Annotated in this window: 52 protein-coding genes and 1 tRNA gene (2 of these 53 only partly in view); 24 read left to right on the top strand and 29 right to left on the bottom strand. The window is 73.8% G+C overall.

Going from position 1 to position 56,055, the window contains the following annotated elements:
* The 3 genes from dxr to rsmI all read right to left on the bottom strand — a co-directional run.
* Positions 1–873, bottom strand: partial view of a 1-deoxy-D-xylulose-5-phosphate reductoisomerase gene (gene dxr, locus BLT44_RS08045; protein WP_010157645.1) — the 5' portion only. Its footprint begins 216 nt before the window's first position; 873 of the gene's 1,089 nt are visible here — the first part of the coding sequence; its start codon is at positions 871–873; its stop codon lies beyond the left edge, outside the window.
* Between the two features lie 9 nt (positions 874–882).
* The gene (locus tag BLT44_RS08040; protein WP_010157646.1) at positions 883–1,926 is read right to left on the bottom strand and encodes an FKBP-type peptidyl-prolyl cis-trans isomerase; all 1,044 of its coding nucleotides are present in this window, start codon (positions 1,924–1,926) and stop codon (positions 883–885) included.
* Between the two features lie 118 nt (positions 1,927–2,044).
* Positions 2,045–2,878: a 16S rRNA (cytidine(1402)-2'-O)-methyltransferase gene (gene rsmI, locus BLT44_RS08035; RefSeq protein ID WP_010157647.1), complete on the bottom strand. Its 834-nt coding sequence runs from the start codon at positions 2,876–2,878 to the stop codon at positions 2,045–2,047.
* 138 nt (positions 2,879–3,016) lie between these two features.
* Here rsmI and BLT44_RS08030 point away from each other — a divergent pair, with 138 nt between their 5' ends.
* The 4 genes from BLT44_RS08030 to sufU all read left to right on the top strand — a co-directional run bounded on the left by BLT44_RS08030 (position 3,017) and on the right by sufU (position 7,300).
* Entirely contained in the window at positions 3,017–4,141 is a 1,125-nt protein-coding gene (locus tag BLT44_RS08030) for a thioredoxin domain-containing protein (RefSeq protein ID WP_074690122.1), read from the top strand.
* Positions 4,142–4,164: 23 nt separating this feature from the next.
* A complete protein-coding gene (locus tag BLT44_RS08025) occupies positions 4,165–5,445 on the top strand; it encodes an MFS transporter (RefSeq protein ID WP_010157649.1) in 1,281 nt (426 codons plus the stop codon).
* Between the two features lie 68 nt (positions 5,446–5,513).
* On the top strand, positions 5,514–6,833 hold the full coding sequence (locus BLT44_RS08020; RefSeq protein WP_010157650.1) for an aminotransferase class V-fold PLP-dependent enzyme: 1,320 nt from the start codon (positions 5,514–5,516) through the stop codon (positions 6,831–6,833).
* Entirely contained in the window at positions 6,830–7,300 is a 471-nt protein-coding gene (gene sufU / locus BLT44_RS08015; RefSeq protein WP_010157651.1) for a Fe-S cluster assembly sulfur transfer protein SufU, read from the top strand. Before BLT44_RS08020 ends, sufU begins: the two co-directional genes overlap by 4 nt.
* On the opposite strand, the gene BLT44_RS08010 is transcribed toward sufU, so the two are convergent.
* Positions 7,272–8,279: a LysR family transcriptional regulator gene (locus BLT44_RS08010; RefSeq protein WP_010157652.1), complete on the bottom strand. Its 1,008-nt coding sequence runs from the start codon at positions 8,277–8,279 to the stop codon at positions 7,272–7,274. The genes sufU and BLT44_RS08010 overlap by 29 nt on opposite strands.
* A 77-nt stretch (positions 8,280–8,356) precedes the next feature.
* On the opposite strand from BLT44_RS08010, the gene BLT44_RS08005 reads away from it, so the two are divergent.
* A complete protein-coding gene (locus BLT44_RS08005) occupies positions 8,357–10,147 on the top strand; it encodes an FAD-binding protein (protein ID WP_010157653.1) in 1,791 nt (596 codons plus the stop codon).
* A 138-nt stretch (positions 10,148–10,285) separates the two neighbouring features.
* Complete coding sequence (locus BLT44_RS08000; protein ID WP_029608384.1) at positions 10,286–11,527, top strand: DUF4192 family protein; 1,242 nt, start codon at positions 10,286–10,288, stop codon at positions 11,525–11,527.
* Here BLT44_RS08000 and BLT44_RS07995 read toward each other — a convergent pair.
* The 6 genes from BLT44_RS07995 to BLT44_RS16060 all read right to left on the bottom strand — a co-directional run bounded on the left by BLT44_RS07995 (position 11,457) and on the right by BLT44_RS16060 (position 17,865).
* On the bottom strand, positions 11,457–12,728 hold the full coding sequence (locus tag BLT44_RS07995) for a cysteine desulfurase family protein (protein WP_143026029.1): 1,272 nt from the start codon (positions 12,726–12,728) through the stop codon (positions 11,457–11,459). The genes BLT44_RS08000 and BLT44_RS07995 overlap by 71 nt on opposite strands.
* 9 nt (positions 12,729–12,737) lie before the next feature.
* A complete protein-coding gene (nadC, locus tag BLT44_RS07990) occupies positions 12,738–13,586 on the bottom strand; it encodes a carboxylating nicotinate-nucleotide diphosphorylase (protein WP_010157656.1) in 849 nt (282 codons plus the stop codon).
* 2 nt (positions 13,587–13,588) lie between these two features.
* Positions 13,589–15,373, bottom strand: a complete 1,785-nt coding sequence (locus tag BLT44_RS07985) for an L-aspartate oxidase (RefSeq protein ID WP_010157657.1) — start codon at positions 15,371–15,373, stop codon at positions 13,589–13,591.
* On the bottom strand, positions 15,370–16,695 hold the full coding sequence (gene nadA, locus BLT44_RS07980; protein ID WP_010157658.1) for a quinolinate synthase NadA: 1,326 nt from the start codon (positions 16,693–16,695) through the stop codon (positions 15,370–15,372). The genes BLT44_RS07985 and nadA overlap by 4 nt, the downstream gene beginning before the upstream one ends.
* Positions 16,692–17,624 carry an NUDIX hydrolase gene (locus BLT44_RS07975; protein ID WP_074690120.1) on the bottom strand — a complete coding sequence of 311 codons (933 nt, stop codon included), beginning with the start codon at positions 17,622–17,624 and terminating at the stop codon, positions 16,692–16,694. Before BLT44_RS07975 ends, nadA begins: the two co-directional genes overlap by 4 nt.
* 109 nt (positions 17,625–17,733) lie before the next feature.
* Entirely contained in the window at positions 17,734–17,865 is a 132-nt protein-coding gene (locus BLT44_RS16060) for a hypothetical protein (protein WP_269208767.1), read from the bottom strand.
* An 80-nt stretch (positions 17,866–17,945) separates the two neighbouring features.
* Between BLT44_RS16060 and BLT44_RS07970 the strand changes: the two genes are divergently transcribed.
* From BLT44_RS07970 to BLT44_RS07950, 5 genes are all read left to right on the top strand, one after another.
* Positions 17,946–18,149, top strand: coding sequence for a cold-shock protein (locus BLT44_RS07970; RefSeq protein ID WP_010157661.1), 204 nt, complete (start codon positions 17,946–17,948; stop codon positions 18,147–18,149).
* A gap of 131 nt (positions 18,150–18,280) precedes the next feature.
* Positions 18,281–20,308, top strand: a complete 2,028-nt coding sequence (locus BLT44_RS07965; RefSeq protein WP_010157662.1) for an NADPH-dependent 2,4-dienoyl-CoA reductase — start codon at positions 18,281–18,283, stop codon at positions 20,306–20,308.
* 7 nt (positions 20,309–20,315) lie between these two features.
* The gene (locus BLT44_RS07960; protein ID WP_074690118.1) at positions 20,316–21,659 is read left to right on the top strand and encodes a M20/M25/M40 family metallo-hydrolase; all 1,344 of its coding nucleotides are present in this window, start codon (positions 20,316–20,318) and stop codon (positions 21,657–21,659) included.
* On the top strand, positions 21,656–23,116 hold the full coding sequence (locus tag BLT44_RS07955; protein ID WP_074690116.1) for an MFS transporter: 1,461 nt from the start codon (positions 21,656–21,658) through the stop codon (positions 23,114–23,116). The genes BLT44_RS07960 and BLT44_RS07955 overlap by 4 nt, the downstream gene beginning before the upstream one ends.
* A gap of 92 nt (positions 23,117–23,208) precedes the next feature.
* Complete coding sequence (locus BLT44_RS07950; protein ID WP_083351965.1) at positions 23,209–24,168, top strand: IS481 family transposase; 960 nt, start codon at positions 23,209–23,211, stop codon at positions 24,166–24,168.
* Positions 24,169–24,178: 10 nt separating this feature from the next.
* Here BLT44_RS07950 and BLT44_RS07945 read toward each other — a convergent pair whose 3' ends face one another.
* The 4 genes from BLT44_RS07945 to BLT44_RS07930 form a co-directional block, all read right to left on the bottom strand.
* A complete protein-coding gene (locus BLT44_RS07945; RefSeq protein ID WP_074690345.1) occupies positions 24,179–24,748 on the bottom strand; it encodes a TetR/AcrR family transcriptional regulator in 570 nt (189 codons plus the stop codon).
* A 90-nt stretch (positions 24,749–24,838) separates the two neighbouring features.
* Positions 24,839–25,720, bottom strand: a complete 882-nt coding sequence (locus BLT44_RS07940; protein ID WP_010157665.1) for an SDR family oxidoreductase — start codon at positions 25,718–25,720, stop codon at positions 24,839–24,841.
* 55 nt (positions 25,721–25,775) lie between these two features.
* Entirely contained in the window at positions 25,776–26,042 is a 267-nt protein-coding gene (locus tag BLT44_RS07935) for a Rho termination factor N-terminal domain-containing protein (protein WP_010157666.1), read from the bottom strand.
* Between the two features lie 88 nt (positions 26,043–26,130).
* Positions 26,131–27,675: an FAD-dependent oxidoreductase gene (locus BLT44_RS07930; RefSeq protein ID WP_010157667.1), complete on the bottom strand. Its 1,545-nt coding sequence runs from the start codon at positions 27,673–27,675 to the stop codon at positions 26,131–26,133.
* Positions 27,676–27,935: 260 nt separating this feature from the next.
* Between BLT44_RS07930 and BLT44_RS07925 the strand changes: the two genes are divergently transcribed.
* The gene (locus BLT44_RS07925; protein ID WP_010157668.1) at positions 27,936–28,778 is read left to right on the top strand and encodes a sigma-70 family RNA polymerase sigma factor; all 843 of its coding nucleotides are present in this window, start codon (positions 27,936–27,938) and stop codon (positions 28,776–28,778) included.
* Positions 28,779–28,823: 45 nt separating this feature from the next.
* Here BLT44_RS07925 and BLT44_RS07920 read toward each other — a convergent pair whose 3' ends face one another.
* Entirely contained in the window at positions 28,824–29,813 is a 990-nt protein-coding gene (locus BLT44_RS07920) for a glycosyltransferase family 9 protein (protein WP_010157669.1), read from the bottom strand.
* Between the two features lie 143 nt (positions 29,814–29,956).
* Between BLT44_RS07920 and BLT44_RS07915 the strand changes: the two genes are divergently transcribed.
* The 7 genes from BLT44_RS07915 (at position 29,957) to BLT44_RS07885 (ending at position 36,692) form a co-directional block, all read left to right on the top strand.
* A complete protein-coding gene (locus BLT44_RS07915) occupies positions 29,957–30,520 on the top strand; it encodes a D-glycero-alpha-D-manno-heptose-1,7-bisphosphate 7-phosphatase (RefSeq protein WP_040504997.1) in 564 nt (187 codons plus the stop codon).
* Positions 30,517–31,608, top strand: coding sequence for a glycosyltransferase family 9 protein (locus BLT44_RS07910; RefSeq protein WP_040504998.1), 1,092 nt, complete (start codon positions 30,517–30,519; stop codon positions 31,606–31,608). Before BLT44_RS07915 ends, BLT44_RS07910 begins: the two co-directional genes overlap by 4 nt.
* Complete coding sequence (locus BLT44_RS07905) at positions 31,605–32,612, top strand: glycosyltransferase (RefSeq protein ID WP_010157672.1); 1,008 nt, start codon at positions 31,605–31,607, stop codon at positions 32,610–32,612. Before BLT44_RS07910 ends, BLT44_RS07905 begins: the two co-directional genes overlap by 4 nt.
* A complete protein-coding gene (locus BLT44_RS07900) occupies positions 32,609–33,901 on the top strand; it encodes a glycosyltransferase (protein ID WP_010157674.1) in 1,293 nt (430 codons plus the stop codon). The genes BLT44_RS07905 and BLT44_RS07900 overlap by 4 nt, the downstream gene beginning before the upstream one ends.
* Positions 33,898–34,518 carry a D-sedoheptulose-7-phosphate isomerase gene (locus tag BLT44_RS07895; RefSeq protein WP_010157675.1) on the top strand — a complete coding sequence of 207 codons (621 nt, stop codon included), beginning with the start codon at positions 33,898–33,900 and terminating at the stop codon, positions 34,516–34,518. The genes BLT44_RS07900 and BLT44_RS07895 overlap by 4 nt, the downstream gene beginning before the upstream one ends.
* Positions 34,515–35,870, top strand: coding sequence for a D-glycero-beta-D-manno-heptose 1-phosphate adenylyltransferase (gene rfaE2, locus BLT44_RS07890; protein ID WP_074690114.1), 1,356 nt, complete (start codon positions 34,515–34,517; stop codon positions 35,868–35,870). The genes BLT44_RS07895 and rfaE2 (BLT44_RS07890) overlap by 4 nt, the downstream gene beginning before the upstream one ends.
* Before the next feature lie 111 nt (positions 35,871–35,981).
* Positions 35,982–36,692, top strand: coding sequence for an SDR family oxidoreductase (locus BLT44_RS07885; RefSeq protein WP_010157678.1), 711 nt, complete (start codon positions 35,982–35,984; stop codon positions 36,690–36,692).
* Between the two features lie 29 nt (positions 36,693–36,721).
* Here the strand turns inward: BLT44_RS07885 and BLT44_RS07880 are convergent, their stop codons facing one another.
* A complete protein-coding gene (locus BLT44_RS07880) occupies positions 36,722–37,897 on the bottom strand; it encodes a glycosyltransferase family 9 protein (RefSeq protein ID WP_010157679.1) in 1,176 nt (391 codons plus the stop codon).
* Positions 37,898–38,019: 122 nt separating this feature from the next.
* Here BLT44_RS07880 and rfaE2 (BLT44_RS07875) point away from each other — a divergent pair, with 122 nt between their 5' ends.
* Together rfaE2 (BLT44_RS07875) and BLT44_RS07870 are read left to right on the top strand one after the other, a co-directional pair.
* Complete coding sequence (gene rfaE2, locus BLT44_RS07875) at positions 38,020–39,480, top strand: D-glycero-beta-D-manno-heptose 1-phosphate adenylyltransferase (protein WP_074690112.1); 1,461 nt, start codon at positions 38,020–38,022, stop codon at positions 39,478–39,480.
* Between the two features lie 91 nt (positions 39,481–39,571).
* Complete coding sequence (locus BLT44_RS07870) at positions 39,572–39,763, top strand: DUF2795 domain-containing protein (protein WP_010157682.1); 192 nt, start codon at positions 39,572–39,574, stop codon at positions 39,761–39,763.
* Positions 39,764–39,786: 23 nt separating this feature from the next.
* Here the strand turns inward: BLT44_RS07870 and BLT44_RS07865 are convergent, their stop codons facing one another.
* The 5 genes from BLT44_RS07865 to BLT44_RS07845 all read right to left on the bottom strand — a co-directional run bounded on the left by BLT44_RS07865 (position 39,787) and on the right by BLT44_RS07845 (position 45,206).
* Positions 39,787–40,797, bottom strand: coding sequence for a DNA topoisomerase IB (locus tag BLT44_RS07865; protein WP_010157683.1), 1,011 nt, complete (start codon positions 40,795–40,797; stop codon positions 39,787–39,789).
* Positions 40,794–41,906 (bottom strand): carboxylate-amine ligase, encoded by a 1,113-nt coding sequence (locus BLT44_RS07860; RefSeq protein WP_010157684.1) that lies wholly within the window; start codon positions 41,904–41,906, stop codon positions 40,794–40,796. The genes BLT44_RS07865 and BLT44_RS07860 overlap by 4 nt, the downstream gene beginning before the upstream one ends.
* Positions 41,907–41,908: 2 nt before the next feature.
* Positions 41,909–42,172: a hypothetical protein gene (locus BLT44_RS07855; protein WP_010157685.1), complete on the bottom strand. Its 264-nt coding sequence runs from the start codon at positions 42,170–42,172 to the stop codon at positions 41,909–41,911.
* 43 nt (positions 42,173–42,215) lie between these two features.
* Positions 42,216–42,689, bottom strand: coding sequence for an SRPBCC family protein (locus tag BLT44_RS07850; protein WP_010157686.1), 474 nt, complete (start codon positions 42,687–42,689; stop codon positions 42,216–42,218).
* Positions 42,690–42,908: 219 nt separating this feature from the next.
* Positions 42,909–45,206: a bifunctional alpha,alpha-trehalose-phosphate synthase (UDP-forming)/trehalose-phosphatase gene (locus tag BLT44_RS07845; protein ID WP_010157687.1), complete on the bottom strand. Its 2,298-nt coding sequence runs from the start codon at positions 45,204–45,206 to the stop codon at positions 42,909–42,911.
* A gap of 142 nt (positions 45,207–45,348) precedes the next feature.
* On the opposite strand from BLT44_RS07845, the gene BLT44_RS07840 reads away from it, so the two are divergent.
* Genes BLT44_RS07840 through BLT44_RS07830 form a run of 3 tightly spaced genes read left to right on the top strand, consistent with a single transcriptional unit; the run spans position 45,349 to position 49,933 of the window.
* Positions 45,349–46,341 (top strand): AAA family ATPase, encoded by a 993-nt coding sequence (locus tag BLT44_RS07840; RefSeq protein WP_010157689.1) that lies wholly within the window; start codon positions 45,349–45,351, stop codon positions 46,339–46,341.
* The gene (locus BLT44_RS07835; protein ID WP_074690110.1) at positions 46,341–47,549 is read left to right on the top strand and encodes a DUF58 domain-containing protein; all 1,209 of its coding nucleotides are present in this window, start codon (positions 46,341–46,343) and stop codon (positions 47,547–47,549) included. Before BLT44_RS07840 ends, BLT44_RS07835 begins: the two co-directional genes overlap by 1 nt.
* Positions 47,546–49,933: a transglutaminase domain-containing protein gene (locus BLT44_RS07830; protein ID WP_074690108.1), complete on the top strand. Its 2,388-nt coding sequence runs from the start codon at positions 47,546–47,548 to the stop codon at positions 49,931–49,933. Before BLT44_RS07835 ends, BLT44_RS07830 begins: the two co-directional genes overlap by 4 nt.
* Before the next feature lie 30 nt (positions 49,934–49,963).
* On the opposite strand, the gene BLT44_RS07825 is transcribed toward BLT44_RS07830, so the two are convergent.
* The 8 genes from BLT44_RS07825 to typA all read right to left on the bottom strand — a co-directional run.
* On the bottom strand, positions 49,964–50,311 hold the full coding sequence (locus BLT44_RS07825; RefSeq protein WP_010157690.1) for a TraR/DksA family transcriptional regulator: 348 nt from the start codon (positions 50,309–50,311) through the stop codon (positions 49,964–49,966).
* A 28-nt stretch (positions 50,312–50,339) separates the two neighbouring features.
* Complete coding sequence (locus BLT44_RS07820) at positions 50,340–50,660, bottom strand: metal-sensitive transcriptional regulator (protein WP_029608385.1); 321 nt, start codon at positions 50,658–50,660, stop codon at positions 50,340–50,342.
* Positions 50,661–50,737: 77 nt separating this feature from the next.
* Positions 50,738–53,005: a heavy metal translocating P-type ATPase gene (locus BLT44_RS07815; RefSeq protein ID WP_010157692.1), complete on the bottom strand. Its 2,268-nt coding sequence runs from the start codon at positions 53,003–53,005 to the stop codon at positions 50,738–50,740.
* Between the two features lie 100 nt (positions 53,006–53,105).
* On the bottom strand, positions 53,106–53,753 hold the full coding sequence (locus BLT44_RS07810; protein ID WP_010157693.1) for a YdhK family protein: 648 nt from the start codon (positions 53,751–53,753) through the stop codon (positions 53,106–53,108).
* Positions 53,753–53,962 carry a heavy-metal-associated domain-containing protein gene (locus BLT44_RS07805; RefSeq protein WP_010157694.1) on the bottom strand — a complete coding sequence of 70 codons (210 nt, stop codon included), beginning with the start codon at positions 53,960–53,962 and terminating at the stop codon, positions 53,753–53,755. The genes BLT44_RS07810 and BLT44_RS07805 overlap by 1 nt, the downstream gene beginning before the upstream one ends.
* A gap of 411 nt (positions 53,963–54,373) precedes the next feature.
* A tRNA-Pro gene (locus BLT44_RS07800) sits at positions 54,374–54,450 on the bottom strand.
* A 399-nt stretch (positions 54,451–54,849) separates the two neighbouring features.
* On the bottom strand, positions 54,850–55,485 hold the full coding sequence (locus tag BLT44_RS07795) for a CG0192-related protein (protein WP_010157788.1): 636 nt from the start codon (positions 55,483–55,485) through the stop codon (positions 54,850–54,852).
* 142 nt (positions 55,486–55,627) lie between these two features.
* Positions 55,628–56,055, bottom strand: the end of a protein-coding gene (gene typA / locus BLT44_RS07790) for a translational GTPase TypA (protein ID WP_010157787.1). It continues 1,477 nt past the right edge of the window; the window shows 428 of its 1,905 coding nt (coding positions 1,478–1,905); the start codon falls outside the window, past its right edge; the stop codon is at positions 55,628–55,630.

The following is a 56,055-nucleotide window of genomic DNA, read 5'->3' as shown; positions in this document are numbered from 1 at the left end:
CGCCCGCCCCACCTCCTTCGCGAGGTCGACGGCCGGGAAGGCGGCGGCGTCGAGGGGCTCGAACTCCCACGATGTCGCCGAGCGCCAGTCGAGGGGAACCCCGACGTTCGCCATGCGATCCGGCCAGGAGAGCCCCAGCGCGATCGGCAGCCGCATGTCGGGCGGCGACGCCTGGGCGATGGTCGAGCCGTCGATGAACTCGACCATCGAGTGCACCACCGACTGCGGGTGCACGACGACCTCGATGTCGCCGTAGGAGACGCCGAAGAGCAGATGCGCCTCGATCACCTCGAGCCCCTTGTTCACCATCGTCGCCGAGTTGATCGTGACGACGCGCCCCATGCTCCACGTGGGATGGGCCATCGCCGCCTCCGGCGTCGCGTCGCGCATCTCGTCGCGGGTGCGCCCCCGGAACGGGCCGCCCGACGCGGTCAGCACGAGCCGCCGCACCTCGTCCCGGCTGCCCGACCGCAGCGCCTGCGCGATGGCGGAGTGCTCGGAGTCGACTGGAACGATCTGGCCGGGGGCCGCGCGACCGGTCACCAGGTCGCCGCCGACGATGAGCGACTCCTTGTTCGCCAGAGCGAGCGTGCGGCCGGCGTCGAGCGCCGCGATCGTCGGGCCGAGGCCGACGGAGCCGGTGATCCCGTTCAGCACGACGTCGGCCTCGACGTCGCGGATCATCTGCACCGCCGCATCGGCACCGAGCCCGGTGTGCTCGACGTTGAACTCATCGGCCTGCTCGCGCACGCGATCGGCCCGACTGCCCGCGATGAGGCCCGACACCTGGTACCCGGCCGGGTGCTTGCGGATCACGTCGAGCGCCTGCTCGCCGATCGAGCCGGTGGATCCGAGGACGATGACGCGCTTCATCGCTCTAGGCTACTCGGCGGGCGCGTCGGCGTGCACGGTCCCGAGGATGTCGAGCACGAAGACCATCACGTCGTCGCCCTGATGCCCCTGCTGCTCGAGCGTCGCCGCGCCGTACCCGCCGTCCTCCGCGGGCACCACGGAGATGACCTGGGAGCCGACCTTCTGGCCCTCGAGCGCCTGCTGGAAGCCGCCGATCACCTGGGTCGTGAGGAAGTTCGCGGGCTCGCCCCGGCTCCAGCTGGAGTCGAACTCCTCGCCCGTGCGCCAGATCACGCCGCGGTAGTTGACGTACACGCGGTCGCCCGGCTGCACCTCCTCGCCGTCGCCCTCGATGAGCGTGGCGATCTCGAGCTTCTCGGGCGCCTCGAGCCCCTTCGGCACCGTGATGGTGGGCTCGCCGTCATCGGCGAGCTCGACCGTGGGGAAGCCCTCCGGGGCCGCGACCGCCTTGCCCTCGGCCTTCTGCAGCAGCTCGTCGCTCTCGAGCGTGCCGGGCTCGCCCGATGCCGCGGCCGCGTCGGAGGCGTCGCTGATCTCGCCGAACTCCATCACGATGACGAGCGAATCGTCGGCGCTGATGTTCTCCAGGCCGGTCTGCTCGGGGGGCGTCTCGCCGAAGACCTCGGCGTACGGCGCGGCGAGCGCGATCTGCTCGCCAGCGGTCGCGCAGCGGAGCCCGTCGTAGGCCCACTCGGCGAGCCCCGACTTCTCCACCGGGATCGCGCTGGCGGGCAGCTGCTGGAGCGCCGTGCCGTCGGCGCCGTTGAAGAGCGTCATCGAGGTGAGCACCGACTGCCCCTCCTCCACGACGTCGCCCTCGCCCTCCTGCAGCACGGAGCGCTGCATCTCATCGGCCTGCACCGGGGTGTCGGAGGTGAGCTCGAGATCCTCGCCCACGGAGCCCGACACCTCGATGCCGGAGCTCGCGGAGCCGGAGGCGAGGCACTCCTCACCGGAGGCGTCGGCCTGCGCGGATCCGCCGCCGCTCGAGCAGCCGACCATGAGCAGGGCGCCCACCAGGGCAGCGGGAGCGATGGCGCGCGTCAGTTTCACAGTGATTGGGGCCCTTCGAGTCGCGAGGAGCCGCGCTCGCTCGAACGTGCGATGGGGTGCGACGTCGAACGGTGGTGCGCGGCGGTGAGTGCCGTTCGAGTATGTCGCATCGCTCTGCTCAGCGGCTGGGAGGACGCTCCCGATCGGCCAGCGCCGCCGCATACAGCTCTCGCGACGAGAGACCGGTGGCCTCGGCGACCGATCGCGCGGCGTCTTTCAAGCGCTCCCCCGCGCGCACGCGATCCTGTACCTCCGCGAGCGCCGACTCGGGCGACGCCGCCGTCGGCACGGCGCCGCCGACCACCAGCACGATCTCGCCGCGCACCCCGCCGGCTGCCCACTCCGCGAGGTCTCCCAGCCCGCCTCGCCGCACCTCCTCGTGCAGCTTCGTGAGCTCGCGGCACACCGCCGCCGGCCGATCGGCGCCGAATGCCTCGGCGAGCTCGCCGAGCGTGGCCGCGAGCCGCGTCGGCGCCTCGAAGAACACGAGGGTGCGCTGCTCGCGTGCGAGTGCGCGCAACGCCCGGATGCGCTCGCCCGCCTTGCGGGGCGGGAACCCCTCGAACGCGAAGCGGTCGGTCGGGAGGCCCGAGACCGCGAGCGCGGTGATGACGGCGCTCGGGCCCGGGATCGCGCTGACGGCGACCCCGCGCTCGGCGGCCAGCTGCACGACGCGGAAGCCGGGGTCGGAGACGGTCGGCATGCCGGCATCGCTCACGAGCACGACGTCCTCCGTCTGCGCCCGGTCCACGAGCCCGGCCGCGCGGTCGTGCTCGTTGTGATCGTGCAGCGCGACGAGCTCGGGCCGGTTCTCGATGCCGAGGAGCCGGAGCAGCTGCGCGGTGTGCCGCGTGTCCTCCGCGGCGATCACCGTCGCCTCCTCGAAGGTGCTGCGCAGTCGAGCGGAGGCGTCGCCGAGATTTCCGATCGGCGTCGCGGCGAGAAGGATCATGGGTCAATCGTATGCGGCCGCGGCCCCCGTGCCGCACCCGGGCGGGGCGGGCGCCGCGCGGGAGGGACCGTCGCAGGGCGGGCTGAGCGGGCGCCGCGCGGGAGGGGCCGTCGCAGGGCGGGCTGCCAGAATGGGGGGATGACCGATCCGCAGCAGCCCGCCGTTCCGCCGCCCCACCCCTTCGCCGAGCGGACGACCCAGGGCCCGCAGGGTCGAGGCGGGCCCGGCGGTCGCGGCGGCGCCGTGTCGACGGCCGCGATGGCTCTCGGCCTGGCGGGGCTCGTGACGGTGATCGTCTCCGCGCTCTACCTCCCGCTCGGCGCGGTGCTCGGAGCCGTGCTCGGCGTGGCCGGAGCGGTGCTCGGCGTCGTCGGCCTCGTCTCGCGGCGCCGCCGGGGCGCCGCGGTCACGGGCCTCGCCTCGGGCGGTCTCGCCGTGCTCGCCGCACTGGTGCTCGGTGTGATCTCGACCACGATGCTCGTGGGGTCGCTGGCCGACCCGGTGCGGTCGGGCGGGGCGCCCGGCTCGGGGGCGAGCTCCGGAGGCGACGAGCAGACCGCCGAGGAGGTGCCCTGGCCCGAGAACATGGCCACGGGTGGGATCGTGTTCGACCGCGACGGCGTCGTGCGCTCCGACGCGCCCGAATCGGGCGCTCCCGAGCCCGCCGAGTCGCCCGCGGCCGGTTCCGAGACCGACGCCGAGACGCACGCGGTGCGCGTCTACGTCGACTACCGGTGCCCCTACTGCTCGGAGTTCGAGACGGCGAACGGCGACGCCCTCCAGCAGCTCGCCGAGAGCGGCCGGGCGACCGTTGAGATCATCCCGCTGGCGTTCCTCGACCGCGTCTCGCCCGACGCCTACTCGTCGCGCGCCTCGGGCGCCGTCGCGTGCGTGGTCGACGCCCAGCCAGAGGCCGCCTGGCAGGTGCACCGCCACCTCTTCGACCCCGCCGTGCAGCCCTCCGAGACGACGAACGGGCTCGACGACGACGCCCTGATCGCCGCGGTCGACGAGGCGGCCGGCGGCGCGAACGAGCGGGTGCGATCCTGCATCTCCTCCCAGCGCTTCGTGCCGTTCGCCCAGGCGCTCGACGACTGGGTCTTCGATCACCCGGTTCCCGGGGCGCAGGATCCGCAGCTGCGGGTCACCAGCACGCCGTTCGCGCTCGTCGACGGCGTCCCCTACACGGGAGCCGCCGACGACGCGGAGGCGTTCTCCGCCTTCCTCGCCGAGCAGGGCATCGCGGCGGGCGGCGCCTCCTGACCTCCTGCTAGACTCGGTCGGCTATGCATCAGACGAGCGACCACACCGATTCCCCCGCGTCGCCGAGCGAGCCGACGCTGATCGGGCGCACCGGCACCCTCTACTTCCCCCTCGCGCTCGTCTCGCGACTGCCGTTCGCGATGATGGTGATCGGCGTGCTCACGCTCGTCGTATCGGCGCGCGGCTCGGTCGAGCTCGGCGGCCTCAACTCCGCCATGGTTGGCCTGGGCGTCGCCTGCTTCGGCCCGCTCATCGGCGCGGCGGCGGATCGGTTCGGCCAGCGCCCCACGCTCCTCGTGGCGGCCATCGCGAACAGCGCGCTGCTCGGCGCCCTCGCCTGGATCGCGTTCAGCTCGCTGCCGATCTGGGTGCTGTTCGTCGGCTCCTTCCTCGCGGGCGCCACCGTTCCGCAGACCTCGCCCATGTCGCGCTCGCGGCTCGTGACGATCGTCGCGCACGACCTCCCGGTGCAGCGCCGGCCGCGAATGCTGTCGAACGTGCTCGCGTACGAGTCGGCCGCCGACGAGGTCATCTTCGTGTTCGGCCCGGTGATCGTCGGCGCGCTCGCCACCACGCTGGGCGCGTGGGCGCCGATCGTCGGCGCCGCCGTGCTCACGCTCGTCTTCGTCTCGGCGTTCGCCCTGCACCGCACGAGCGCTCCCGCCCAGTCGGCCGGGCAGCGGGCGGTCGCGGCCGCCCCGGCGTCGGAGCTCGCCCGACCGGCGCTGCTCGTGACCGTCTTCGGCATCGTCACCGTGGGGCTGATCTTCGGTTCGATGCTCACCTCGCTGACGTCGTTCATGCAGGATCGGGGCGACGCCGAGAGCGCGGGCCTGCTCTACGGCGCCATGGGCATCGGCTCGGCGATCTTCGCGATCGGAGTCGCGGCGCTGCCGCCGAGCTTCTCGCTGCGCGCGCGCTGGCCGGTCTTCGCCGCGTGCATCGTCGCGGGCGCCGTACTGCTGCAGTGGGCGCACGATGTTCCCTTCATGCTGCTGAGCCTCGCGCTGATGGGCATCGGCGTCGGCCCCCTCCTCGTGACGCTCTACGGGTTCGGCGCCGCGCGCAGCCCCATCGGCCGCTCGGCGACCGTGATGACGATGCTCGGATCGGGCCTCATGGTCGGGCAGTCCGCCGCCGCCGCCGTGACCGGCATCGTCGCCACCGATCTCGGAACGCGCGCCGCGCTCGCGCTGCCGCTCGCTGCGGCCGTGCTCGCACTCGTCGCGGGCGCGATCAACTGGGGGCTGAGCGCCCCGTCGACCCGGCCGCGCACGGCCGAGACCGCCGTCGTCGCGGAATAGCGGGCCCGGCGCGCGCGTTGCAGGGAAGGGCGGAGAAGGCCGGTCAACGCCACCCGAGAGGTGGGAGAATGGAGAACATGCCAGACCTCGCGATGCACACCGCACTCACCGCAGCGGACGTCGCGCTGCTGCGCGCCGAGTTCCCGTACTTCGCGGCGCACGACGCGCTCGAGCACGCTCCGGCGTACCTCGACGCCGCAGCGACCTCGCAGCGGCCGCTCCGGGTGCTCGACGCCGAGCGCGCCTTCCTCGAGTCGTCGTACGCCGCGGTGCACCGCGGCACCAGCGTCGCCGTCGGCTCCGCCACGGAGGCGTTCGAGGGCGCCCGCAGCGCGGTCGCACGCTTCGTCGGAGCGGCCTCCCCCGAGCAGATCGTCTGGGCCGAGAACGCGACCGACGCCCTGAACCTCGTCGCGCTCGGCATGGGCGAGGCGAACGCCGGCCTCGGCGTGCCGGGCAGTGAGCGCTTCCGCCTCGAGACGGGCGATGAGATCCTCATCACCGAAGCCGAGCACCACGCCAACCTGATTCCGTGGCAGCGCCTCGCGCAGCGCACCGGGGCGACGCTGCGCCACATCCCGGTGCGCCCCGACGGCACGTGGACCGTCGACGACGCGCGCGAGGCCCTGACCGAGCGCACCCGCGTCTTCGCCTTCGCGCACGTCTCGAACGTGACCGGGCTCCTCGCACCCGTTGCGGAGCTCGCCGAGCTCGCCCGCGCGGTCGGCGCGGTGACCGTGCTCGACGCCTGCCAGTCGGTGCCGCACCTCCCCGTCGATCTCGGCGCTCTCGGAGTCGACTTCGCCGCGTTCTCGGGCCACAAGATGCTCGGCCCGAACGGCATCGGCGTGCTCTACGGGCGGCCCGAGATGCTCGCCGCCCTCCCGCCTGCGCGGACGGGCGGCTCGGCCATCACGAAGGTGACGATGGAGTCGGCGCAGTTCATGCCCGCGCCGCACCGCTTCGAGCCGGGCACGCAGCCCGTGTCGCAGGCCGTCGGCCTCGCCGCCGCGGTCTCGTTCTTGGAGGAGATCGGCATGGATCGGGTCGTCGCCCGCGAGCACGAGCTCGTGGAGCGACTCGTCGCGGGCATTCTCGATGCACCGGGTCTGCAGCTGCTGGGCCCCGCCGACACCTCGCGCCGCGTCGCCCTGGCGGCGGTCTCCGTCGAAGGCGTCCACGCGCACGACGTGGGCCAGTACCTCGACGAGCAGGGCGTGCTGGTGCGCGTCGGCCACCACTGCGCGCAGCCGCTGCATCGCGCGCTCGGCATCACGTCGAGCACGCGAGCGAGCGTGCACGTGACCACGACAGAGGACGAGGTCGATCGCTTCGTCGACGCGCTCCGCGGCGCTCAGCGGTATTTCGGAGCGGAGGTCTCGGCGTGAGCGCACTCGACGGGCTGTATCAGGAAGTCATCCTCGACCATTCGAAGCGGCCGATCGGCAAGGGCGAGCTGGAGCCGACGGAGTCGGCGCTCACCGCCTCGCACCACGAGTTCAACCCGAGCTGCGGCGACGAGATCGATCTGTCGATCGCCGTCGATCCCGAGACGGGCCGCATCAGCCAGCTGGCGTGGGAGGGCCAGGGGTGCTCCATCTCGATGGCGTCCGCGTCGATCCTCTCCCAGCTGGTGCGCGACGACGAGCTGACGGTCGCCGACGCGCGCGAGCGGATCGCGGCGTTCCGCGAGATGATCCAGGCGCGCGGCGAGGCGGAGCCCGATGAGGAGGTGCTCGGCGACGCGGTCGCGCTGCAGGGCGTCTCGAAGTTCGTCATGCGCGTGAAGTGCGCGATGCTCGGCTGGGTGGCGCTCGAGGCGGATCTCACGCAGGTGGAGGCGCAGCGCTCCTGAGCGGGGCCGGTTCGCCGACGCGCGTCACCAGGCTCGAGAGCTCGGCGCCGGGCGCGGTGACGCGATCGGCGATCTCGCGGATCACCGCCTGCAGCGCCGCACCCGCGCGCGTCGGCGCCATGTCGGCGCGCCGCGCGACGCTCACCGTTCGGGCGAGCGCGTCGTCGGCGAGCGGTGCGGTGCGCAGCGCCGGCCGATCCGCTGCGACCATCGCCGGCACGACCGCGACGCCGATGCCTCGCCTGGCGAAGCTCAGCGCCGCGTCCATCTCGGCGCCCGCGACCGCGACGAGCGGCGTCAGACCGCGGGCGCGGAACGCGGCGTCGACCGTCGCTCTGAGATCGTAGTTCTCGGGGAAGAGCACCTGGGGGACGCGTGCGAGCTCCTCGAGGTCGACGGGGCGCCCCGGATCGCGAGCCTCCGCTCCCTCCGGGGCGAACGGATCGGGCCGGTTCGGATCGGAGACGACCACGAGCCGCTCGCTCAGGATCTGCTCGCGCTCCAGCACGGCCCGCGCCGCCCCCGACGAGACGCTCGTCACGATGAGGGCCAGATCGAGCGCGCCCTCCATGAGCGCCGAGATCAGGCTGCGCGACCCGCGTTCGAGGATCTCGATCTCGATGCCGGGGTATCGGGCGCGGAACTCGGCGAGCACGTCGGCCACGAGGCTCGTGCACAGGGTCGGGGTGGCGCCGAGGCGGATGCGTCCGCCGCGCAGCTCGGCGAGATCCGACATCTCGTGGCGAGCGGTTTCGGCGTCGGCGAGCATGCGGCGGGCGATGGGGAGGAGGCGCTCCCCCGCCGGAGTCGCCGCCACGTGACCGCGCACGCGATGCAGCAGCTCGACGCCGAGGTCGGTCTCGAGCGCGGCGATCTGGCGACTCAGCGACGGCTGCGCGAGGTGCAGCCGCTCCGCAGCCCGGGTGAAGTTCCCGAGCTGCGCGATCTCGACGAATCCGCGCAGCTGTTCGAGGTTCATATCGATAGCCTACGGGCATCTTGACGATCAGCTCTATTCATTGGAGTAATCGTCGACGCGCTCGTACCGTGGTGTGCATGAACCGCTTCTCAGCCGCCACCGGCACCCCGAGCGCCTCCCGCACCGAACGACTCCTCGCCACCTCCGTGCTCGTCATCGGCACGGGCGGCGCCGGCCTCCGCGCCTCCATCGAACTCGCCGAGCGCGGCGTGCAGGTGCTCGCGGTCGGCAAGCGCCGCGCCCACGACGCCCACACCACCCTCGCGGCCGGCGGCATCAACGCCGCGCTCGCGACGATGGATCCCGAGGACACCTGGGAGCAGCACGCCGCCGACACGCTGCGCGAATCGTACTTCCTCGCGGATCCCGCCATCGTCGAGACGGTCACCCGCAATGCGGCGCGCGGCATCGAGGATCTCGAGCGCTGGGGCATGCCGTTCGCGCGCGAGGCCGACGGGCGGATCAGCCAGCGCTTCTTCGGCGCGCACAAGTACCGCCGCACCGCCTACGCCGGCGACTACACCGGCCTCGAGATTCAGCGCACCCTCATGCGCCGCGCCGCCGAACTGCAGGTGTCCATCGTCGACACCGTCTACATCACCCGCCTGCTCGTCTCGGAAGGGCGCATCTTCGGCGCCTACGGCTTCGACATCGTCGACGGCTCCCCCGTGGTCATCCACGCCGACGCCGTGATCCTCGCGGCCGGCGGCCACACCCGCATCTGGCGCAACACCTCGTCGCGCCGCGATGAGAACACCGGCGACTCCTTCCGCCTCGCAGCCCTCGCGGGGGGCAGGATCCGGGATGCCGAGCTCGTGCAGTTCCACCCGTCGGGCATCCTCGAGCCCGCGGACGCCGCCGGCACGCTCGTCTCCGAGGCCGCCCGTGGAGAGGGCGGGATCCTGCGCAACGCGCTCGGCGAGCGCTTCATGGAGCGCTACGACCCCGAGCGCATGGAGCTCTCCACGCGCGACCGCGTCGCACTCGCGAGCTACACCGAGATCTCGGAGGGCCGGGGCACGACGAACGGCGGCGTCTTCCTCGACGTGTCGCACCTGCCCCGCGAGCAGATCCTCTCCAAGCTGCCCCGCGTGTACCGCACGCTCATCGACCTGCAGATGCTCGACATCACCGAGGAGCCGATCGAGATCGCGCCGACCGCGCACTACTCCATGGGCGGCGTCTGGGTCACGCCCGACACCCACAGCACCGGCGTCGACGGCCTGTACGCGATCGGCGAGGCCTCGAGCGGCCTGCACGGAGCGAACCGGCTCGGCGGCAACTCGCTCATCGAGCTGCTCGTCTACGGACGCATCACGGGGGCCGACGCGGCCGAGTACGTGTCGGGCCTCACCGAGGTGCGGCGCGATCCCGCCGCCGTCGCCGAGGCGCGCGCTGAGATGCAGGGGCTGCTGGAGGGCGAGGGCGCCTCCGGCAGGAGCACGGAGAGCCCGCGGCGCCTGCAGCGCGCGCTGCGCGACATCATGACCGAGCACGTCGGCGTCGTGCGCAGCGAGGCCGGGCTCGCGACGGCGCTCGACAAGCTCGACGCGCTGCAGGAGCGCGTCGCGCGGGTGACCGCGCACCCCGACATCGCCGGCTTCGACGATCTGGCGCACGCCTTCGACCTCTACGGCTCGATGCTGGCGGCGCGCGCGACCATCGACTGCGCGCGCGAGCGCCGTGAGACGCGGGGCTGCCACAACCGCTCCGACTTCCCCGAGCAGGACGCGTCGCTGCGGGGCAACTTCGTCTGGACGGCCGAGACGGGGCCCGTGTTCGAACCGCTGCCCGAGGCCCCGGCCGCGTTCCGCGACCTGGCGAACGCCGCGGCCGATGACTCGGTCGCCGGCAAACTGGTGGAGTAGGCGCCGGGCGGTGCGGCGCGGTGCGGCGCGGTGCCCGATCTCCGCTCACAGGGTGGACGCTGCCCGGGCACCGCCCGCGCCCGGCCGACTTCTGTGGACAACCGGCCCGAGCTGCCCGGAACCGCGCAGGATCGATGCATGACCCTCTCGACTCCATCGAACGACTCGCGAACCATCATCCGCTGCGGCGGCTCGGCCGACTTCCTCGCCGCCCTCCCCCACGTCACGGGGTTCACCGCGACCGACAGCGTGTTCCTCGTCGGCTTCGCAGGGTCGCGCTCCGACACGGTGGTGCGCGCGGATCTGCCTCCGCACGAGGAGCCCCGCGAAACACTCGCACTCCTCGACTTCGCGAGCGAGCTCGCCCGCGACCTCGCCGCGTCGCACGGCGCGCCGGCGACGCTGGCGATCGTCATCACGAGCAGTGCCGTATTCGCCGCCGACGGCAGTCCCCCGTGGCAGCGCCTCGCCCGTCGGCTGGAGCGGCGGCTGCGGCGCGACGGAGCCGAGATTCGGGATCTGTGCGTCGTCGCTGCGGACGGGTGGGCGAGCCTCCTCGATCCGCGCGCGTCATCCGCACCGCGCCCGCTGAGCGAGATCGCCGAGAGCTCCGTCGCACGCGGCCCGCTGCGGGGTGCCGACCCGCCCGTCCCGCTCGCCGAGCTGGGACGCATCCCCGACGCGCTCCCCGAGCGGATCGCCGCGGTGACGGCCGAGCTCGAACGGCACCGCCCCCTCGACCTCCCGGGCTCGGAGGGCGTCCCCCCGCACCGCTCCGAGCCCGGGAGCACTGCGCTCGCCCACTTCCGGTGGATCTCCGAGACCGCGCAGGTCGCACACGAGCTGCGGGAGGAATCACCGCTGAGCGTCGGCGCGACCGCGCGCCTCATCCGGTGCTGTCAGCACTCCGATCGCTGGCTCGTGCTCGCACTCGGCCTCCTCACGCGCCCGGAGTTCCCGCTCGAGCTCGCCCGCGAGTTCCCGACGGGCAGGTTCGCCGGAGTGCCCGTCGAGACGCCATCCGACGACGCGCCGGGATGGTCGATCCTTCGCATCCTCACCGGCATCTGCCCCGAGTTCATGGAGCACGCGCGACTGGCGGCCGTGGGCGAACGGGTGCTCGACGCCGTCGCCGAGGCGCCCGAGCCGCAGCGCCCCGGTCTCCTCGCGATGAGCGCCTGGTTGTGGTGGCTGCGCGGCAGTCAGACGGTCGCGCAGCGCCACCTCGCGGCGGCCCTGACGATCGACCCGTCGCACGAGCTCTCCCGCATGGTACGGCGACTCGCGTCGACGCCGATCGCCCGTCCGTTTAGCGCCGCCGGGTTCGCGCGCCGCGGCGACGCGACGCATGCTCCGTCTCGGCCCGCAGCACCCCGATGATGCGGTCGATCGCCGCGCCGCTCACGGGGCGGGGCAGGGTGAACCGGAGGCCCGTCTGCGCAAGATCGGCTGAGAGCCCGAGGGCGAGCAGCACGGGAGACGGCTCGTTCGCACCGGCCGAGCACGCTGAGCCCGAAGACACCGCGAACCCGGCGGCATCGAGTGCTACGAGGAGCGACTCCCCGCTCACGCCCTCGACGACGAACGAGGCATGGCCCGGGAGTCGCTCCGTGCGATGCCCCGTCAGACTCGCGCCCGGCACCTCGCGCAGCATCCGCTCGATGAGCAGATCCCGCGACGCCATGAGGGCGACCCCCTGCGAGCCGAGCTGCAGGCGCGACGCCCGCACCGCCGCGGCGAACCCCGCGATGCCCGCCACATTCTCGGTACCGGCGCGACGGCTGTGCTCCTGCCCGCCGCCGTGGAGCACGGGCTCCACGGCGATGCCCGAGCGCAGCAGCAGCGCCCCCGTGCCCTGCGGCCCGCCGAACTTGTGGCCGGCGAGCGTCATCGCGTCGATCCCCGGCCCCGGCCAGCCGCCGTCTGCGCCCGCCTCGAACCGCACCGGGAGCGCTGCAGCGGCCTGCACCGCGTCCGTGTGCATGAGCGCCCCGCTCGCGCGCACGATGCCGGTGTACTCCGCGAGATGCTGCACCGTGCCGACCTCGGCGTTGGCGAGGCCCACGGAGACCAGCGTCGTATCGGGCCGCACCAGCGCCGCGATGGAGGCGGGGCGCACCCGCCCCGAGGCGTCGACCTCCGCCAGGTCGACCGCGAAGCCGAAGACGCGCTCGAGAAAGCGGCAGCTCTCGAGCACGGAGGCGTGCTCGAGCGGCGTGGTCACCAGATGCCGCCCGCGCGGGTTCGCGAGCGCGAGCCCGACGATCGCGAGCGTGTTCGCCTCGGTGCCGCCCGACGTGAACGTCACCTCGGCGGGTCGCGCCCCGAACGCGGCGGCGATCTCCGCGCGAGCGCTCTCGACCCGGGCGCGCGCGTGATGACCGGCCTGGTGCACGCTCGACGCATTGGCCGCACCGTCGTCGAGCGCCGCGATCATCGCCGCCCGCGCCTCCGGGCGCAGCGGCGCCGTCGCAGCGGCGTCGAGGTAGCCGTCGTCCCGGGTGCGCGGGAGCGCCGCCGCGGCCTCGTCGACCCGCTCGGCCGATCGGGTCGACGCCCCGCGCTCGACTGCATCGTGCATGCGCATGCCTCAGTCGGCGTCGAGGCCGAGGTCGAGGGCGCGCGCACCGTGAGTCAGACGGCCCACCGAGATCACGTCGACGCCCGTCTCGGCGATCCCCGCGACGGTGTCGAGCGTCACGCCGCCGCTCGCCTCCGCGACGACCCGGCCCGCGATGCGCCGCACGGCCGTCGCGAGGTCGGCGAGCGCGAAGTTGTCGAGCAGCACCCCGGTGACGTCGGCCGCGAGCACCGCATCGAGCTGATCGAGCCGGTCGATCTCGACGATGATCGACGTCGTGTGCCCGGCACGCTCGCGCAGCCGCCGCAGCGCCGCCGTCGTGGACGCCGCATCGATCGCACCGAGCGCGGCGAGGTGATTGTCCTTGACCATGATCGCGTCGGACAGGCCGAAGCGGTGGTTCGCACCGCCCCCGTCGCGCACCGCCGCCTTCTCGAGCGCCCGCAGCCCGGGCGTCGTCTTCCGCGTATCCGCGATGCGCGCGGGCGTATGCGCGACGGCGGCGACGAACCTCGACGTCAGCGTCGCCACACCGCTGAGCCGCTGGGCGAAGTTCAACGCCACCCGTTCACCCGTCAGCACGCCGCGGGCCGGTCCCGCAACGCGTGCCAGCACATCGCCGGCGGCGAAGCTCGCGCCATCGGCCGCGAGATCGCCGACGACGACTCGCTCGTCGACCTGCCGGAACGTCTCGCTCACGAGCGCCCCGCCCGAGAACACGCCTGCCTCGCGGGCGACGATGCGCGTCGACGTATGCAGCTCCGGCGGAATCGCGAGTTCCACGGTGAGGTCGCCCCACGGGGCGTCCTCGGTCAGCGCGGTGCGCACCGCGCGTTCGATGATCGGTCGGGTCAGCATGCTCAGGCACTCCTCTGCTCGGCGGCACGATGGGGGGTCGCGGATGCGGGCGCGCGCAGCGAGACGGCCCCGCCCGCGCAGCGCTCGCGGCCCGAGGCCGACGACGGCGCGGCTTCGATCACCCGCACCCCTCGACGCCGCGCCTGGGCCGGGTCGCTCCCCGGGAAGTCGGCGCGCAGGTGAGCGCCGCGAGACTCGGTGCGCAGCGCCGCCGCCGCGCCGACGACCGACGCGAGCCGAGCCGCATCGCCCGCACCGCGCCGGAACACCCGATCGGCCCGGGCGAGACCGGCCCCGCTCCGCTCGATCCCGAGCGCCGATCCCACCGCCCGGCCGATCTCGGCTTCGCTCGCCGTGGCGCCCCGCTCGGGATCCGCCGCGAGCGCGCAGCGCTCGGCAGCGCGGATCAGACCCGCGAGCGCGCCGTCGTCGGCGATCCACGCGCCGCCGCCAGGCCGATACGCGGCCGCCGCCACTCCCGCACGCGCACCGAACACCAGGCCTTCGAGCAACGAATTCGAGGCGAGCCGATTCGCGCCGTGCACGCCCGTGGCCGCGACCTCGCCGGCCGCGAACAATCCGGGCACGCTGGAGCGCCCCCACGCGTCGCTCGCAATCCCGCCCATCGTGTAATGCGCGGCCGGCGCGACCGGAACGGGGTCGCGCGCCCAGTCGATCCCCCGCGCCGCGAGGGCGCGCGAGATCCCCGGAAACCGGCGCCCGAGCGCACCCCGCCCACCCGAGCGCTCCACCGGCGTCGCGTCCAGCCACACCTCCCGGGCGTCGTCGCGCTCCAGCGCGCGGTGCACCTCGAGCGAGACCACGTCGCGCGGAGCGAGCTCGGCGCGAGGATGGCGCCCGAGCATGAACCGTGCGCCCCGAGCATCGCGGAGCACCGCACCGGCACCCCGCACCGCCTCCGAGATCAGCAGACTCCGCAGGTCGGCGCGCGCGTCGGTGCGCACATCGGCGCGAACATCGGCGCGCGCTCCGGTGCGCACATCGGCGGGCGCGCCCGAGGCCTCGACGAGCACCGTCGGGTGGAACTGCACGAACTCCAGGTCCGCGAGCACCGCCCCCGCACGAGCCCCGAGCATCACGCCGGCCCCGCGGGCGGAGGGATGATTCGAACTCATCGGGTACAGCGAGGCGTACCCGCCGGTCGCGAGCACCACGGCATCGGCGCGCACCGTCGACACCCGCCCGCGCGCATCCCGCACCGTCGCGCCGACCACCGCCCCGAACCCCACCGTCAACGCCTCGACCGTCGCGCCCTCGCGCACCTCCAGCGTCCCGCCGGAAGCCCCCGCTCGACGCGCCCGCTCCGGCATCAGCCCGCCGACGCGGCTCGCCAGGTGCGCGTGGAGCACCGCGCCCGTGCGGTCGCCGCCCGCGTGCACGATGCGCTCCCGCCCGTGCGCCGCCTCCAGGCCCAGCGCGACGCCGCCGGCCGCATCCCGATCGGCCGCGAATCCCGCATCGAGCAGCTCCCGCATGCGCCGCGCTCCCTCCACGACGAGCACCTCCGCCGCGTCGAGCTGCGTGAGGCCCGCGCCCGCCGCCACCGTGTCTCGCAAGTGATCGGCGACCCGATCCGCGGCCCCGATGGCCGCGGCGATGCCGCCCTGGGCGAGCGGGGTGTTGCCGAGCAGTCGCGGGCCGGAGCCGTCGGCACTCCCCTGCCCGCCCAGCGCGCCCGCCGTCACGAGCAGTACATCGCCGCCCTCCCGCACCGCGGCGAGCGCCGCCGAGAGCCCCGCGACCCCCGAACCGACGACGAGGATCACGGCTTCGCGGCGAGCATGCGCTCGAGAGCGACCCGCGAGGCGTCGGCCACACCCGCGGGCACGGTGATGCGGTTCGGCGTCGCGCCGTCGAGCAGCGACTCGAGCGCCCACGCGAGGTACGCCGGGTGGATGCGGTACATCGTCGAGCACGGGCACACGACGGGATCGAGGCAGAAGACCGTCACGTCGGGGCGCTGCTGCTGCAGCCGGTTCACGAGGTTGATCTCCGTGCCGACCGCGATCACGCTCCCGGGCGCCGCCCGCTCGACCTCGCGGCGGATGTACTCCGTCGAGCCCGCCCCGTCGGCGGCCTCGACCACCGCGGCGGGGCACTCGGGATGCACGACGACCCGCACGCCGGGATGCTCGGCGCGGGCCTGCTCGATCTGCGCCACGGTGAAGCGCTTGTGCACGGAGCAGAACCCGTTCCACAGGATCACCCGCGCGTCGCGCAACTGCTGCTCCGTGTTGCCGCCGAGCGGAAGGTGCGGTCGCCACAGCGGCATCTGCGCCTCGTCGACGCCCATCGTCTTCGCGGTGTTGCGCCCGAGATGCTGATCCGGGAAGAACACGACGCGCTGCCCCCGCTCGAACGCCCACTCCAGCACGGTGCGCGCGTTCGACGAGGTGCAGACGATGCCGCCGTTGCGCCCGCAGAACGCCTTGATCGCGGCGGAGGAGTTCATGTAGGTGACGGGGATCACCGACTGGCGCCCGTCGGCCTCGCTCTCGCCGAGCGCCGCCATGAGGTCGCGCCAGCACGCCTCCACCTGGTCGATCGTCGCCATGTCGGCCATCGAGCAGCCGGCGGCGAGGTTCGGGAGGATGACCGCCTGATCGGCGCCGGAGAGGATGTCGGCGGTCTCGGCCATGAAGTGCACGCCGCAGAACACGAACGCCTCCGCCTCGGGGCTCGCCTTCGCGGCCTGCGCGAGCATGAACGAGTCGCCGACGAAATCGGCGTACTGCACGATCTCGTCGCGCTGGTAGAAGTGGCCGAGGATCCGCACGCGCGACCCGAGCTCCTCGCGAGCCGCGGAGATCCAGGAGGCGAGCTGCGCGTCGGTGGCCGAGGTGTACCGCTCGGGCAGCGGGCCCTGACGCGGGGCATCGGCGGGGGCGCGATCGACGGTCGAAGCGCCCGGGCCGTACCCGGGCTCCCGATCGATCGCCCACGGGTCCTCCGGGAGCGACGAGTCGCACGTCGAGCGCCCCGTCGCCCGCAGCGCGATCGGACGGACCGCGATGCGGCGACGATCGGGCGCCGCGGCCTCGCGCTCGCGCGCGGCCGCGGCGGTGATGAGTTCGGTGACGCTGGTCATGCGGACCTCCGTGAGTGCGGGCGCGCGTCGGGGGGTTCCGGCGCTGCATCGTTCGAGAATCGGTAGAGCCGTGCGGGGCGGTGCGCCGCGCCGGTCTCGCGCTCGCCGGTGTCGACGAGCGCGCCCCGTGCGAGCATCTGCCGCCTGAAGTTGGCCGGATCGACCGCTGCGCCGAGCACCGCCTCGTGCACGGCTCGGAGCCGGCCGATCGTGAAGATCGGCCCGAGGAAGCGGTGCGCGACGGCCGCGTACTCGGTCTTGCTGCGCAACCGGGCGAGCGCGTACGCGATGATGTCGGCGTGGTCGAACGCGAGCTCGGGCAGGCGGTCTGCCGAGCACCAGGCCACGTTGCCCTCGGCGTCCGTGCCCCCGTCATCGAGGTGGTGGAGCGGGGGCGGATCGCCGGGATCGTCCCAGCGGCGGCCGGTTCCCGGGGCGGTCGCCGCGGGGCTCGCCGAGCCGCCCGCCGCGCGGCTCGCCGGGCCGTCCGCGCCGGCCTCCCCGTCCGCCGCGTCCTCCGCTGCCGCCGCGTCGAGGTCGCCCTCGCCGAGCATCGCCCAGTACGCGATCGTCACCAGCCGCGCGGCGTCGGCGGAGCGCTCGACGCCGCCGAACGCGTAGAGCTGCTCGAGGTAGCCCGGCGTGCAGCCGGCGGCGGCTCGGATCGATCGCAGCGCGGTGTCGGTGAGCGTCTCGTTCCATCGGGTCGGCCCGCCGGGAAGCGCCCAGCGCCCGCGGAACGGCTCGCGCGTGCGCCGCACCAGGGGGATCCAAAGCGTGGCGGGGGCAGCTCCGTCATCGCCGGAGCGCGCTGCTTCATCCAGCGTCGACGCGCCCGGGGGCGGGCGGAGCGCGAACGCCACCGTGGAGACGGCGACGGCGGGGGGCAGGTACGGCCGCTCGCTCGCGCTGGCATCGGCGAACCCCATATCGACCTCCCTCTCGGTCCCGCTCTCGCCCGAACGGGGGTTCGAGTCACTCTGACCATAAGCAGCATACGCGGGGCGAGGGCGGAGTCAAAGCGCGGCCGGCGCATGGTCACGGAAGGTAACGATTGCGCAGATGGGTCTCGCGCCGCCCGGAACCGTGGGATAAGCTCAACGGGTAAGACCAGTAATGCCGAACGTAGGGATTCTCCAGCACGTTTTTCTTGCCGCTGAAATGCAGCACGCTACCAGTCTCCACGTCGGCGCCGTCGCCGTGGCACCCCGGCCGCACTCGCGGCCAGCAACACACGAAGGAAACACAGTATGGCCACCGGCACCGTGAAATGGTTCAACTCTGAAAAGGGCTTCGGCTTCATCACCCCCGACGACGGAGCATCCGACGTCTTCGCGCACTTCAGCGCGATCTCGGGCAGCGGCCGTCGCGACCTGTTCGAAGAGCAGCGCGTCGAGTTCGACGTCGAGCAGGGCCCCAAGGGCCTGCAGGCGAGCAACATCCGCGCTCTCTGATCAGCGCACGATGACGAGGTGCAGGGCATTCGCCCTGCACCTCGTTTTTGTATATTCCGCACATCGCGCTCGACGGGCCCGCCCGCACGTCGCTACGGTCGGAGCACCCTGACCCCTGACACGGGAGCCGCATGTCGACGCTGACGTACCCGCACCTCTTCACCCCGCTCGCTCTGGGCGCCATCACCCTGCCGAACCGCATCATCATGGGGTCGATGCACATCGGCCTCGAGGAGACGCCCGGCGGCTTCGAACGGCTCGCGGCGTTCTACCGCGAACGGGTGGCGGGGGGCGCTGCCCTCATCGTCACCGGCGGAGTATCGCCGAACCGCGAGGGGCGGCTCACGGAGGGGGCGGCGATGCTCGCCACGGACGCGGACGTCGCCGAGCACCGCATCGTCACCGACGCCGTGCACGAGGCGGGCGGGCGCATCGTGCTGCAGATCCTGCACGCGGGGAGGTACGGCGCGCACGGCGACATCGTGGCCCCGAGCGCCCTGCGCGCGCCCATCTCGCCGATCACGCCGCGGGCGCTCGACGCCGACGACATCGAACGCACCATCGACGACTTCGCCCGCACCGCGTCGCTCGCCGCGGCTGCGGGGTACGACGGCGTCGAGATCATGGGCTCCGAGGGCTACCTCATCAACGAGTTCACGGCTCCGCACACGAACCACCGCTCCGACGGCTGGGGCGGCGATGCCGAGCGGCGCACGCGGCTCCCCGTCGAGATCGTGCGCCGCGTCCGGGCGGCGCTCGGCGAATCCGGCATCCTCATCTACCGACTCTCCATGCTCGACCTCGTGCCCGACGGATCGACCCTCGACGAGGTCGTCGACCTCGCACTGCGCGTCGAGGCCGCCGGGGCGTCGCTCATCAACACCGGCATCGGCTGGCACGAGGCGCGCATCCCCACCATCGCGAGCTCGGTGCCGCGGGGCGCCTTCACCTGGGTCACGCGCCGTCTCATGGGCGCCGTCGCGATCCCGCTGATCGCCACGAACCGGATCAACACGCCCGAGACCGCGGAGGCGGTGCTCGCCTCGGGCAGCGCAGACCTGGTGTCGCTCGCACGGCCGTTCCTCGCCGATCCCGCCTTCGCGGCGAAGGCCGCCGCGGGGACACCCGAGCGCATCAACACCTGCATCGGATGCAACCAGGCCTGCCTCGACCACACGTTCGCCGGGAAGATCGCGTCGTGCCTGGTGAACCCGCGCGCGGGGCACGAGACCGATCTCGTGATCGCGCCGACGACCGCGCCGCGCCGGATCGCCGTCGTCGGCTCGGGCCCCGCCGGGCTCTCGTGCGCCACGACCGCCGCCTCCCGCGGGCACGACGTGACCCTCTTCGAAGCCGACACGCGGATCGGCGGCCAGCTCAACGTCGCGCTGCAGGTGCCCGGCAAGAGCGAGTTCCGCGAGACGCTGCGCTACTTCGGGGTGCGCATCGCGGAGACCGGCGTCGCGCTGCGGCTCGGCGAACGGGCCGACGCGGCGACGCTCGACGCCGAGGGCTTCGACGAGATCGTGCTGGCGACGGGGGTGCTCCCCCGCCGGCCCGAGATCGACGGTCTCGATCACCCGAGCGTCGTCGGCTACCTCGACGTGCTGCGCGATCGCGCTCCGGTGGGGCGGCGCGTGGCGATCCTCGGGGCCGGCGGCATCGGGTTCGACGTCGCCGAGTTCCTCACGTCCGATTCCGACGAGGATCCCGCCGACGTGCCCGGCTTCCTCGCCCACTGGGGCGTCGACGCCGAATACCGTCGCGGAGGCGGGCTCACCGCCGCCGTCGAGGAGCCCCCGCAGCGCTCCGTCGTGATGCTGCAGCGCAGCGCCGGCAAGCTCGGGAGCCGGCTGGGGAAGACGACCGGCTGGATCCACCGCACGGAGCTCGCCCGACGCGGCGTGCGCATGGTGCCCGGCGCCGAGTACCGGCGCGTCGACGACCGCGGTCTCCACGTGACGCTCGACGGCGAGCCGACGACGCTCGCGGTCGACACCGTGGTGCTGTGCACGGGTCAGGATCCCGCGCGCGAGCTGCACGGCGAGCTCGCCGCGCTCGGCATCGGCGCGCATCTGATCGGCGGGGCCGACCTCGCAGCGGAGCTCGACGCGAAGCGGGCGATCGACCAGGGCACGCGCCTCGCGGCGAGATTGTGAGACGACCATGACGACCCGCTCGGACGCCGCGGAGCGCCTCGCGCGCATGATCCGCATTCCCACCGTCTCCGCCGAGCTCGACGAGCGGGGGCGCGCGCCGTTCGACGACTTCGCCGCCCTGCTCGCAGAGCTGTACCCGAACGTGCATCGCGCGCTCGACCGGGAGCGCATCACCGAATTCGGTCTGCTCTTCCGCTGGCCCGGCGCCGACGCCGAGCTCGACCCGGTCGTGCTGATGGCGCACTACGACGTGGTGCCCGTCGACGAGCGCGACGCCTGGACCCACCCGCCGTTCGCGGGGCGCATCGCCGACGGCTACGTGCACGGCCGGGGCGCCCTCGACGACAAGGGCCCGCTGCTCGTCATCCTCGAAGCCGTCGAGTCGCTGCTGGCGGAGCGGTTCGTGCCGGCGCGCGACGTCTACCTCTCGTTCGGCGGCAACGAGGAGACCTTCGGATCGGCGGCGCGCGCCATCGCCGACGCGTTCGCCGCGCGGGGCATCACCCCCTGGCTCGTGCTCGACGAGGGCGGCGCCGTCGTGGACGCGCCGCTGCCGCTCGTGCGCGGGCAGGCCGCGATGGTGGGCGTCGGCGAGAAGGGCCCGCTGACGCTGCGCCTGAGCGCGCACGGCGACGGCGGGCACGCGTCCGCTCCCCCGGCACTCACCGCCGCCGCGCGCGTCGCGCGGGCCGTGACCCGACTGGGTGCTGGCACGTTCCCGGCGCGCACCCCGGTCGGCGTGAGTCGCATGCTCGCGGGCCTCGTCCCCAGCACCTCGGGGCCGGCCCGCCGGCTCTACCGCCTCCTGGCGGCGCACCCCCGGCTCACCGCCCGCGTCTTCGCACGGCTCGGCGGGGAGCCCGCGGCCATGGTGCGCACCACGGTCGCGACGACCATGCTCGCCGGGGGCACCGCGTCGAATGTGCTGCCCTCCCGCGCGAGCGCGACGGTGAACCTGCGCATCGCGCTCGGGGAGACGGTCGCCTCGACCGTGCGGCGGGTACGCCGCCGCATCGGCGATCGGCGCGTGCAGATCGAGGTCGTCGACGGCGAGGAGCCGTCGCCGGAGTCGTCGACCGACAACGCGCAGTTCGCGCTCATCGCCGCGGCCGTGGGCGCATCGCACCCCGAGGCGCGCACCGTGCCGTACATCATGATGGCGGCCACCGACTCGCGGCACTTCCACCGGTTCGCCCCCGCCGTCTACCGGTTCGCACCGCTCGCCATGTCGGCAGAGCTGCGGGCCACGATCCACGGCGTCGACGAGCGGGTGTCGATCGCGGAGCTCGAGCGCGGCACCCGGTTCCACCGTGCGCTGCTCGAGCAGCTCCCCTCCCGGTCGGGCGCATGACCCGGGTGCGGCTCGGCGCGCTCGCGGGGGTCGTCGGATTCCTCGCATTCGTCGAGTTCACGAGCGGGTTCCTCCAGGGCTACTACACCCCGATGCTCTCCGACATCGCGCGGCACCTCGAGGTGCCCGACGCCGACGTGAACTGGCTCGAGGGCTCCCAGCTCATGCTGTCGGCGCTCGTCGTGCCGGTGCTCGCGAAACTCGGCGACATGGTCGGGCACCGGCGGATCCTGCTCTGGTCGACCGCGGTGACGGCCGTGACGACGCTCGCCCTGCCCTTCGCCACCACCTTCCCGCTCTTCCTCGCCGCCTGGACGCTGCAGGGCGTGTACGTCGTCTGGCTGCCGCTCGAGATCGCGCTCATCTGGTCGCGCACGCGCGACCGCGAGGGACGCTCGCTGCTCACGGCGCGCGCTGCGGGCATGCTCGTCGCGGCCCTCGAGGCGGGGGCCATCTCGGGCGCGCTAATCGGCGGAGCGCTGATCGATGCGCTGCCCGTCGTCGTCGTGCTCCTCATTCCCGGCCTGCTGGTGATGCTGTGCTTCGCCGTGATCGCGCTCGGCGTGGCCGAGTCGCCCGTGCAGCTCGGCGGCCGGATCGACGCCGTCGGGCTCGCACTCGTCACGGTCGCTCTGCTCGCGTTCACCGCCGGGCTCGGCCTGCTGCGGGTGCAGGGAGCGGCCAGCCCGGCGGCGTGGGCCGTCGTCGTGCTCGGCCTGCTGCTCTTCGTGCCGTTCGCCAGGTGGGAGCTGCGCCACCCCGACCCGCTGATCGACGTGCGGCTCTTCCGATCGCCCGCGCTCGCACCCGTCTTCGCGACCGCCGCTCTCTTCGGCATGAGCGTGCTCGGCGCCCAGGCGCCGCTGTCGACCTTCATCCGCACCGACCCGTCGACTGCGGGGTACGGGCTGGGCATCGGCGGGTTCCTCACTTCCCTGGTGATCGGCGCCTATCTGATCGCGATGGTGGCGGGTGCGCTCGCGTACCCGTTCGCGGCGCGCGTCTCCACCCCGCGGAACGCGCTCGCCATCGCCGCGCTGCTCGTCGCGCTCGGGTACCTGCTCTTCCTGCCGTTCCACACGAGCTACGCGCACATGGTGACCAACATGATGATCGCAGGGCTCGGCTCCGGGGCCCTGGTGGCCGCACTTCCGGCGGCCGCCGCCTCCGGCGCCCCGCCGCACCTCACGGGCGTCGCCACCGGGCTCACGAACTCCACGAAGACCGTGGGCGGTGCCGTCGCGTCGGCGATCTTCGGCATCGCGCTCATGCACGGCGTGGCTGATGCGGCCGGGGCCGGCGGCGCTGCCGGTGACGTCGCCGGCGGCGCCGGCTCGTTCGCCGGGTACGTCGTCGTGTGGTGCGTGTGCGGCGGGTCGGCGCTCATCGCCGCCATCGCGCTCCGCTTCGCGGTGCCTGCGGACGCGTTCCGAGATCGCACGAGCGTCGAGCGCTAGCTGTACTTGGTCATGAGGTTGGTATCACGAGGGGAAGGGAGAAGGCCCCCATCATTGGTGGTGTCTAAGTCATCGCCGAGGGAGGCCTTCTCTTGTCCCACCGTAATGCTGTTCTGACTATTCGTGGCCGCCAGATCCTGTGCGAACGGATCGCTGCGGGTCGTCCGGTGTCCCATGTGGCCAAGGAGATGGGGATCTCCCGCACGTGTGCTCACCGCTGGTGGGGTCGCTATCGCCGCCAAGGACCGGCTGGCCTGGAAGACCGTTCCTCCAGGCCCAAATCGATGCCGACGGCCACACCGGTGGAGATCGCGACGGCGGTCGTAGCGGCCAGGATCGCTGACCGGGACAACGCGTTCGAGTTGGCAGCCCGCTTCGGTGTCTCGCCCTCGACAGCCGGGCGGATCATCCGCCGGGCCGGCCTTCCACGTCTGGCTGATATCGATCGCGTGACCGGAGAAGTGATCCGTGCCTCACGGGCCACCGATCACCGTTACGAACGCGAGCGTGCCGGTGATCTGGTCCATGTCGACGTCAAGAAGCTGGGCCGCATCCCCGACGGTGGGGGCTGGCGCGCCCACGGCCGCTCCGAGCAGGTTCGTAAACGCGGCATCGGCTTCGACTACGTCCACGTCGCCGTGGACGACCACACCCGGTTGGCATTCGCGCAGGTCCTGCCCGATGAGCAGGCGACCACCTGCGCGACGTTCATGGCCGACGCCGCCGCGTTCTTCGCGAGCCACGGGGTCCGCATCCGTCAGGTCATGACGGACAACGCTTTGGCCTACCGACGTTCCCGCGCGTTCCGCAACGCTCTGGCCGCGCTGACGGCCACTCACGTCCTGATTCGTCCACGCTCACCGTGGCAGAACGGCAAGGCCGAACGGTTCAACCGCACCCTGGCCGACGGGTGGGCATATCGACGCCCCTACGCATCGAACGACGATCGCACCGCCGCGCTCGATGCGTGGTTGGAGCACTACAACTACGCTCGACCTCACACCGCCGCACACGGCCGTCCCCCGATCAGCCGACTGGCACCAACCTCATGACCAAGTACAGCTAGCGCGGCGGAGCGAGCAGCGCGTCCGCAGCGCCGAGCGCGCTCTCCAGCAGCTCGTCCAGCCGATGCCGGCCCGCGCCGAGCACCGCCCACCGCCACACCGTTCCGACGAGCGCGGCGGCGTACCCGGCGGCGATGACCTCGGCCTGGAGCGCATCCCGCCCCTCCCGCTGCAGGCGGCGCTCGATCGCGGCCGCGATGCGCAGCTGACGCGAGGCCCGCCCCGCCGCGAGTTCGTCCTCGACGCCCATGGTGCGCGCCTCCGCGATCGCCAGGGCCAGCGTCTCCGGCGCCTCACCGGCGGCGAACACGCGCAGCGCGCTCGACGCATCCTCGGCCGATGCTCGCAGCGCCGCCTCCAGGGCCGCGATCCGCGCGTCGAAGACGTACCAGAGCATCTCCGATTTCGACGCGAAGTAGTTGAAGAAGCTGGAGCGGCTGACGCCCGCGCGCCGCGTGATCTCCGACACCGACGTCGCTTCGTAACCGCGCTCGAGGAACAGCTCGCACGCGGCGTCCGCAAGCATCTCCCGGGAGGATGCGTGCGGACGCCCGCGGCTCGGAGACATGCTCACCACTGTAGCGAACGCGTATGAGCGGTGAGCGGGGCGCGCGTCGGGCGGGGAGCGCCCGTCGGGCGGCGCTCGCCGGCCCTCGACTCAGAGGTGCTTGCCCCCGGTCACCGGGAGCACGGCACCCGACACGTACGACGCCTCCTCCGACGCGAGATAGACGTACGCCCCGGCGAGCTCGGCGGGCTGCCCCGGCCGCCCGAGCGGCGTGTCCTCGCCGAAGTGCACCTGCTTCTCGTCCCACCCGGTGGCCGGGATGAGGGGCGTCCAGATCGGGCCCGGGGCGACCGCGTTGACGCGGACGCCGCGCTCCCCCTGCTGCTCGGCGAGCGCCTGCGTGAAGGCGACGAGCCCCGCCTTCGTCATGGCGTAGTCGAGGAGGTCGGGAGAGGGGTTGTACGCCTGCACCGACGCCGAGACGATGACGCTCGATCCGGGCTGGAGGTGCGGCGCCGCTTCGCGGAAGAGCAGGATCGGCGCGACCAGGTTGGTGGAGAACACGTTCTCCACGGCATCGCGCGTGATCTCGGCGTTCGGCTCGCGCTCGCGCTGCGTCGCGGCGTTCAGCACGAGGATGTCGAGGCCGCCGAGCTCGTCCACGGTGCGGCGCACCGTCTCGACGCAATCGGACTCCTGGCGCAGATCTCCGGGCAGCAGCACGCCCTTGCGGTTGGCCTGCTCGATCTGCTCGAGCGTCGCCTGGGCGTCCTCGTGCTCCTCGGGCAGATACGCGATGGCGACGTCGGCGCCCTCTCGCGCGAACGCGATGGCGACCGCCCGCCCGATGCCCGAGTCGCCGCCGGTGATGAGCGCGCGCATTCCGGCGAGCCGGCCGTTGCCGGTGTACGTGTCCTCGCCGTGATCCGGCGCGGGCTGCATCGGCTCCGTGAGGCCGGGCTGCGACGGCTGCTCCTGCTGCGGCAGCGGGGCCTTCGGGTACTTCGTGCGCGGGTCCATGTTGGGGGTCATGCGTCCTCCTCGGTCTGCGGTCGTGGGTGGTGGTGCGTGGCGATCGGCGCGCCGGTCAGTGCGAGCGCAGGAGGTCGATGAGCTCCTGCTTGCGCATGCGCGAGTACCCCGAGAGCCCGAGCTCCTTGGCTCGGCTCTTGAGCTCGTCGACCGTGCGCTCCTCGTAGTCCTCGGCGTGGCCGCCGCGCTCGCCCACGCGCGAGCGGCCGTCGCGCGCGGCGGCGTTCGAGATGCGAGCGGCCTTCTCGGCCGACGCGCCGTCGTCGCGGAGCTTCTCGTACAGTTCGGGATCCTTCAGCTGCGGGGTCTTCGATTTCGGCATCGAGCATCCTCTCCCTTCACGTCGTGCCCTCGACGCTACGGCGCGGCCCCGCCCTGCGGCAGGGCCTCGACAGCTCCGGGCGCGGTCGCTAGCCTTCGGAGCCCGCAGCCCCATCGGCGTCGTCGGCGGTCGCGCCGCCCACCTCCGAGAGGCGCCGCACGGCCGGCCCCTCGAACACCTCGCCCGTCGCCGAGAAGCGAGACGCGTGCAGCGGGCAGTCCCAGCTGCGCTCGGCGGGGTTCCAGTTCACGATGCCGCCGAGGTGGGTGCAGATCGCGGAGACGCGGCACAGCTCGCCGTCCACCCGCGACACGGCGACGGGGCGGGCGCCTTCGCGCACCACCCGGCCCTCCCCCTCGGCGAGGTCGGCGGCGCCCGAGCCGCTCAGCACGGCGCGCGTCCAATCGCCCGCCACATGGGCGGCGACCTCGGCGTTCACCCGCACCGCGTCGGCGACGCCCGCGACTCCCGGGCCCGCCGTGCGCATGGTCTCCGCCCAGTCGAGCCTGCCGCCGAGCATCTGCGACACGATCGCGAGACCCGCGGCGACCGCATTCGTCATGCCCCACTTGTCGTACCCCGTCGCGGTGAAGATGCGCCCGTGCCCGCCGGCGAGCGGGCCGGCGTACGGGGGCCCTGCGTGCCGCTGGTAGTCCTGCGCCGCCCACCAGCTCACCCGGGAGCCGGCGCCGAGGTGCTGCTGCGCCCACGCATCGAGCTCGGCGAGCGTGCGCACGGTGTCGCCGCCGCGCCCGGTCGTGTGGCCGCCCCCGCCGACGAGCACCAGGGTCTCGCCGTTCGCGCCCCTCGCGGTGCGCAGCGATCGATCGGGAGCGTCGATCGACACGTGCATGCCGCGCGGAATTCGCTCCTCCGGCACGTCGTACGCGGCGACGAACGACCGGAACGGCTCGAGACGCGCGAAGAAGAGCCCCCGGTCGAGGATCGGCACGCCGGTCGCCAGCACGCACCGGTCGGCGGCGACCACCCCCGCAGCCGTCTGCACGGCGAGGTCATCCCCCTCCTCCTCCACCCCGTGCACGCGGGTGCGCTCGTGGATCTCCCCGCCGCGTTCGAGCACCTCGGCGGCGAGCGCGGCCAGCACATCCATGGGCTGCAGCTGCACCTGGTGCTCGAGCGCGATCGCTCCGGCGGTCGCGAAGGGCAGGCCCGTGTCGTCGGTCCACTCGGCGTCGACTCCCGCCGCACGGCAGGCCTCGAGCTCGCGCTCCAGATCTTCGACCCCCGAGTCGCCATTCGCATACGTGACGGCGGTGCGCCGGTCGACCGGCAGGCCTAGGCGCTCGAGTTCGCGGATCATCCACGCCTGTCCCTCGCGGTTCGCCTCGGCGTAAGCCTGCACCGCGTCGTCGCCGGCGTGCCCGCGGATGCGCGAGTACACGCCCCCCTGCAGCAGGCTGAGCTTGCCGGTCGTATGCCCGGTGGTCACCGCTCCCACGGTGCGCGCCTCGAGCACCGCGACGCGCTGCCCCGAGCGCGAGAGCAGCACTGCGGTCACCAGACCCGTCAGCCCGGCGCCGACCACGACCGTGTCGAAGCGGCGCCCGATCGGCGTCGAATGGGCGGGAGAGACGGGAACGGACGAGCCGGTGCGGTGCCACAGTGCAGTCATGCGCTCACGCTACGAATCCGCTGCGGCGCGGGGCAGCCCCTTGACAGCGGGCGGCGGTGCGAGCGCGGCGCTGCCGGCGGCGGGTGATCGGCGGCGGCGCCGCCCGGGCCCGGAATGGTAGGGGAAGTGCTCCGCGGATGCAAGGCGCTGCCCGGGCCGGGCGGCCGCCGAGATGCTGGTGCCGTACCCGCTCGGGCGCCCGCACGTGCGCCCGAGGTGCCGCGTCGGCCCCGGCCGCTGTCTCTCATTGGAGGAGGCTCATGCTCGCCCCGAATCCCGCATTCGCCGCAACCCCCGCTCCCGCTGTTCCGGGCGATCGCAACGACCGGGCAGCCGCCGACGAGGCCCGCAACGCGCACGCGATCGCCCTGCTGTCGGCCGCCCGTCGGGCGGACCCGGCTGGGCGGCGGCGCCTGCACCAGCGCGTCGTCGTCGAGTACCTCGACCTCGCACGATCGATCGCCCGCCGGTACCGGGTGCGGCAGCAGGATGCGGCCGACGTGCTGCAGGTCGCGTGCATCGGGCTCGCGAAAGCCGTCGAGCGCTTCGACCCCGACCTGGGCGACGACCTCGTATCGTTCGCGGTGCCCACGATCTCGGGCGAGATCAAGCAGTATCTGCGGGATACGTCGTGGTTCGTGCGACCGCCGCGTCGGCTCCAGGAACTCGCGATCGAGGTGCCGGCGGTGCGCGAGATGCTCGAGCAGGAGCTCGGCCGTGCACCGCGCATCGCCGAGCTCGCCGCGGTGCTCCGCCGCCCGCTCGCGCTGGTGGCGGAGGCCGTGCAGTGCCACTCGGCGCGCAACGCGATCTCGCTCCACACGCCCATCCCGGGGGCGTCGGAGGAGCTCACGCTCGGGGATTCCCTCCCCTACCGGGAGGCGGAGTTCACTCGGACCGAGCTGGCGCTCACGCTCGAACGGGCGACGCGCACCCTCAGCGAGGAGGAGCGGCGCATCGTGCGCCTGCGCTTCGAGGAGCAGTTGACGCAGACGGAGATCGCGCGCGAGTGCGGCGTCAGCCAGATGCAGGTGTCTCGCCTGCTCGCGAGCATTCTGCAGCGGCTGCGGGCCGCCCTGAGCGCCGAGCCGGCTCGCGCGTAGCCGCCCCCGCCCCGCGCGTTCACCCGAGATCTGCGACGGCCCGCTTCACCGCGGTCGCGCGACCTCGGCGGGCGCCCGCATCACTGCACGAGCCGCCGCGAGCACCTCCTCCGCCGTGACCGCGAGCAGCGCCGGGTCGGGGTCGGCGGCGAACGCCTCGCCGCGCCGCACCGAGGCATCCGTGAGCACCGCGTGCGGGCCGGGCGGCGGCCCCCACTCCTCGGGCGGCGCCGGACCGAAGATGACGACCGACGGCACACCGTACGCCGAGGCGAGGTGGCCGGCCCCGGTGTCGGCGGTGACGACGAGCTGCGCCCGGGCGATCACCGCGGCGAACTCGGCGAGGCCGATCCTCCCCGCGAGCACGTCCTCCTCGGGCAGGCCCGCAGCCGACGCGACCGCGGCAGCCCGCGGCTCGTCGCGCTCGTCGCCGGTCACCACCACCCGGCGCCCCTCGTCCCGCAGCGCGCGCGCCACCTCGGCGAACCGCTCGACGGGCCACTGGCGCGACCCGTAGAACGCCCCCACGTGCACGACCACCGCGCCCGTCACGGGCGGCACGGCCTCGGGCACCGCGATCCGCACCTCGTCAGGGTCGCCCTCGGCGCCGAAGGCCGACACCAGCCGCACCCACCGCTCGCGCTCGAGCATGCCGTCGATCCACTCGGGGCCCGGCTCGACGACAGCGCCCGGCGCGGGCTCGGGGTCGTCGGGGAGCCGGTGCGCGAACCGGCGGCGCGGTTCGAGCGCTGCGATGACGTCGCGGCTCTCGGGGCCGTTGCCGTGCAGGTTCACGGCGATGTCGACGCTGCCCGGTTCGAGCGGCAGCGGGTCGTCGAGCCCCGGAGTGGGCAGGAGCTCGTCGACGGCGTCGACGAGCCGCACGATCGGGGAGAGCCACCCCGGCGCGGCGAGCACGATGCGGTGGTCGGGGTAGGCGCGGCGCAGCGCGCGCAGCGCCGGCACCGCGACCAGCAGATCCCCCAGCTTCAGCGTGCGCAGCGCGAGCAGCACGGGACGGTGCCGTCGGGTCATAGGTCGGTTCCCCTCTCATGCGCCCCGCCGCGAGCACTCGTCGTCCGAGCGGAGCATCACCCTCTGGACTACCGCAGGAGCGAGAGGGGCGCAAGGGGTCGGGCAGTCCGTTTACTTCTCCTGCTTCGGGGCACGGGAGAGGTATGACTGAACCCTCCCCGCCCGTGCACGCCGTGCTGTTCGATCGCGATGACACCCTCATCGTCGACGTGCCGTACAACGGCGACCCCGATGCGGTCGAGCCGATGCCCGGCGCACGCGCGGCCGTCGATCGCGTGCGGGCGGCGGGCATCCCCGTCGGGGTGATCAGCAACCAGTCGGGCATCGCCCGCGGGCTGCTCACGCACGAGCAGGTGCGCCGCGTGAACGAGCGCGTCGAGCAGCTGCTCGGCCCGTTCGACGTGTGGCGGTTCTGCCCGCACGCGCCGCGCGACGGCTGCGAATGCCGCAAGCCCCGACCGGGCATGATCCTCTCGGCGGCCGGCGAACTCGCGGTGGCACCGGCGAACGTGGTGATGATCGGCGACATCGGCGCCGACGTCGATGCCGCCGAGGCCGCGGGCGCGCGGGGGATCCTCGTGCCGACGCGGCTCACGCTGGCCCAGGAGCGCGCCGACGCGACCACGGTGGCGGCCACGATCGCCGAGGCGGTCGCGATCGCGCTCGGCGACGACGTGCTCGGCGACGACACGGACGGCGACCGATGAGCGGCCCCGTGCTCGTGGCGCGGCTCGACAGCATGGGCGACGTGCTCGTCTCCGGGCCCGCCGTCCGCGCCGTCGCGCGGCAGGCGGAGGTCGTCATGCTCTGCGGCCCGCTCGGGGTGGGCGGGGCGGCGCTGCTGCCCGGCATCAGCGACACCATCGTGTGGGAGGCGCCGTGGATCTCGGAGCCGTGGCGCGAGGTCACCCGCGAGCACACCGAGCAGCTCATCGACCGGGTGCGCGAGTCGGGCGCGCGGGAGGCCGTGATCCTCACCTCCTTCCACCAGTCGCCCCTCCCCCTCGCGCTGCTGCTGCGACTGGCCGGGGTCGAGCGCATCACCGGCGCGTCGGTCGACCATCCCGGATCGCTCCTCGACGTTCGGCTGCGGCCCGGCGAGGATCTGAGCGAGGATCTCCCCGAGCCCGAGCGCGCGCTGGCGATCGCCGAGGCGGCCGGCTTCCCCGGAGGCGACGACGGGCGCCTCGCCGTCGTGCCGACGCCCGATACGAGCCGCCTCACCGGGAACGGCCCCTACGTGGCGCTGCACGCGGGGGCCGCCGTGCCCGCGCGGCGCTGGCCGGTGCAGCACTTCGCGCGCCTGGCGCGGCTGCTGACCGACGCCGGGCGCACGGTGGTGCTCACGGGGAGCCGCGGCGAGGCGGAGCTGACCGCGCGCATCCGCGACGAGGCTCCGGAGGCCGTCGACCTCGCCGGGCGGTGCTCGACGCTCGAACTCGCCGGGGTGCTCGCGGGCGCCGACGTGCTCGTCTCGGGCAACAGCGGGCCCGCGCATCTCGCCGCGGCGGTCGGCACACCTGTCGTGAGCCTGTTCTCGCCCGTGGTGCCCGCCGTGAAGTGGGCGCCCTACGGCGTACCCGTGCGGCTGCTCGGCGACCAGAGCGCGCCGTGCGCGGGGTCTCGGGCGCGCGAGTGCCCCATCGCCGGGCATCCGTGCCTCGCGGGGGTCGCCCCCGAGACGGTGCTCGCCGCCGTCGACGATCTCGCGGCGCCGGAGCAGGCGAACGCCCATCATGCACAGCCCGCGAGTGCGGCACTGCCGCCGCGGGCCGGAGAGGAAGGACGACGATGAAGATTCTGGTGTGGTACCTGCACGGGGGATGGATGCAGGCCTTCTTGAGCGGATCGCACGAGTACCTCGTGCCCGCCGAGGCCGGCCGCGACATGCCCCCGCTGCCCGCGCACGCGCGGCGCGTGGAGCCCGGCGAGCTCGCGGAGGCGGAGGTCGACCTCGTGGTGCTGCAGCGCACGGAGGAGCTCGCCTGGGCGGAATCGCTGCTGGGGCGGCGACTCGGCCGCGACGTCGCGACCGTGTTCGTGGAGCACAACACGCCCAAGCAGTCGCCCGTGTCGGAGCAGCACTTCCTCGCCGAGCGCACCGACATCCCCATCGTGCACGTCACCCACTTCAACCGTCTCATCTGGGACTGCGGAGCGGCGCCGACGATCGTCATCGAGCACGGCATCCCCGACCCGGGTCAGCAGTACACGGGAGAGCTCGAGGCGCTCGGCGTCGTCATCAACGAACCGGTGCGGCGCGGGCGGGTCACGGGCACCGACCTGCTCCCGGCGTTCGCGAGCGCGGGACGGCTCGACTGCTTCGGCATCGCCGCCGACCGCCTGCCCGCGGCGCTCGGACTCGGGGAGGATCGCCTGCAGGTGGTCGGCGACCTGCCGACGGCGCACCTCCACGCCGAACTGGCGCGCCGCCGGGCCTACGTGCACCCGATGCGCTGGACGTCGCTCGGCCTGTCGCTGCTCGAGGCGATGTTCCTCGGGATGCCGGTGCTCGTGCTCGACGCGACGGAGGCGAGCCGGGCCGTGCCGCCGGAGGCGGGCGCCCTGTCGGCGGACCCCGCCGAGCTCGTCGCCACCGCCGACATCCTGCTCCGAGACCCCGACGAGGCGCGGCGCCGCGGCGCCGTGGCGCGGGAGGCGGCTGCGGCGCGCTACGGCCTCCCGCGCTTCCTCGACGACTGGGACGCGGTGCTCGCGGATGCGCACGAGGCGCACGCGCATCGGGCGCGATCCCGCACCCGGGCGCCGCAGCTGACGACGGAAGGAGTCGCATCATGAAGATCGCCATGGTCTCCGAGCACGCCAACCCCCTGGCGACGCCGGGAAGCGTCGACGCGGGCGGGCAGAACGTGCACGTCGCCGCCCTCTCCCGCGCGCTGGCCGAGCGCGGCCACCGCGTCACCGTGTACACGCGGCGCGACGACCCGTCGACGCGCACCCGGGTGACGCTCTGCCCGGGGGTCGAGGTGGTGCACCTCACCGCGGGCCCGGAGCAGCACGTGCCGAAGGACGAACTGCTGCCGCACCTGCCCGCGCTCGCCGAGGGGCTGGCCGCCGCCTGGCGGTTCGACCGGCCCGACGTCGTGCACAGCCACTTCTGGATGTCGGGCATCGCCGCACTCGACGCCGCGGAAGCGCGGGGCACCGGCCACCCGCCGGTGCTCCACACCTTCCACGCGCTCGGATCGGTCAAGCGGCGGTTCCAGGGCGCGGCCGACACGAGCCCGCCCGAGCGCGAGCGGCTCGAGCCCCTGGTCGGGCAGCGCGTCGACACCGTCATCGCGACGTGCCCCGACGAGGTCGAGGAGCTGCACGCGCTCGGCATCCCCGCCGAGCGCATCGACATCGCGCCGTGCGGCGTCGACCTCGAGATGTTCGAGCACGCCGATCGGCCGCCGCGCCGGGCAGGGGCGTTCCGAGTGCTGAGCCTCGGCCGCCTCGTGCCGCGCAAGGGCGTCGACATCGCGATCCGGGCCCTCGGCGTGCTCCGCGAGCAGGGGATCGCCGATGTGGAGCTGCACATCGTCGGCACCGGCGACGCACCGACGGGCGCGGTCGGCCCGGACGCCGAGACCCGGCGCCTCGCAGACCTGGCGGAATCGCTCGGCGTGGCCGATCAGGTGCGGTTCCTCGGCCGCGTGCCCCGCGACGACGTCCCCGCGCTGATCCGGGCCGCAGATGCCGTCGTGTGCACCCCCTGGTACGAGCCCTTCGGCATCGTGCCGCTCGAGAGCATGGCGTGCGGCACGCCCGTCGTCGCCGCGAACGTGGGCGGCCTGGGCGACACCGTCGTGCACGAGGGCACCGGGCTGCTCGTGCCGCCCCAGGACCCGGAGGCCGTCGCGGAGGCCTTCGCCCGCCTGCGCGCCGATCCCGCATTCGCCGCAGCGCTCGGAGCCGCGGGCCGCACCCGCGTCGAGCATCGCTACAGCTGGGAGCGCGTGGCGGCGCGCACCGAGCTCATCTACGCGCGCACCCTGCGCGAGCGAGCGCAGCACCACTCGCAGCAGATCACCACACGCATCGACAGCGCCACGGGCGCCCACCTCGCGGAGGCCGCACTATGACCACCCCCACCCTCACCCCGACCATCGCGGCGGAGGCGCCGACGTCCACCCTCGTATCGAGTCACTTCGACGCGCTCGCCCGCGCACTCGACCACGCGCGACGGCATGCCGACCACCTCGAAACGTGGGGTCGCGAGCTCGCGACCCGGCTGAAGGCCGGGCGCCGCCTGCTGGTCGCCGGCAACGGAGGATCGGCCGCCGAGGCGCAGCACCTCACCGCCGAGCTCGTCGGGCGCTACCGCGAGGATCGCGCCGCCTACTCGGCGATCTCCCTGCACGCCGAGTCGTCGAGCGTCACCGCGATCGGCAACGACTACGGCTTCGACCAGGTGTTCGCCCGCCAGGTGCGCGCGCACGCCCGGGCGGGCGACATCGTGCTGCTGCTCTCGACCAGCGGGGGCAGCCCGAATCTCCTCGAGGCGGCGCGCGCCGCCGAGGAGTCCGGGGCGACGAGCTGGGCGCTCACCGGGCCGGGGCCGAACCCGCTCGCGCGCCTCTGCGACGACGCGATCTGCCTGGACGGGGCGTCTCCGCATGTGCAGGAGTGCCAGCTCGCGGCGATCCACGCCGTGTGCGAAGTGTTCGACGCGTGCGTCGGAAAGGAGCCGCAGTCATGAATATCGTCGTCGTCGGCGACACCCTCCTCGATGAAGACATCGACGGGGTGGCCGAGCGCTTCCAGCCCGATGCCCCCGTGCCGGTCGTGGACGTGCAGTCCCGGCAGTCGCGCGCCGGCGGGGCGGGGCTCGTGGCCCGCATGCTGCTGCACGACGGGCACGAGGTGACCCTCGTGACGGCGCTCTCGGCGGATGCGCCGGGCGAGCGGCTGCGCGAGCACCTCGACGGCATCCGCGTCGTCGCCGGCGCGCTGCCCGCCCCCACGCCCGTGAAGACCCGGCTCCGGGCGGGCGGGCAGCCGGTCGCCCGCATCGACGACGGATGCGGCGACCCCGTGCTGCCCCACATCACGCGCGACATGATCACCGCGATCTCGGAGGCCGACGCGATCATCGTCTCCGATTACGGCCGGGCGCTCACCGCCCACCCCGAGATCCGCGTCGCCCTGCACCGACGCGGGGCGCGGGTGCCGCTCGTCTGGGATCCGCATCCCCGGGGTGCCGACCCGGTGCCGTCGGCGCGCCTCGTCACGCCGAACCTCTCGGAGGCGGCGAAGGCCGCCGGCACCGCGCCCGATCCGGCCTCCGCGACCGAGGCCGCGGGGCGTCTGCGCGAACGGTGGGGCTGCATCGCGATCTCCGTCACCCTCGGCTCGCAGGGCGCCCTGCTGCTCGACGCCGATCACGCGCCGGCGCTCATCCCGGCGCGCCCCGTCGAAGCGGCGGACGCGTGCGGCGCGGGCGACCGCTACGCCGCGTCGGCCCTGATCGCGCTCGCGGAGGGCGAGCCCCTTCCCGAGGCGGTGCGCCGCGGCGTCGACGCCGCGGGAGGGTTCCTCGCCGCCGGGGGCGTCGCAGCGCTCGGCACCACGCGTCTGCCGCGCGCCGATGCGGCGGGAGCCGACGCGTTCGCGGTGGCGGAGCAGGCCCGCAGCGCCGGCGGCACCGTCGTCGCGACGGGGGGCTGCTTCGACCTGCTGCACGCGGGTCACGTGCGCACGCTCGCCGCCGCGCGCGAGCTCGGCGACTGCCTCATCGTGTGCCTCAACTCCGACGACTCGGTGCGCCGCTTGAAGGGCGCCGAGCGGCCGCTCATCACGGAGCGCGACCGCGTCGAGCTGCTGACGGCGCTCTCCTGCGTCGACGCGGTCGTGGTCTTCGAGGAGGACGGGCCGCAGGCCGTGCTCGACCGGTTGCGACCCGACATCTGGGTGAAGGGCGGCGACTACAGCGCGCAATCGCTCCCGGAGGCCGCGCTCGTCGAGTCGTGGGGCGGGCGGGTGCTCACCCTCCCCTACCACCTCGGCCGGTCGACGACAGCGCTCGCCGACGCCATCGCGCGCGTCGGCTGACGCCTCCGCCCCGCCCGGCAGGCACGCGCACGCGACGCTCGCCGGGCCCCCGAAGACCCGCTGCGCGGACCCCGCCGCAGCTTCGCGAATCCCCCTGAGAAAGGACCCTCGATGACCCTCTCGACCACTCCCACCCCGCTCGGCCGCGTCCTCATCACCGGCGGCAGCTCCGGCCTCGGCGCCGCCGTGGCCCACGCCGTGCTCGAGGCCGGGGGCACCCCCGCGATCGTCGACCTCGACGTCAGCGCGTGGCACGATCGCGCCGTCGCCCAGGAGGCCGATGTCTCCGACCGCGCGCAGGTGGAGCGCGCCGTGGCGGCCGTCGCGGAGGAGCTCGGCGGCATCGACGCGGTCGTCACCGCGGCGGGCATCGACCGCTGCGGCCGTCTCGAAGACGTCGCCGCCGACGAGTGGGAGCGAGTGATCGGCGTGAACCTGCTCGGCACCGTGTCGACCGTGCGCGCCGCGCTGCCCCACCTCGAGCGGGTGCACGGGCGCGTGGTGACGATCGCCTCCTCGCTGGCGCTGCGCGCCCTCCCCGAGGCCACCGCGTACTGCGCCTCGAAGTTCGGCGTGCTCGGGTTCTCCCGCGCACTGGCCGCGGAGACGTCGGGGCGCCTCGGCGTGACGACCCTCATTCCCGCAGGCATGCAGACGTCGTTCTTCGACGACCGTCCCCAGCAGTACCGCCCGGCGGCCGACGCGCAGCTCAACGATCCCGCGAACGTCGCCCGCGCCGTGCTCTTCGCCCTGCAGCAGCCGCCCCGCTCCGAGGTGCGCGAACTCGTCATCGCCCCCGAGGACGAGCCGTCGTGGCCCTGATCGACCGGCTCGAGGCTCCCGCCCGCGCGTCAGCGCGCGGGGGCCTCGAGCAGTGCTCGCGCATCCGCGAGCACCGCTTCGGCGTCGACATCGGTGACGAACGAGAGATCGTGCTCGCACCTCGGTGCCGTCCACCCCACCTGCGTGCTGTTCCGCCCGCACACCGGGCAGTGGGTGGTCCACGAGAGCTGCGCGCGGTGCCGCCCGCGGCCCAGGGGCCCGGCGTTGAGCAGGTTGCCGCACCAGAAGACGGACGCGGTGGCGGTGCCCACCGCCTGCGCGAGATGACGCGGACCGCTGTCGTTCGCGATGCAGAGGTCGGCGGCGGCGAGCAGACCGGGCAGCTCGGCGAACGGCAGCTCGCCGGCGAGGTTGAGCGGCTCGACCGCTGCGCCCGCGGCGACGGCACCGGCCGCGAAGGCGTCGGCGAGGGCGCGCTCGGAGTCGTCGCCGATCACCGCGACCCGCGCCCCGGCCCGGGTCAGCTCGGCGGCGACGGCCGCGAATCGCTCGACGGGCCAGCGCCTGCGCGGGTCAGTGGCTCCGGGATGGACCACGACGGTGCGCGGGGCCGCGCCGAGCCGCTCGCGGCCCCGCGCGCGCTCGTCGGCGGTCACGAGCAGACGGGGCTCCAGATCGACGGGCGGCGCACCGACCAGACCCGCGACCTCGAGCCAGCGCATCACCTCGTGCTGGAAGTAGACGTACGGCAGCGAGCGGTCGAGCGCGAGAGCGTCGTCCGTGCGCGTGCCGATCGTGCAGCGCGCCCCGAGCGCCGCGGCGAAGGGGTTCGAGAAGCGTCCGCCGCCGTGCATCTGCGCGACCAGGTCGTACCCCTCCGCTCGCTGCTCCGCGAGGAAGCGCTCCACCGCAGCCGGATCGCTCTCGGCTCCGCGCGGTTCGTGCACTCCGGGCGCGACGGGCAGCTCCACGATGCGATGCGGGGCTCCGGTTCGCCCGTCGAGCAGCCGCGCGGCGGGCGCTCCGAGGAGCGTCACCTCGGCGTCGGGGTAGGCCGCGGCGAGCGCCGTGATGGCGGGCAGCGCGAACAGCAGATCGCCGATGCCGCCGCCCCGCAGCACCGCGATCTTGCGCACGTCGGCGAGCCGCTCGCCGGGAGGTGCCACCATCGGCCGCCGCTCAGCCGGTTCCGCCGCCTCGGCGGATGGGATCGTCTCGGGGGCGGGTCGCGGGTCGTGCGGCATCGGTTCCTCCAGTGCGTCAGTGCGTGTGCGGCGTTCGGCGCGCAGTGCGCCTCCTCTTCTTCTGCCCGCTTCCGGTCGATCTCAAACGGACCGGTCGTCACTCTCCCCGAAAGGCGGTCATCATGACTCCGCTCGACAGCATCGCCCGCATTCGCGCGCAGCAGCCCCGCATCGCGGTGCTCGGCGACTTCCTGCTCGATCGATGGTGGCACGGCACGGTCGATCGCGTGGCGCGCGAGGCGCCGGCGCCCGTGGTGGAGCTCGCGGGCGCCTCCGATCTGCCGGGGGGCGCGGCGAACACCGCCCGCAATCTCTCCGCGCTCGGCGCCCGCGTGCGCGCCTTCGGCGCGATCGGGGCCGATGAGCCGGGCGACCGCCTGCGCGAGCGTCTCACGGAGGCCGACGTCGACGTGCGGGCGCTGCAGCGCGTCGCGGGCGCGCGCACCACGACGAAGGCGCGCGTGTCGGTCGCCGACCAGGTGCTCATCCGGCTCGACGACACCCAGCGCGAGCCGTGGCCCGAGCAGGTGCGGCGGCAGCTGCTCGACGACCTCGCCGAGGCGCTCGCCGAGTGCGACGCCCTCGTGATCTGCGACTACGGCGCGGCCCTCCTCGACGACGCGATGATCTCGGCGCTCGCGGCGCTCCCCCGCGCCGCCCTGCTCGTGGTCGATGCGCACGACCCGGCCCGGTGGGCGGCCCTCCGCCCCGACGTGATCACGCCCAACGCGGGCGAGACGGAGCGGCTGCTCGGCGAGCGCCTCGGCTCGGGAGAGGACCGGGTTGCGGCCGCGGCGGCGGCCGGCGACGCGCTCCGGCGGCGCAGCGGCGCGGAGGCGGTCGTGGTCACGCTCGACCGCACCGGCACGGTGCTGCTGACCGATGACGCCCCGCCGCATCGCACGCGGGCGCACGCGGCTCCCGAGCAGCAGGCGTCGGGGGCGGGCGATGTATTCGTCTCGGCGCTGTCGGTGGCCCGGGCCGCGGGGTGCGAGCTTCCGCGGGCCGTCGAGCTCGCGCAGCTCGCGGCCGATATCGCGGTGGAGCGCACGGGCACGTGCCGCTGCTCACTGGACGAGCTGGAGCTGCGGTCGTCGGCCGCCCCCGACCCCCAGATCTCGGTGGCGGAGCTGGCGGAGCGCCTCGACGTGCACCGGCGCGCGGGCGACCGCATCGTGTTCACGAACGGCTGCTTCGACGTGCTGCACCGGGGGCACACGGCATCGCTGAAGCAGGCCCGCAGACTGGGCGACGTGCTCGTCGTGGCGCTGAACAGCGACGACTCCGCCCGACGGCTGAAGGGCCCGGGGCGTCCCGTGAACGGGGTGCGCGACCGGGCGAACGTGCTGGCGGAGCTGTCGTGCGTCGACTACGTCACCGTCTTCGACGACGACACCGCGTGCGCGACGATCCGTGAGCTGCGGCCCGACGTGTACGCGAAGGGCGGCGACTACACGCCGGAGATGCTGGAGGAGGCGGCGGAGGTGCGACGCGCGGGCGGCGAGGTGGTGATCCTCGACTACGTGCCCGATCACTCCACCACCGAGCTCATCGACCGCCTGCGCACCACCGCTGAGGCATGACGGCGGCGCGATGACGGCTGCGGCGCAGCGGCCGCGACCTGTACCCGGATCGGGGCCCTCCCGATCCGGGCTCGTAAGGAAAGGAGATCCCATGTCAGAACCGCAGAACCCCATCGAGGTGCAGCGATACCTCGGCGGGGTCGACTACCCCGCCGACCGCTCGGCGCTGGTCGACGCGGCTCGCGATTCGGGGGCGCCGAACGACGTGGTGTCGGCGCTCGAAGCGCTGGCCGACACGTCGTACGACTCCCCCACTGCGGTCAGCGAGGCGCTCGCACGCTGAGGCCGGGCCGCCGGGTTCCGCGCTCAGCGCGGGGCTCGGCGGGCCAGCAGCGCGAGCAGGCACTGCTCGTCGACGCTCAGGTGCTCGCCGGGGCGCATCTTCTTCCGCGCCTTGCGCAACCGCTCCCGCGCCGCCCGGTCCTCCGCGAGCGCGAGCACCCGCGGGTCGATGTACGACGACTTCGTCACGGCGGGCGTGTTGCCGAGCCGCTCCGCCGCCGAGCGGATCGCCTCCCGCGTCGCGGCGGCCGCCCGCTTCTGCGTGCGGAACGCGTCCTCGTCGTGCTCGAGCAGTGAGGAGAGCGCCATGCGGCTGCCTCCCCACGTACGGAAGTCCTTGGCGGTGAACTCCTCGCCCATCACGCGTTTGACGTACGCGTTCACGTGCTTGCTGCGCACCTGCCGAGACACTCCCGTGTCCTCGAAGAAGCGGAACACCTCGTCTCCGGGCAGCTCTTCGAGCCGCGCGATCAGTCGGGCGATGCGCGGGTCCGCGACTCGGCGCGCATGCCGCTTCCCGCTCTTGCCCACGAAGTCGAAGCGCACGGAGCTCCCGGTCGCCTCGATGTGCTCCTCGCGGAGCGTCGTGACGCCGTAGCTGCCGTGCTTGGCCGCGTACTCCTCGTTGCCGACGCGGAAGAACTCGAGGTCGATGAGCCGGATCACGCAGGCCACCACGCGCTCTCTGCCGAGGCGCTTGCGACGCAGATCCCGGTCGACGCGGGCGCGGAGCTTGGGGAGCGCGGCGCCGAACCGGCCCAGCCGCGCGAACTTCTCGCGCTCCCGCCGCTGGCGGAAGCGGGGGTGGTAGATCATCTGCGTGCGGCCGGCCGCGTCGATCCCCCGCGCGAGCACCTTCGCCGAGGGGCCTCGCGCGATGCGCACGTCGGTCCAGGCCGGCGGGATCGCGAGCGCCTCGATCCGCGCGATCTCCTTGGCCGCCGTCAGCCGGCGCCCGTCGCGCCGGTAGACGAAGCCGTCGCCGTCGAGCTCGCGCGTGATCGGGCCGCCGCGGCGGCGGCCCGACCCGCTCATCGGGCCCCCTGCACCCCGGCAGCGCGGTAGAGCTCCAGCAGACCGGCGACGCCGTTCTCGCGGAAGCTCGCGAGCTGGCGCTGCGCCGGCCCGCCGTGCGTGCGCAGGTCGCCGAGGTAGCGCTCCACGCGTTCGGCGTCGCCGAAGCTCTCCAGCGATGGCTCGGCGTACGCGAACATGTCATTCAGCATGGCGGCGGCCGGCTGGGCCGTTCCCTGCACGGGGTCGATGAGCGACGTCGAGAGCCCGTCGCGCGCCGCCATCCAGATCGCCCCGTTCACGAGCCCCGGCGTGGCGCGCTGCTCCTCGACGCCGCGCTCGACGTCGGCGAGCACGCGGTCGACGAGGCCCCGCACGAGCAGCGCGAACGACACGGCCGACTCGGGGTCGAGCTGGGCGTCGGCGATGCGCAGCTCGATCGTCGGGAACCGCTCGGAGAGGCGCGCGACCCAGGTCACGATGCCCGGATCGATGAGCACTCCCGTCTCCACCAGACGGGTCACCGTCTGCTCGTACTCGTCGCCCGAGGAGAACTCCGGCGGATACCCGGCCAGGGGCCACGACATGCTCTTGATGTGGCGCCAGCTCGCGAGCCCGGTCTCCTCGCCGCACCAGATCGGCGAGTTCGCCGTGATCGCGAGCAGTGCGGGCGCCCAGCGCGCGAGACCGCGCAGGGCCGTGACGCCGGCGTCTCGCGAGGGCACGGAGACGTGCACGTGCGTGCCGGTGACGTACTGGTGCGCCGCCGCCGCGCGCAGCTCGGAGCGGATCTCGCGGTAGCGCGCCTTCGGCGTCACCGATCCCTCCTGCTCGCCGCCGACGGGCGGCAGGCCGGTGCCCGCGAGCACGGCGCCCTCCTCGCGCGCCGCAGCTCCCGCGGTGTCGCGGAAGCTGCGGAGCGCCGCATCGGCTTCGGCCGCCTCGGTGCACACGGGCGACGCCGTCTCCAGCTGGCTGGAGAAGAACTCCCGGTCGGCCTCGCGGCGGAGCTCGGGGCGGCGCGCGACGATCTGCGCCGCCCGGTCGATGGGCGCGCCGCTCTCGGCGTCGAGCAGCAGGTACTCCTCCTCGACGCCGAAGCTGCGCGCATCGGTCTCGGTGCGACTCACGCTCAGAGTGCCTCTCCCGGCTCGCGATCGTCGCCGCCGTCCGCAGCGGCCTCCGGATCGATGTCGGTCTCCTCCGCGCGTCGCGCCGGGGAGGACGAGACGTCCTCGCCGAGCTCCTCGAGCGCTTCGCGCGGGTCGTCGGTCGTCGTCTCGATCGACTGCTCGTCGTCGGCGCTCACGAGCGGCGCGTCTTCATCGCGGTGATCGGTGACCGTCAGGTCCTCGTCGCCATCGATCTCGTCGGTCGGCTCCCACAGTTCGGCCATAGCCGTCCCCTTTCTTCGGTGCTTCGGTGCTGCTGCGGCGTGCTCAGACGGCGGTGCCGTCGTTCGGCCGGTCGACCGCTCCGCGCCACGCCCCCGACTCGAAGCCGTTGGATTCGAGCAGGCGCGCGAACTCCTTGAGATCCTTCGCCACCTGCGCGTCGTCGAGCTGCAGCAGGGCGCCGGCGTGCTCGACGAACCCCTCGGGCTCCCAGTCGAGCTGGAGGCGCACGCGGGTCTTGTTCTCGTCGAGGCGGTGGAACGTCACGACCCCCGCGTGGGACGGGCCGGAGACGCTGTTCCAGGCGACGCGCTCGTCGGGCACCTGCTCGGTGATCTTCGCGAGGAAGTCGCGCTCGACGCCGCCCACGGTGACCCGCCAGTTGAGCGTCGTCTCGTCGACCTGCTTCACCTCTTCGACGCCGCCCATGAAGGCCGGGAAGTCCTCGAACTGCGTCCACTGGTTGTAGACGGTGCGGACGGGAAGGTCGATATCGATGTCGCTGCTGACAGTGTGCATCTCGGGTCACTCCTAATCGTCGTTTCGGAGAATCGATCCTGGGAGATCATCGATTCGCTCACGAGCGTATTGCCCCGCTCCACGGACTGTCTGCGGGGTTGATTTCGCAGCCGTCGATCGGTAATCGCGGGGCGTGCGGTGCTCGAGCGGGCGCGCCGACGGCGCTTCCCCGCACGGCCGACGGGCCGGGGCGGGGGAGCGCCGTCGCAGCCCGTCGGCTCAGTCGGAGCCGATGACGATGCCCGTGCGCAGCTCCACGAGGCGCGCGAGCACCGCCGCCGCGGCGGCGGGATCCGGGATGCGCTCGGCGGCAGCCGTCTCGCCCTCCCCCACCTTGATCCCGAGGTCGTCGGGCCCGAGCACCGCGAACGCGTCCTCATCGGTGACGTCGTCGCCGAGGAAGAGCACGGGGCCGGCGGGCAGCGCGTCGCGGATGCTCTGGAGCACCGTCCCCTTGTCGGAGGCCCGCACCGAGAACTCGCGCACCTGCTTGCCCTCCCGCACGTGCAGCCCCTCGGCGACGCCGAACTCGACGGCGGCCGCCAGCAGCTCGCGGCCGTACTCGGGATCCGCCACCTCCCGCGTGTGCACCGCCACGCCGAAGGGCTTGCGCTCGAGGCGCACCCCGGGCTCCGAGCCGAGCACCCGCTCGAATCGTCGCGTGAGGCGGTCCAGCCGCTCCGATTCCTCGTCCGTCGGCGCTCCGCCGATGCCCCCGGTGATGCCCGAGACGTCGAAGCCGGTGAGCTCCGACCCGTGCGATCCCGACACGATCCAGCCCTCGCCGCCCGTGCCGGTGTCGGCGAGCCCGCCGAGCGAGCGGCCCGTCAGCAGCGCGACGCGCACCCCCGGAGCGGCGCTCAGCATCTCGAGCGCCTGCCGCGCCCGCGGCAGCATGCGCGCATCCTGCGGCCGGGGCACGATCGGCGCGATGGTGCCGTCGAAGTCGGTGGCGACGAGCAGCGACGACGCCGTGGCGATGCGCCGCAGCCGGTCGCCCACGCTGCGCGGCACGAACGCCTGGGGCACGAGCGACACGGGGCCCGTCGCACCCTCCGGCGTGCCGCTGGCCTGCGCCGCCGCCCGCGTCTCCGAGATCGAGGTCATCGAGCCGAGGAAGCCCGACGCCCAGTGCTCCACGTCGTTGTCGTGCACGGCGCGCCGCAGCCCCTGCATGCGGCGGCGCTGCTCCTCCTGCGGCATGTGGGTCGCGCGCAGGAAGGCTGCTTTCAGCCCCTCGATGTCGTGCGGGTTCACGAGCAGCGCATCCTTCAGCTCGTCGGCGGCGCCCGCGAACTCGCTCAGCACGAGCACGCCCTGCTCGTCCTCGCGGCACGCGACGTACTCCTTCGCCACCAGGTTCATGCCGTCGCGCAGCGGCGTGACGAGCAGCACGTCGGCGGCGAGGTACAGGGCGACCATCTCCTCCCGGGAGTACCCGCGGTGCAGGTACACGAGCGGCGAGTGGCCGATGGTGCCGTGCTCGCCGTTCAGGCGCCCGACGGTGAGCTCGACCTCGTTGCGCAGCTGGCGGTACGCGTCCACCTGCTCGCGGCTCGGGCTCGCGACCTGCACCAGCACGATGTCAGAGGCATCGATCTCGTCGTCGGCGAGCAGCTCGTCGAACGCCTTCAGGCGGTGACGGATGCCCTTGGTGTAATCGAGGCGGTCGACGCCGAGCATCACCGTCTTCGGGTCGCCGAGCTCGGCGCGGATCTCGCGGGCGCGCTGCTGCGTCTCGGTGCGGCGCGCCACCTCGGCGAACGCCGCCGCGTCGATCGAGATGGGGAACTCCTGCGCCAGCACGGTGCGGCCGGGGGCGTCGGCCGTCGCGGGCAGCACCATCGTGTTGCCGAGCGCCTGCGTGTGCGTGTACCGCTCGGCGATGGTGCGGAAGCTGATCGCGTCGGGAACGCGCTGGAAGCCGATCACGTCGGCGCCGAGCAGCCCCTGGATGATGCTGCGGCGCCAGGGCAGCTGCTCGAACAGGCCGCGCGGGGGGAACGGGATGTGCAGGAAGAACCCGATCGTGAGGTCGGGGCGGAGCTCGCGCAGCATCGCCGGCACCAGCTGCAGCTGGTAGTCGTGGATCCACGCGACCGCGCCCTGCGCGGCCGTCTCGGCGACGCGCTCGGCGAACCGGCGATTGACCTTCACGTATCGGTCCCACCAGTGCCGGTGGTACTCGGGCGAGGCGATGACGTCGTGGTACAGCGGCCACAGCGTTCCGTTCGAGAACCCCTCGTAGAAGCGCTCCACGTCGTCGCGCGACAGATCGACCGGCTCGAGCCGCATGCGCCCGATCTCGAAGGGCTCGATGTGCTCGTCGGCGCTCCCGGCCCACCCGACCCACACGCAGCCGAGCTGCTCGACGATCGGCTCGACCGCGGTGACGAGGCCGCCCGGCGACGTGCGCCACGACGTCGTCCCGTCGGCCGCGACCACCCGGTCCACGGGCAGTCTGTTCGACACCATCACGAGCTCGCGCCCTCCGGTCAGATCCTGCATTCCGGTCATCGCACCTCCCAGCGGCTTCCCTGGCAGTCTACTCAGCGCCCGCGAGCCGCCGCTGCCCCTTGACGAGCGCCGCGCCACCCAGCAATCTCCGGGTTGGTGTGGCAAGCTGCGGGTGACTGCGAACCGACGAAGGGCAGCCAGCATGTCGACGACCGAACTCTCGCACGACCCGGTTCCCACCGCCCGCCCCCGCTCCGTGCTGCCGAGCGAGCTGGCGCAGCGCATCGGCGACGCGCTCGCGCGGGTCATCCAGGGGCAGCGCGAGGTCATCGAGACGGTGATCACCACGGTGTTCGCGGGCGGGCACCTGCTGCTCGAGGATGTGCCGGGGGTCGGCAAGACCACCCTGGCCGCGGCGCTCGCGCGCTCCATCAGCGCGGATGCGCGGCGGATCCAGTTCACCTCCGACATGCTGCCGACCGATGTGACCGGGCTCTCGGTGTACGACCAGGAGAGCCGCCGGTTCCAGTTCCATCCCGGCCCGATCTTCGCGAACATCGTGATCGGCGACGAGGTGAACCGGGCCACGCCGAAGACGCAGTCGGCACTGCTCGAGGCCATGGAGGAGCGGTCGGTCACCGTCGACGGGAGCACGCACCGGCTCCCCGAGCTGTTCGTCGTCGTGGCGACCCAGAACCCGCAGGACATGGAGGGCACGTTCGCCCTCCCCGAGGCCCAGCGCGATCGGTTCATGACGCGCATCTCCCTCGGGTACCCCGACGCCGCTTCCGAGCTGCGCATGCTGCTCGCGACCTCTGATCGGGATCCCCGAGACGCCGCCCCCGCCGTCGCCTCCGTCGAGGAGGTGCGCGCCGCGCAGCGCGCCGCCGCCGCGGTGCACCTCTCCGCCGAGGTCGGCGGGTACATCGTCGATCTCGTCGGCGCGACGCGCTCGCACCCCGGGGTCGCCCTCGGGGCGAGCCCGCGCGCGTCGGTGCACGTGAGCCGCATGAGCCGCGCGCGGGCGGCGGTGCACGGCCGCGACTTCGTCTCCCCCGACGATGTCGCGTCGCTCGCCGCGACGGTGCTCTCGCATCGGCTCGTGCCGCAGGGCCGCTTCGCCCGCGCCGACGAGTCGGCGCGCGCGGCGACCGAGATCGTCGAGGAGATCGTCGCGCGAACGCCGCTGCGGTGATGCGGGCGACGAACGGGGCCTGCGAGGGGCGCGGCGCTGCGGGGTGGTCGATCGCGCTGACGCCGCGGGGCTGGGCGTGCGCGCTCGGCGCGCTCGTGCTGGGCGTCGGCTGGTACGCCATCGGGCTGCGCGACGTCTGGTATGTCGCGTGGCTGCTCGGCGCGCTCGTCGCGGTGTCGCTCGTCGGCGCGGCGGTCGCTGGCGGCCTCGCGCGGTTCGAGGTGCGGGTGCGGCCCGACGAGCCCGCTCCCCCGGCCGGCACGACCGTGCAGTGCACGGCCAACGTGGTGCACCGACTCCCCTGGGCCGCCCGCGGGCGGGTGCGCTGGGTCGCCGGCGGGCGAAGCGCGACCCTTCCGCTCGTATTCGCGGGAGGGTCGCCCGTGGTCGCCGAGTGCGCGTGGCCGGCGGCGGCGCGCGGGCCGCTCGAGATCGAGGTCGCCGCGGTCGGCGTCGTGGATCCGCTCGGGCTCGTCCGGTACGAGTCGCACGTGCGCGCGGCGGCGTCCGTGCTCGTGCTGCCGCGCCCGCTGCCCGGCGCGGCGGCGCTGCTCGACGCCGGGGCCTCCGAGCAGCTCGGCGAGGGCGGCGGCGTGGCCGCCTCGGGCGTCGGCGACGGGGTGGTCGGCGGCGGCGCGCTGCGCGAGTACCGCAGAGGCGACGCGTCTCGCCAGATCAATTGGAAGCAGAGCGCGCGGCAGGGCTCGTGGCTGGTGAACCTCCCCGAGCCGACGACGCGCACCGAGCGCGCGCTGCGGCTCGACTGCACCGCCGCAGCATACGGGTCGGCGGCCGAGTTCGAGGCCGCCGTATCGGCTGCGACCGCGATCGTCGAGGAGTGGACGCTCTCCGGTCACCTCGTCACGATGCAGCTGCCGCCGCAGCCGCCGGTCGCGAGCGACGCCGCCGATCCGCTGCTGCGCGCCCTCGCCCGCGCGCAGCTCGTCGTCGATCCGGCGAGCCCCCGAAGGGGCGGGAGGCGCCCGGCACCCGAGGCGACGCCGGCTCCCGCCCCCGTCGATGCTCCGCTGCCCGCGGTCGTCGTCACGGGAGCGGCGGGCTCCCGTCTGCGCAGAGCCCTGGCGGCCTCCCCCGGCGGCGGGGTGCTCCTCGCCGTCGGCGCCGCGTCCGACGCGGCCCTCCCCGCCGGCTGGCGGTCGATCCATCTGCCCGTCCCGCCGTCGGCCGGCCCGGAGACGACGCCGTGACCGCGGCGCCCGACGCGACGGAGCGTCTGCCCGCGGCCCGCCTCTGCGCCGCGGGAGGCCTCCTCCTGCTGCTGTGGGTCATCGCCCTCGGGTCGCTGACCCGCGTCTTCGCGTGGGGCGCGTGGTGGCCATCGGCGGTCGCCCTCGTCGGCGTCACCATCGCGACCGCGTGCGCCCTCCGTGCGCGCTCTCCGCGGCGCGGGCTCCGCGCCGGGCTCGGCGGGTTCACCGCCGGCCTCGGGGCGTGGGCGCTGCTCCTGCTGCTGAACGGGCGCGCCGGCGACTGGTGGAGCGATCCCGCCGGCGTCTTCGAGCAGGCGCAGCTGCGCATCATCGGCGGCTCCGCACCGCTCACCGTCGCCGGGCCGCTCTCCGACCTGCTGCTCGCCGTCGTACTGCTGGTCGCCGCCGCCACGTCGCTGCTGCTCGTCGCCGCCGACCTGCCGCTCTTCGCCGGAGGCCTCGTCGCCCTCGTGCTGCTCGTGCCGGCGGCCGTCACCGGGGTCTCTGCCGGCGCGCCCGCCTGGCTCGGAGCCCTGCTGGCCCTCGCGCTCCTCGCCTGGGCGGGCTCGCGCACGCCGCGCTGGTACGGAGCACTCGCGGGCGCCGTCGCCGCCGCACTCGCGGCGGGGGCGATGGCCGTCACCCCCGCGACGCAGGATCGCATCTGGAACGACTCGCTCTTCCCGTCGCCCGTGTCGCGCACCGTGCCCGACGTCACGCTGGCACTCGCCGAAGATCTTCGGGAGCGCAGCAGCGCGCCGGCCTTCAGCTTCACGAGCTCGGCTCCCGGCCCGCTGCGGTTCACGCTCGCGACGCTCGCCGACTTCGAGGGCGGGCAGTGGCAGCCGCAGCAGGAGCTCGCGGCCGACGGCTCCGACGTCACCCGAGCCCGATCGGCGGCGTCCCTGCCCCCGTCGGCGTCGGAGGCCGCACCCCCGGCGCCCGCGCGCACCGTCACCGTCACCGTCGACGGATTGCTGAGCTCCTGGCTGCCGCTGCCGCAGTCGACTACGCACGTGCTCCCGACGGGCGCCGACGAGCCCTTCCAGGCCGAGCGGTGGATCTGGTCGGCCGAGGCGAACACCGCGCAGACCGAGCGAGACATCACCCGGCGGGGGTACCAATACACCGCCGAGGCGGCGCCGCTCGACGCCGGCCAGCTGCCCGCCGACGGGCTCGCCTCCCTGCCGCAGCGGGCGACGGAGCTCATCGCGGACCCCGATCCCGAATCGCCGCTCGCGGCGTACCTCGCACTCCCCGAGGGGCTGCCCGAGTCGATCTCCTCGGCGGCCGTCGAAGCCGCCGAGGGGCGCACGAGCAGGATCGCCGTGGGCCGAGCGCTCCAGGAGTGGTTCCGCAGCGGAGCGTTCGACTACGACGAAGCCGCGCCGTACCAGCCGGGGGCCGACCCCGACGATCCGTACGCGGTGATGACCGAGTTCCTCGACACGCGGCGCGGGTTCTGCGTGCACTACGCGGCGACCTTCGCGGTGATGGCGCGCGATCTCGGCGTGCCGACCCGGGTCGCCGTCGGCTACGCGACGCGCGCCGAACGCGACGAGCGCACCGTCGTGCTGGGCCGCGAGCTGCACGCCTGGCCCGAGATCTACGTCGACGACGTCGGGTGGGTCGCGTTCGAGCCGACGCCGGGCGGCGCCGGGCTGGAGGCCGACGGCGATCGCCCGCCGCGTGCGGAGACGAGCGAAACGCCCGAAGCCGCCGAGGCGCCCGAGAGCGAGCCCGCCGACCCGACGCGGCCGAGCGAGACGCCCGTCGACGATCCCGCCACCGGCCCGGCGGCCGGCGCGGATGCCGCGACCGCCGATGACACCGCTCCCTCGGGCGCCGCGCTCACCGTCTCTGCGCTCGCGCTCGTCGCCCTGCTGCTCCTGACTGCGAGCGCGCCCGCCGCGCGGCGCCTCCTGCGTCGCCGCCGTCGCCTGCGGGCGGTCGTGCAGGGATCGGCGCCCGCAGCAGCCGCGTGGAGCGAGCTGCGGGACACGGCGACCGACCTCGGCATCGACGCGCGCGCCGGGGTCTCGAGCGCTCCGCGCGCGCAGACCGCGGAAGCGCTGCTCGAGCACTGGCGCGGCACGGGCGCGCTCCCCGAGGCGGCCGCCGCCGACGCGCGTGCGCTCGCGGAGGCGATGACGGCGGAGCGCTACGGCTCGAGCCGTGCGGCCCTCGAGGCCGGCGCCGACCGCGCGCGCCGCTCCGATCTCGCGCGACTGCTGGCCGACTGCACGGCGGCGCTGCAGCAGGCGGCGGGGCCCGCCCGACGCCGGCGCGCGCGCTGGTGGCCGCGATCGGCGATGCGTCGGCGCGGAGGCGGAGGCGGCGGGAGTCGCGGGGGTCGCGGCGAGAGCGGCGGGGGCGCGTGAATGCGCGCTGCGGCGCGCGATCCTGCGCCGCTACGGCGTGCAGGCGACGCAGCGCTCCCGGAAGGGCCGCACGTCGAGCTGCCCGGCGGGGATCGGCTGCCCGCACGCGACGCACACCCCGTAGGCGCCCGCATCGAGGCGGCGCACCGCATCGGCGGCCTGCCGCGCATCGTCGCGCGCCGACTCCAGCAGCCCGGCGAGCAGCGACCACCGCGCCGAGAGCGGCTCCCCGTCGGGGTCGTGCTCGTCGTCGTCCACCGAGCTGCGGCGCGCGCTCGTGAGGGCCGCGATGTCGCGCTCCAGCTTCGTCACGCGCGCCGCGATCCGCTCCTGCTCCGCGAGCAGCAGCCCGCGTGCGCGGGGGTCGTCGTGCTCCACCCGTGCTCCCTTCGTCAGTGCATTCCTCCTACGATCGCACGAGTCGCGCGATCGCCTCGGATGCCTCTGTCAATTTGTGCTCGGCCGTCTCTCCACCGGTGTGCACGGCGTCGACCACGCAGTGCCGCAGATGATCTTCGAGGAGCCCGAGCGCGACGTTCTCCAGCGCCTTGGTGACGGCGGAGATCTGGGTGAGGATGTCGATGCAGTACCGCTCGTCCGCGACCATGCGGTCGATGCCCCGCACCTGCCCTTCGAGGCGGCGCAGACGGTTGCGGTACTTCGTCTTGTCGCTGATGTAGCCGTGCCGGTGCGCTGCGGTCTCCGGGTCGGTCGTCGGGTGGGTCATCGGGTCGGTCTCCGGGTCGGTCGTCGGTTCGGCCGCTTCCGGGGTCGCCTCGGGGCCGGCCCCGGTCTCCGTCGCCGTCACCGGGTCACGCTCCGGAACCCGCGCAGCCGCAGGCTGTTGCCCACGACGAACACCGATGAGAACGCCATCGCCGCCCCCGCGAGCATCGGGTTGAGCATGCCGAGCGCGGCGATCGGAATCGCGGCGACGTTGTAGGCGAACGCCCAGAACAGGTTCGTCTTGATCGTGGCGAGGGTGCGGCGGGAGAGCCGGATCGCGTCCACCGCGGCGCGCAGGTCGCCGCCCACGAGGGTGATGTCGGCGGCCTCGATCGCGGCATCGGTTCCGGAGCCCATCGCGAGCCCCAGGTCGGCCTGGGCGAGCGCCGGGGCGTCGTTGACGCCGTCGCCCACCATCGCCACGACTCTGCCCGCGCGCTGCATGCGGGCGACGACCGCCACCTTCTCCTGCGGCAGCACCTCCGCGATCACCTCGTCGATGCCGACCTCCGCGCCGATCCGACGCGCGACAGCCGCGTTGTCACCCGTGAGCAGCACCGGTGTCAGGCCGAGGCCCCGCAGCTCGGCGACGGCGCGCGCGCTGGTCGGCTTCACGGCGTCGGCGACCACGAGCACGCCCCGCGCCCGGCCGTCCCATCCGACCGCCACCACGGTCTTCCCCTCGCCCTCGGCGCGCGCCTTCGCGGCGGCGACCTCCGGCGACAGCTGCTGCGACCAGTCGGCGAGGAGGGATTCGCGACCCACCACCACCGCGGTGCCGTCCACGACGCCCTGCACGCCCGCGCCCGCAGCGTTCTCGAAGTGCTCCGGATCGGGCAGCGGCCCCACCTCCGCCGTCGCCCCCGCCGCGATGGCCCGGGCGATGGGGTGCTCGGAGGCGTGCTCGAGCGCCCCCGCGAAGCGCAGCAGCTCGGCGCGGTCGACGCCGGGTTCGACGACGACGTCGACCAGCGTCATCCGGCCGGTCGTGACGGTGCCGGTCTTGTCGAGCACGACGGTGTCGACCGTCCGGGTCGATTCCAGCACCTCGGGCCCCTTGATGAGCACCCCCATCTGCGCGCCCCGACCGGTGCCGACGAGGAGCGCGGTCGGCGTGGCGAGCCCGAGCGCGCAGGGGCAGGCGATCACGAGCACGGCCACTGCCGCCGTGAAGGCGGCGGCGACCGGGAACCCGGCGCCGAGCCACGCGCCGAGCACGGCGACCGCGATCCCGATCACGATGGGCACGAAGACGCCCGAGATGCGGTCGGCCAGTCGCTGCACCTCCGCCTTCCCCGACTGCGCGTCCTCGACGAGCTGCGCCATCTGCGCGAGCTGTGTGTCCGAGCCGACGCGGGTGGCCCGCACGACGAGTCGCCCGCCGGCGTTCACGGTCGCCCCGGTCACGGTGTCGCCCTCGGCGACCTCGACGGGGGCCGATTCGCCGGTGAGCATCGAGGCGTCCACCGCCGACGAGCCCGAAACCACGACGCCGTCGGTCGCGATCTTCTCACCGGGGCGCACGACGAACTCGTCTCCGACCGCGAGCTCGGTCGTCGGGATCTGCACCTCGCGCCCGTCGCGCAGCACGGAGACCTCCTTCGCGCCGAGCTCGAGCAGCGCGCGCAGGGCGGCTCCCGCCTGCCGCTTGGAGCGCTTCTCGAAGTAGCGGCCCGCGAGGATGAACATCGTCACCCCGGCCCCGACCTCGAGGTAGATGTTCGCCGCTCCGTCCGACGGGGCGATGGCGAACTCGAACGCGTGCGTCATGCCGGGCTCGCCCGCCGTGCCGAAGAAGAGCGCGTAGAGCGACCACAGGAAGGCGGCGCCCGTGCCCATCGAGATGAGCGTGTCCATGGTGGCGGCGCCGTGCTTGAGGTTCGTCCACGCCGCCCGGTGGAAGGGCCACGCGGCCCAGACGATCACCGGCGCTGCGAGGGCGAGGGAGGCCCACTGCCAGAACGGGAACTGCAGGGCCGGGATCATCGACATCGCGATCACGGGAACCGTAAGCACGACCGATCCGACGAGTCGCTGGCGCAGCGACGTCAGCTCGGGGTCGGCGTCGCCGCACGGGTCGCCCGCGCCGTCCGCGGACGCGTCGCGCTCCCGCCGCGGCAGGGCTGCGGTGTAGCCGGTCTTCTCGACCTCGCTGATCAGCAGCGCCGGGTCGTAGCCCTCCGGCACCGTGACCCGCGCCTTCTCGGTCGCGTAGTTCACCGTCGCCGTGACGCCGTCGAGCTTGTTCAGCTTCCGCTCGATCCGGTTCGCGCACGACGCGCAGGTCATGCCGCCGATCTCCAGTTCGACGCCGGTGCCCGGCGCAGGTGGTGTGTGCGTGCTCACTGCGCGCCCCTCTCTCGTTCTCTGTGCGTGCCGCAGCCGTCACGTGCCGCAGCCGTCTCGTGCCTCGGTTGCCCCGCCCCGCCGTCTGCCCCGTCGCGGGTCAGTCGGCCGGGCGCATCTCGCTCTCGACGACCCATTTGTGGTTCGTCATCGTCATCTCGTCGGTCGTGAGGTCGACCATGTACACGGTCTCCTGCGTCGCGCTGACCGCGGTCGCCGTCGCGCCCCGCATGCCGGGCATGTGCTCGGCAAGCAGCACCGCCTCGGCTCCGGGCGCCAGCGGTGCCGGTCCCGGGTGGTCGAGCTCTTCGTGCACCACCCAGCGGTGGTCGATCACCGGATCGCCTCCCGTGGTCGGCGTGTACGTGACCGAGTAGGTCGTCGTCTCGAAGGCGCCCGAGACCGTGGCCTCGGCGCCGTCCATGCCGGGCATGTGGTCGGCGGTCAGGCGCACCGCGGCGCCCACCGCGTACCGGGGCTCGGCTGCGGGCCGGATCCCCTCGGGCGGCGCCCCGCCGTCGGCCGGATGGTCGTGCGCCCCGGCGCCCTCCGCACCGTGCGCTTTCTGTTCGTCGCCGTTCATGGCCTCTCCTTCGGCTCCATCGTCCTCGTGCCCGTCGTGCCGGCTCTCGGCCCGCCAAGGCTCCACCGCGCTGTCAGGCACGATGACGCCGGCCAGCCCGTAGGCTCCGCCGAAGGCCACCAGCAGACCCGCTGCGTAGAGGGCGAGGCGTGCGGGCGCGCGCATCAGACTCGCGCCGCCCGGTATCCGGCTTCCTCGACCGCCGCGAGGATCGCGGCGTCGTCGATCTCGCGATCGCCCGTCACGACGAGCCGCCCGGTCTGCGCGCTCACCTTCACGCCTGTGACGCCCGCGACCTCGCCGACCTCCTCGCGCACCGACATCTCGCAGTGCTCGCAGGTCATTCCGGTCACCCGGTACTCGTTCTCGGCCATCGTCTCCCCTTCCGCTCCGATACCGCTGCGGGGTATCGCTTACAGAGGTAACGGTATACCCCCCAGTGGTATTCCGCAATGGGGTGCGGGAAGGCGGCGGCGGGCGCGGCGGCGGCACCGAGGAGGCTTCGCGGCGGCGCGGAGGCGGCGTGGCGCCGGCGCGGAGGAGGCGCGGCGGCGGCGCGGTAGGGGTGGAGGCCGGTTGGGGCGCCGTCGCGCCGGTCCGTTCCGGGCGCGGTGATCCGGGCGGTGCCGGGCGGTGCGCCGAGCGGTGCGCGTCGGCGAGCGCAGGGCGAGCGCGAGGCCGATGCGCGTGGGCGGTGCTCCGCGCGGGCGCCACGGCGATCCCGACGACCGCGTCAGCCAGGAGACCGAAAAAGCCGCGGAAACGTAACAGTTTCCGCGGCTTATTGGTCGGGATGACAGGATTTGAACCTGCGACCCCGTCGTCCCGAACGACGTGCGCTACCAAGCTGCGCCACATCCCGATTGCGTGTTTCACGCAAGGAATACTCTAGCGGTTTCTCGGCGAAACGCGAAAACGGGCCGCGCCGCGCCGCGCGTCGGCGGCACCACCCTCCCTCCCGTCCCCCAGGGGGGTCGCTTTCGGAGGGTGTCGCGCGGCGAGCACAGCGCAACACGCTCCGCAAGTGACCCCGCTCGCCCGCAGCACCGGGCCGCGCCACGCCGCGCCGCGCGTCGGCGGCACCACCCTCCCTCCCATCTCCCAGCGGGGTCGCTTTCGGAGGGTGTCGCGCGGCGAGCACGGCGCAACACGCTCCGCAAGTGACCCCGCTCCGGGAAAGCCGCGGACGGCGGGGCGGCGGCGCCCGGCCCCCGGCGGACGACGGGCGAACCGGCCCGCCGCGCGGCCGGGCGCGGCGGCGTCAGCTGCGGAGCGAGGTGAGCAGCGCGTCGACCGCGCCGGCCCACTCCCCTCGCAGCGTGAGCGTGCCGACGGGATCGTCGCCTGCCTCGACCGCCACGACGCGATGCACGGCGAGCAGCGCGAACTCCGTCTCCGCGATCGACGCGGCGCCCTCCGAAGTCAACCGCACGGCGGCGAGCTCGGGCACGGGGCCGTCGCCGGAGCCGCTGCCGCGCACGTGCACGGACGGCTCGCGCTCGGCCGTCCTCCCCTCCGCGTCCTGCGTGTACTCGCGGCTGCCGCGTCCGCCGTGCACGATCGCGTCCGCGAGCGCGGCGCGGTAGACGGGGTCGGCGATCGCATCGTACGCCCAGCGGGTGCCGAGCACGCCGTGCTGCATGGTGCCGACGACGAACTCGTCGGCGTCGTCGAGCTCGGCGCCGCGATACGAGAGCGGCACGTGGTAGACCGTCGAGTCGCCTGCGGTGAACAGGTGCCCTTCGAGGCCGACCTCGCCCTCGGGGTCGTCGAAGCGGTACGCGCCGATGGGAGCGAGCTGCTCGGGGTCGCCCGCGAACCACGGCTGCGCCGGCAGCCACGCGGCGAGCAGTTCGTACTTCGAGGGGCTCAGGGTGGTGCGGTGAATGATGGCCATGGTCCGATCCTACGACCGGACGCTGCGGTCGTCGACGGATCCGCGATCGTCGATCGATCCGGTGTCTTCGCCGGGCCGGGAATGCACGAGGGCCCCGGACCGCGCAGGAGCGCGAGCCGGGGCCCTCGAGTCGGGAACCGCGTTACTTCTGGTTCTTCAGGCGCGACGCCGAGCGCGCGCGCGCCGACGCTGCGAGCTCGACCTTGCGGATGCGCACGTTCTCGGGCGTGACCTCCACGCACTCGTCCTCGCGCGCGAACTCGAGGCACTCCTCGAGGGTGAGCTTGCGGGGCGGGGTCATCGACTCGAAGCTGTCGGCCGCGGCCGAGCGCATGTTCGTGAGCTTCTTCTCCTTGGTGATGTTCACGTCCATGTCTTCGGAGCGCGAGTTCTCACCGATGACCATGCCCTCGTAGACCTCTTCGGTGGGCTGCACGAAGAAGCTCATGCGCTCCTGCAGGTTGATGATGGCGAACGGCGTCACCACGCCGGCGCGGTCCGAGACGATCGAGCCGTTGTTGCGGGTCGTGATCGGGCCCGCCCACTCGTCGTAGCCGTGCGAGATCGCGT

This window comes from Leucobacter chromiiresistens (assembly GCF_900102345.1).
Lineage (GTDB): Bacteria > Actinomycetota > Actinomycetes > Actinomycetales > Microbacteriaceae > Leucobacter > Leucobacter chromiiresistens.
The sequence above is the reverse complement of the archived record's forward strand: the minus strand, read 5'-3'. Positions and strand labels throughout refer to the sequence as shown.

Coding starts and splice junctions, on each gene's coding strand:
- rsmI (WP_010157647.1), bottom strand. CDS start 2,878: ATGATCCTTCTCGCCGCGACGCCGATCGGAAATCTCGGCGACGCCTCC.
- BLT44_RS08030 (WP_074690122.1), top strand. CDS start 3,017: ATGACCGATCCGCAGCAGCCCGCCGTTCCGCCGCCCCACCCCTTCGCC.
- BLT44_RS08025 (WP_010157649.1), top strand. CDS start 4,165: ATGCATCAGACGAGCGACCACACCGATTCCCCCGCGTCGCCGAGCGAG.
- BLT44_RS08020 (WP_010157650.1), top strand. CDS start 5,514: ATGGAGAACATGCCAGACCTCGCGATGCACACCGCACTCACCGCAGCG.
- BLT44_RS08010 (WP_010157652.1), bottom strand. CDS start 8,279: ATGAACCTCGAACAGCTGCGCGGATTCGTCGAGATCGCGCAGCTCGGG.
- BLT44_RS08005 (WP_010157653.1), top strand. CDS start 8,357: ATGAACCGCTTCTCAGCCGCCACCGGCACCCCGAGCGCCTCCCGCACC.
- BLT44_RS08000 (WP_029608384.1), top strand. CDS start 10,286: ATGACCCTCTCGACTCCATCGAACGACTCGCGAACCATCATCCGCTGC.
- BLT44_RS07995 (WP_143026029.1), bottom strand. CDS start 12,728: ATGCACGATGCAGTCGAGCGCGGGGCGTCGACCCGATCGGCCGAGCGG.
- nadC (WP_010157656.1), bottom strand. CDS start 13,586: ATGCTGACCCGACCGATCATCGAACGCGCGGTGCGCACCGCGCTGACC.
- nadA (WP_010157658.1), bottom strand. CDS start 16,695: ATGACCAGCGTCACCGAACTCATCACCGCCGCGGCCGCGCGCGAGCGC.
- BLT44_RS07975 (WP_074690120.1), bottom strand. CDS start 17,624: ATGGGGTTCGCCGATGCCAGCGCGAGCGAGCGGCCGTACCTGCCCCCC.
- BLT44_RS07970 (WP_010157661.1), top strand. CDS start 17,946: ATGGCCACCGGCACCGTGAAATGGTTCAACTCTGAAAAGGGCTTCGGC.
- BLT44_RS07965 (WP_010157662.1), top strand. CDS start 18,281: ATGTCGACGCTGACGTACCCGCACCTCTTCACCCCGCTCGCTCTGGGC.
- BLT44_RS07960 (WP_074690118.1), top strand. CDS start 20,316: ATGACGACCCGCTCGGACGCCGCGGAGCGCCTCGCGCGCATGATCCGC.
- BLT44_RS07955 (WP_074690116.1), top strand. CDS start 21,656: ATGACCCGGGTGCGGCTCGGCGCGCTCGCGGGGGTCGTCGGATTCCTC.
- BLT44_RS07945 (WP_074690345.1), bottom strand. CDS start 24,748: ATGTCTCCGAGCCGCGGGCGTCCGCACGCATCCTCCCGGGAGATGCTT.
- BLT44_RS07940 (WP_010157665.1), bottom strand. CDS start 25,720: ATGACCCCCAACATGGACCCGCGCACGAAGTACCCGAAGGCCCCGCTG.
- BLT44_RS07935 (WP_010157666.1), bottom strand. CDS start 26,042: ATGCCGAAATCGAAGACCCCGCAGCTGAAGGATCCCGAACTGTACGAG.
- BLT44_RS07930 (WP_010157667.1), bottom strand. CDS start 27,675: ATGACTGCACTGTGGCACCGCACCGGCTCGTCCGTTCCCGTCTCTCCC.
- BLT44_RS07925 (WP_010157668.1), top strand. CDS start 27,936: ATGCTCGCCCCGAATCCCGCATTCGCCGCAACCCCCGCTCCCGCTGTT.
- BLT44_RS07920 (WP_010157669.1), bottom strand. CDS start 29,813: ATGACCCGACGGCACCGTCCCGTGCTGCTCGCGCTGCGCACGCTGAAG.
- BLT44_RS07915 (WP_040504997.1), top strand. CDS start 29,957: ATGACTGAACCCTCCCCGCCCGTGCACGCCGTGCTGTTCGATCGCGAT.
- BLT44_RS07910 (WP_040504998.1), top strand. CDS start 30,517: ATGAGCGGCCCCGTGCTCGTGGCGCGGCTCGACAGCATGGGCGACGTG.
- BLT44_RS07905 (WP_010157672.1), top strand. CDS start 31,605: ATGAAGATTCTGGTGTGGTACCTGCACGGGGGATGGATGCAGGCCTTC.
- BLT44_RS07900 (WP_010157674.1), top strand. CDS start 32,609: ATGAAGATCGCCATGGTCTCCGAGCACGCCAACCCCCTGGCGACGCCG.
- BLT44_RS07895 (WP_010157675.1), top strand. CDS start 33,898: ATGACCACCCCCACCCTCACCCCGACCATCGCGGCGGAGGCGCCGACG.
- rfaE2 (WP_074690114.1), top strand. CDS start 34,515: ATGAATATCGTCGTCGTCGGCGACACCCTCCTCGATGAAGACATCGAC.
- BLT44_RS07885 (WP_010157678.1), top strand. CDS start 35,982: ATGACCCTCTCGACCACTCCCACCCCGCTCGGCCGCGTCCTCATCACC.
- BLT44_RS07880 (WP_010157679.1), bottom strand. CDS start 37,897: ATGCCGCACGACCCGCGACCCGCCCCCGAGACGATCCCATCCGCCGAG.
- rfaE2 (WP_074690112.1), top strand. CDS start 38,020: ATGACTCCGCTCGACAGCATCGCCCGCATTCGCGCGCAGCAGCCCCGC.
- BLT44_RS07870 (WP_010157682.1), top strand. CDS start 39,572: ATGTCAGAACCGCAGAACCCCATCGAGGTGCAGCGATACCTCGGCGGG.
- BLT44_RS07865 (WP_010157683.1), bottom strand. CDS start 40,797: ATGAGCGGGTCGGGCCGCCGCCGCGGCGGCCCGATCACGCGCGAGCTC.
- BLT44_RS07855 (WP_010157685.1), bottom strand. CDS start 42,172: ATGGCCGAACTGTGGGAGCCGACCGACGAGATCGATGGCGACGAGGAC.
- BLT44_RS07850 (WP_010157686.1), bottom strand. CDS start 42,689: ATGCACACTGTCAGCAGCGACATCGATATCGACCTTCCCGTCCGCACC.
- BLT44_RS07845 (WP_010157687.1), bottom strand. CDS start 45,206: ATGACCGGAATGCAGGATCTGACCGGAGGGCGCGAGCTCGTGATGGTG.
- BLT44_RS07840 (WP_010157689.1), top strand. CDS start 45,349: ATGTCGACGACCGAACTCTCGCACGACCCGGTTCCCACCGCCCGCCCC.
- BLT44_RS07835 (WP_074690110.1), top strand. CDS start 46,341: ATGCGGGCGACGAACGGGGCCTGCGAGGGGCGCGGCGCTGCGGGGTGG.
- BLT44_RS07820 (WP_029608385.1), bottom strand. CDS start 50,660: ATGACCCACCCGACGACCGACCCGGAGACCGCAGCGCACCGGCACGGC.
- BLT44_RS07810 (WP_010157693.1), bottom strand. CDS start 53,753: ATGCGCGCGCCCGCACGCCTCGCCCTCTACGCAGCGGGTCTGCTGGTG.
- BLT44_RS07805 (WP_010157694.1), bottom strand. CDS start 53,962: ATGGCCGAGAACGAGTACCGGGTGACCGGAATGACCTGCGAGCACTGC.
- BLT44_RS07795 (WP_010157788.1), bottom strand. CDS start 55,485: ATGGCCATCATTCACCGCACCACCCTGAGCCCCTCGAAGTACGAACTG.